Here is a 56,930-nt window from a genome sequence, read left to right as displayed (position 1 = left end):
CCCGCCCCGGAGCGCACCGCGTTCCCCGAGGACCACCCGCACTTCCGGGGAGTGCTGCCGTACGCGATCGGGCCGCTGGCCGAGGCGCTACGCGGGCACGACACGGTGCTGGTGATCGGCGCTCCCGTCTTCCGCTACTACCCGTACGTGCCGGGCGACTACCTGCCCGACGGCACCCGGCTGCTGCACGTCACCGACGACCCGGGCGAGGCCGCCCGCGCGCCGGTCGGGGACAGCCTGCTCGGCGACGCCGGCCTGACCCTGGCCGCCCTGGCCGACCTCGTGCCGCCGGCCGACCGGCCGCCCCCGCCGCCCCGGGCCGCCCCGCCGCCGCCCGAGTTCGGCCCGCCGCTGAGCCCGGACGGCCTCTTCGCCGTGCTGGCCGAGCACTGGCCGCCGGACGGGGTGCTGGTGCAGGAGTCACCGTCCAATCTGGCCGCCCTGCGCCGCCGGCTGCCGACCACCCGGCCCGGGTCGTACTTCACGATGGCCAGCGGCGGGTTGGGGTTCGGACTGCCGGCGGCGGTCGGCATCGCACTGGCCGAGCGGGACACCGGGCGGGGCCGCCCGGTGGTCGCGGTGATCGGCGACGGCTCGTTCCACTACTCCGTACAGGCGCTGTGGACGGCCGCGCGGCTGCGCCTGCCGCTGGCCGTCGTGGTCCCGGTCAACCGGCAGTACGCGATCCTCAAGGCGTTCGCCGAGCTGAAGCACACCCCCGGCGTACCCGGCCTGGACCTGCCGGGGCTGGACGTCACGGCGGTGGCCCGGGGGTACGGCTGCGCCGGGGAGGTCGTCGAGCGGCCCGAGCGGCTCGGCGAGGCGCTGCGGGCGGCGCTGGCCGCGGACCGGCCCACCGTGCTGCCGGTGCCGATCAGCACCGACGTGCCCCGGCTGCTCTAGAGCGCGCGGGCTCTCAGAGGGGACGCACCACCAGCGGGGCGCCGGTGACCACGTCGAGCACCGGCCGCGCGCCGAGCGGCGCCTTCAGCGTCGCGGTGACCGGCCTGAGCAGGAGCTGGTCGGTGCAGATCCCGGTGGCCCGGGTGACGGCGCCGCCGACCACCACCACGTCGTCGCGCTCCTCCACCAGCGGCGTGCCGCCGGTGTCGCAGGCGCCCATGCCGATCCGCCAGGCCAGCCGCGTACCGGCGACGGCCGAGAGGTCCTGGGCGCCGACCACGCCGTCGGGCGCCGGCTCGGCGGACGCCGGCGCCTGCGGTACGGCGGTCACCGCGCCCGGCGCGACCGCGATCCGGGCGACCTTGGCCGTCAGCCCCTCGACGGTGAACAGCCACGCCGGCACCTGCGCCTCGCCCCTGCTGGTGCGCACCGGCGCGGTGCCGAGCCGCACGGCGGTGACGGTCAGCGGCACGCAGGCGGACGCCGGGGTGCCGCTGACCGGCGCGTCCGGGTCCGGGTTCGGCGAGACGAGCGAACCGTCTGGGCCCGGCTCGACGATCGGGCCGCCTGTCGACCCTGGCTTCGGCCGGGATCCGGGCGGCGGATCCATCGGTCGGCCCGGGCACGGGGGCGGGTCCCCCTGGTCGAGCTGCTGGTACGCGTCCAGGGCGCTCACCAGCGGCACGGTGAGCGTTCCGTCGGGGAAGCGGATCGTGCCGTCGGCCGGCTCGGCGGCCGACATCCGGTGCTGCTCCCGGTACCAGCCGGCCCGGAACGCCTGCTCGGTGTCCGGGGTGAAGCCGGGGTCGCCGAGCAGCACGGTCGGGTCCTGGAGCGGCACGTACCCGCTCGTCCAGTCCGGCCCCGGCCGCCACGCGTCGGCCACCTCGGCGGCCCGCTGCCGGAACGCCTCGAGGTGGGAGGCGGGGTCTCCGACGCCGCCGCCGGAGGGGTCGGTGCTCGCCGGGGCACACCCGGCCGCGACGACCAACAGGGGGAGGCCCACCAGGGCGAGAATTCGGCGCATACCCCTTCGACGCGGCCCCGCAGGCAGCGGTTCCTGCCAGCTCAGGTCTCCCCGCCGAGGTCGGTCTCGTACGCCTGCCAGAGCAGGTCCGCGCCGCGCTGGCGGTGCCGGGACAGCAGCTCGAACAGGTACGCCGCCCGCAGGCGCACCTCCTCGGCCGGTACGCCGGGCCGCTCGGCGGCGCCCTGCAGCGCGGCGAGGGCGTCGGCGATGCCGACGTGTTCCCCGGTGAGCAGCCGCACCCCGCGGTCCAGCCGGGGCGCGTGGGCGATCAGTTCGGCGTACAGCCCGGCCGGCCCCTCGGTGACCTCGATGTGCTCGGCGAACCCCCGGCGCAGCGGGCCGAGCCGGGTGAGCAGTTGCTCCCGCCAGCTGGGCGCGCCCGCCGGGGCGGCGAGGGCCCGGGTCAGGGCGGGCACGTCGGCGAGGAGGGTGGGCCGGGGCGGGTGGGCCGCCGGAGTGACGGTGGACGGCTGGTGGATCTGGGTGACCATGGCACCTCCCACGCTGCTTCTTTACCGCGTACCGCGATGGTGGACCCGACGTGCGGCGGTGTCCAGATGCACTACTCGCCTCATCTACCCCATTGGGCCCAATAGCCACGCTAGCCCCAACAGCACCAACACGCATCCCGAGACGGAGGCGGACACGACTGCGCGCCCCGGTCCGGTGGACCGGGGCGCGCAGGTCAGGTGGTGGAGGTGCCGGGAATCGAACCCGGGTCCTTCGCCGCCTTGTCAGGGCTTCTCCGAGCGCAGCTCGCTGTGCCTCTACTCGGCCCCTCCGATCACGCGAGCGAGTCGGTGTGACGGGCCCAGTCGCTGATTGGTCTCGCCGCACGGACCCCGCGACCGGGTCCGGTTGGCCAGCCTTCTAGCTGATGCCGGCTAACTGGGTCGAAGGCGCTCCCAGGCCGACAGACTTGCTACTCGCCTCAGGCGGCGAGAGCGAAGTCAGCGCGATTGTTCTTGGCGCTTATTGTTTTCCGACGAACGATTCACGAGACGACGTCGGCTTCCTCGGCTCGCTTCCCCTGCCGCAACGTACGAAGTCGAAACCTGTCACCCCCTCGAAAGGACCGCCCCTGTGGCGGCGCCACCAAGCCTAACGCCTGCCGCAACGGGTTTCATCCCCGAGGCCCCGTCCGGCGTGCCAGCCGGACAGACGGGGATGTTTCAGTCGTCCATGCCCTTACCACGCCGGCCCACCGCGCGGACCATCTCCCGCTGCGCGTCCCGCTTGGCCAGGTCCTGGCGCTTGTCGTACGCCTTCTTGCCCTTGGCCAGGCCGATCTCCACCTTGGCCCAGCCGTCGGCGAAGTACACCTGCAACGGCACCAGGGTGAGGCCGCTCTCCCGGGTCTTGCCGATCAGCCGGTCGATCTCCAGCCGCTTGAGCAGCAGCTTCCGGGTGCGCCGGGGCTCGTGGTTGGTCCAGGTGCCCTGGACGTACTCCGGGATGTGCATGCCGTGCAGGTACAGCTCGCCGTCGCGCTCCTGGGCGAACGCGTCGACCAGCGACGCCCGCCCCGCGCGCAGCGACTTGACCTCGGTGCCGGTCAGCGCCATGCCCGCCTCGTACGTGTCGAGGATGGCGTAGTCGTGGCGCGCCTTCTTGTTGGAGGCGACGACCTTGCGCCCCTTCTCCCGTGGCATCGGCGCCACCTCCTCCCGTGCGGCCCCCGGCGCGGTGCGGCCGGCGTCGAGGACGCCGGGCGGCCGGAAGCGGGATCATGGTACCCGAACCACAAGGGCCCTCCGGCGCGGATTATTCCGCGCCGGAGGGCCCCGGCGGTCGTCGGAAGCGTCGGACGGTGACTAGACGCGCAGGTAGAACCGCAGGGTGACCCAGCCGGTGACCGCGCTGACCAGGCCACCGACGGCCGCCATGACCGGGAAGATCAGGAAGATGTCGCCCCAGCTCACCGGGGAGAACAGCCCCTGCAACGCGCTCAGCGAGCCGTCGAACAGGAAGAATTTCAGGCCGATCAGGGCGAAGAGGCCGAGCACCGAGCCGACCAGGCCGGCGACCACGGCCTCCAGCACGAACGGCGCCTGGATGAACCAGTTGGACGCACCGACCAGCTTCATGACGGCGACCTCGCGCCGCTTGCTGTACGCGGCCACCTGGATCGTGTTGGCGACCAGCAGCAGGGCGGCGATCGCCATCGCGATCGCGGCGACCAGGGCGATGTTCTGCGCGGCGGTGAACAGGTCGAAGATCTTGTCCAGCAGGCGGCTCTGGTCGACGATCTCGTCGACGCCCTCCGTGTCCTTGTACTGGTTGTAGATGTCCTTGTACTGCTCCGGATTCACCAGTGTGAGCCGGAACGACTCGGGCAGGCTGTCGGCCTTGACCGCGCTCAACAGGTCGGGAGCGTCCTGGAACATCTCCTGGAAGCGCTTGTACGCCTCGTCCTTGTTGACGTAGATGACGTCCTTGACCAGCGGATCGCTGTCGAGCTTCGCCTGCAGGTCGGTGCGCTGCTGCTCGGTGACCTGGCCGTCGAGGAAGATCGAGACCTGAATGTTCTTGTAGTACAGGTCCTTCATGTCGCCGACCTTGCTGTACACCAGGCCGCTGACACCGAGCATGGTCAACGACACGGCCATCGTGATGATCATCGCGATGGTCATGGTGACGTTGCGCCACAGTCCGACAAACACCTCGGACAGGACATATTTCAGGCGCATCGGGAATTCCTCCGGGATTCCGGCATGAGGTGATCGTCGTCAGGCTGAAGGGGGGTGGGGCGTCGGCTCACCCGTAGACGCCCCGGGCCTGGTCACGCACGATTCGGCCGCTCTCGATCTCGACGACCCGGCGGCGCATCTGGTTCACGATGTTGGAGTCGTGCGTGACCATCACCACAGTCGTCCCGGTGCGGTTGATCCGGTCCAGCAAGCGCATGATCTCGATCGACGTGTCCGGGTCCAGGTTTCCCGTCGGCTCGTCCGCCAGCAGGATCAGCGGACGGTTGACGAACGCCCGGGCGACGGCGACCCGCTGCTGCTCACCACCGGAGAGCTCGTGCGGGTAGCGGTGCTCCTTGCCACCGAGCCCCACCAGCTCCAGCACCTCGGGCACGACTCGGCGGGCGACCGCCTTGGTCTTGCCGATCACCTCGAGGGCGAACGCCACGTTCTCGTACGCGGTGCGGTTCGGCAGCAGTCGGAAGTCCTGGAAGACGCAGCCGATGGAACGGCGGAAGTGCGGTCGCTTCCACGAACGCATCGAGGTGACGTCCTTGCCGTTCACGATGACGCGCCCCTTGTTGGGGGTGACCTCGTGCAGCAGCATCTTGATGATGGTGGACTTGCCGGAGCCGGAAGGGCCGATGAAGAAGACGAACTCGCCCTTCTCGATGGAGACGGACACGTTGTCGAGCGAAGGCCGGGACGCCTTCGGGTACGTCTTCGTCACTTGCTCAAGCTGAATCACGGGTGGTGAGTCTACGCGGTGTAACCGATGAGCCAAGCGCCGCGCCCCGTCGGTGCGAGGCGCGTCATCGAAATGGCCGGTTGACGGAAGATCGATGACGCGCTCCGCCCTCGATCGATCACGCTGCGTCGTTCGCCATCGCCTGCTGCTTGCGCCACCGGATGCCGGCCTCGATGAAGCTGTCCAGCTCACCGTCGAAGACCGCGGTCGGATTGCCCGTCTCGTGCTCGGTGCGCAAATCCTTCACCATCTGATACGGGTGCAGGACGTACGAGCGCATCTGGTCGCCCCACGAGCTGGTGCTGCCGGTCTTCAGGCCGGCCAGCTTCTCCTCCTCCTCCTGCCGCTTGCGCTCCAGCAGCCGGGCCTGGAGCACCCGCAGCGCGGACGCCTTGTTCTGCAGCTGGGACTTCTCGTTCTGGCAGGTCACCACGATGCCGGTCGGGAGGTGGGTGATCCGTACCGCCGAGTCGGTGGTGTTGACGCTCTGGCCACCCGGGCCCGAGGACCGGTAGACGTCGATGCGCATCTCGTTCTCGGGGATGTCGATGTGGTCGGTCTGCTCGACGACCGGCAGCACCTCCACCCCGGCGAAGCTGGTCTGCCGGCGGCCCTGGTTGTCGAACGGGCTGATCCGGACCAGCCGGTGCGTGCCCGACTCGACGCTGAGCGTGCCGTAGGCGTACGGGACCTTCACCGTGAACGTCGCGGACTTCAGGCCCGCCTCCTCCGCGTACGAGGTCTCGTAGACCTCGGTCGGGTAGCCGTGCCGCTCGGCCCAGCGCAGGTACATCCGCAGCAGCATCTCGGCGAAGTCGGCCGCGTCCACCCCGCCCGCGCCGGCACGGATGGCCACCAGGGCCTCCCGGGAGTCGTACTCGCCGGAGAGCAGCGTACGGACCTCCATCTCCTGGATGGCCTTGGTGAGCCCGCCGATCTCGGTCTCCACCTCGGCGAGCACCCCCGGATCGTCCTCGGCCTGGGCCAGCTCCAGCAGCACGCCGGCGTCGTCGAGCCGGGAACGCAGGCCGCTCAGCTTGTTGATCTCGCCGTTGACGTACGACAGCTGGGAAGTCACCTGCTGCGCCTTGGCCTGGTCGTCCCACAGGTCCGGCGCGGAGGCCTGCTCCTCGAGGCGGGCCTTGTCCTCGCGCAGCCTGTCGAGGTTGAGCACGGCCTCGATGTTGCGCAGGGTGGCGTCGAGGTCCTTGAGCTGTTCGGCGTAATCGGCAGCGGTCACGAAGGACAAGCGTACTGCCGGGACGCGGGATGGGCCTGCCAGCCCCGCGGTCAGGTGCCGGAAGAACTCCCGGGCAGCGGCCGGCCGGGGCGCGGGCGGGGCTGCGGACCCGCCCGCTCCCCGGCGGCAAGTCCCCGTCGCGGCCCGATGGCGGGGTGGCGGGCCGGCTGGACGGGGATCAGCCGCCGACCGGGGCGCTCTTCAGCCAGGAGAGGGCGGCCTTGTGGTACGCCACGGCGAACTCCAGCGCGCTGGCGTCGAAGGCGTCGCCCTCCTTCTTGGCGTTCTTCACCTGTTCCCGCACCCGGGCGAGGGCCTCGCTGTGGTACTCGTTCGCCGACGCCTGCAGGTTGCGCAACTGGTTGCCCGAGTGCAGCGCGCCGAACGCGAACCGCAGGGCGACCGGGTTGCGGATGGTGTCCCGCCCCGGGTCCTCGGCCAGCCACCGGGAGAACGTCCGCTTCCCGGCCGCGGTGATCGCGTACGGCTGGCTGGACCGCGGGCCGGGCTTGCCCATCCGCACCAGGCCGCGCTCGGCGAGCACCGGGAGCTCCCGGTAGACCTGACTGCGGGTCATCGACCAGTACGGGGCGAGCCTACGCTCGGCGGCGGCCATCAGCTGGCCGCCTGTCATGGGCCCCTCGTGGAGCAGCCCGAGCAGGGCCGCCGCTGTGGGGTTGACTCCGGATTCCGCCATGCCCATTACGCTGCCACTTTGCCGTCCCGCCGTCCAGGATTTGCCATTTTCGCCACCCTGGAGACTTCCAATGTGCACTGTCGGCGGAAGACTGTCCGTTGAGGGCCGGACACCGGGCGTGATCTTGAGGGCCCCCGCCGCCGTGCGCGGGGGCCTCCGGACCGGTCAGGCCATGTGCGGGTACGTGTGGTCGGTCGGCGGGACGAACGTCTCCTTGATGGTCCGCGGCGACATCCAGCGGATCAGGTTGTGCCAGGAGCCGGCCTTGTCGTTGGTGCCGCTGGCCCGGGCGCCGCCGAACGGCTGCTGCCCGACCACCGCGCCGGTCGGCTTGTCGTTGACGTAGAAGTTGCCGGCCGCGTACCGCATCCTCTCGGCCACGGCGTCCACCACCCGCCGGTCGGTGGCGAAGACCGACCCGGTCAGCGCGTACGGGGCGATGGCCTCGGCCTGTGCGACGACCTCGTCGAACCGGGCGTCGTCGAAGACGTGCACGCCCAGGATCGGCCCGAAGTACTCGGTGGTGAACGTCTCGTGGGCGGGGTCCGTGCACTCGAACAGGGTCGGTCGGACGAACCACCCGACCGAGTCGTCGGCGGTGCCGCCCGCCAGCACGGTGCAGGCGTCGTCGCCGTTGATCAGCTCCAGCGCCGCGGTGTGCCGGTCGAACGCCCTGGCGTCGATCACCGCGCCGCCGAAGTTGCGGAAGTCGGTGACGTCGCCGTAGGTCAGCGAGTCGGCGGTGGCGGCCAGCCGGTCGCGCAGGCCGCCCTCCCAGATCGACCGGGGGACGTACGCGCGGGAGGCGGCGGAGCACTTCTGGCCCTGGTACTCGTACGCGCCCCGGATCAGCGCGGTGTGCAGCGCGTCCACGTCGGCGCTGGAGTGCGCGAGCACGAAGTCCTTGCCACCGGTCTCGCCGACCAGCCGGGGGTAGCCCCGGTAGCGGTGGATGTTCTCCCCGACGGCCCGCCACAGGTGCTGGAAGACCTTGGTCGAGCCGGTGAAGTGGATGCCGGCGAGGTCCGGGTCGGCGAGCACGACCTCGGAGACCTCCTCGCCGCGTCCGGTCACCATGTTGATCACACCGGGCGGCAGGCCGGCCGCCTCGAACAGCCGCATGGTGAAGTGCGCCGCGAACTGCTGGGTCGGGCCCGGCTTCCAGACCACGGTGTTGCCGAGCAGCGCCGGGGCCGAGGGCAGGTTGCCGGCGATGGCGGTGAAGTTGAACGGGGTGATCGCGTAGACAAAGCCCTCCAGCGGGCGGTGGTCGAAGCGGTTCCACACCCCGGGTGAGGAGAGCGGCTGCTCCTCGATCAGGCGCCGCGCGAAGTGCACGTTGAACCGGAGAAAGTCGATCAGCTCGCAGGCCGCGTCGATCTCGGCCTGGATCGCGGTCTTCGACTGGCCCAGCATGGTGGCGGCGTTGAGGGTGTCCCGCCACGGGCCGGAGAGCAGCTCGGCGGCGCGCAGGAAGATCGCGGCCCGCTCGGCGAAGGGCAGCGCCCGCCACATCGGGGCGGCGTCCTTGGCGGCCTTGACCGCGGACCGGGCGTCGTCGTGGGTGGCGTGCGCGGTGACGCCGAGCACGTGCGCGTGCTTGTGCGGCTGCACCACCTCGATCGACTCGCCGCCGGCCATCCGCTGCTCGCCGGCGATGGTCATCGGCAGGTCGACGCGCTCGGCGGCCAACTCGGTCAGCCGCCGCTGGAGCCGCTCCCGGTCGGCGCTGCCGGGCTCGTAGTTGCGGACCGGCTCGTTACGCGGCTCGGGTACGGAGAACACGGCGTCCATGAGGGCTCCTGGCGATCTCGACGGCGGTGGCGAAATCGGACCCGCGGGCACCGACCGGGCGGCCTGTGCCGCGCGCCGCGGGGTGGACCGGTCGCGGCGACGGGACCTTCCTCGATTCTTCCATGCGGCGGTCCCGCTCCCACCCCGCCCCGGCGGCGTCGCGCCCGCCCGCCGACGGTGCGACCCGTCGGGCCGGACCCGCCGAACCGTCGGACTTCGATACGTCGCGCCACCGGACCGTCGGCCCGCCAGCCGCCGGCCCTACGATCCGTCGGCACACCGCCATACCCTCGACTCGGGTTCGGCGGGTGCCCAGAGGGAGCGGGACATCGACGTACCCGCGCGGGCCGCTCCGCCGCCCGGGTGACTCCGCCCGCTCCGGTGATCCCGCCCGCCCGGGTGACTCCGCCCGCTCCGGTGATCCCGCCCGCCCGGGTGACTCCGCCCGCCCCGGTGATCCCGCCCGCCCCGGTGATCCCGCCCGCCCCGGTGATCCCGCCCGCCCCGGTGATCAAGAAGTTCGCGTCGGGCGCGACCGCGATTCTGACCGAAAGCTCTTGATCACCGAGGGCGGGCGCCCGGCGCAGGAGGCCGAACGGGGGCGGGGGCCGGACGGGGCAGGAGCCCGGACGGGGGCGGGGCCGGACGGGGCGGGGCCGGACGGGGGCGGGGCCGGACGGGGGCGGGGGCCGGACGAGGGCAAGGGGGCGGTCGGGGCAGGGACGGGGGCAAGAGGGCCGGGTGTGCGGGGTTGGCGGGGTGGCAGGGCAGCTGGCGGGGGCGGGTCCGCGTGCCGCGTACCCTCAATAGCCGGTGACCTGCCCGCCCGCCCGGCCGTGCCGGTGCGGCCCGGCGCCCGTCGAAGGGAAGACCATGAGCAACGAGCCCGGCGGCTCCAGCGCCGCGCAGCCGGACCGGCCGGACCGGCCGGTGGCGACCGTACCGGCCGAGCCGCGGCCGGCCGAGGAGGCCGCCGCGCGGGCCGACGAGACGGAGCTCGACGACGGGGTCACCGCGCCGGACGACGAGCCCGGGAACGCCGCGCCGGCGCGGGTCCCCGGCGCTATCGTGCTCGCGCCGCTGGCCGTGGGCTGGCTGGCCGCGATGCTGTGGTCCACCCGGGCCGCGATCCACTCCGCCGAGGCCGGGGTGACCGCGGTCAGCCTCTCCGCCTTCGCGCTGCCCGGGGTGATCTCGGCCGCGCTGGTCGCCGGCGGGGCGGTCGCCCTGGCGGTGACCAACCTGCTGGCCCGCCGCGGCGTGGACCGTGTCACCCCGCGCTTCGTCGTCGCGGTCGGCGCGGGCCTGCTGGTCGGGCTGGCCGCCGCGCTCGCGATCAACCTGACGTACTTCGACAACTCGACCACCAACGTGATCGCCGGCACCGCCGCCGCGGCGGCGATCGTCGGCGGCGCGGTGGCCGGCGCGGGCAACGCGCGGGTGGCCGGGGCGGTGGTCACCGCCGCGCTCGCCGCGCTCGTCTTCGTGGTGGCGTTCAGCCGCGCCCGGGACCCCCTGTTCGACCTGTTCGGCGCCGGCGACACCCAGGAGTCGATGGTTGGCGCCGCCAAGTGGGTGTCCCGCACCGAGTCCCTGCTCGCCGGCCTGCTCGCCGGGCTGACGGCCTTCGGCTACCTGACGTGGGCCCGGCGGCGGGCCGGGCGGCGGGACGAGGCCGCGCCGGCCCCCCGCTGGCCCGGTTACCTGCTCGCCGGCGCCGGCCCGGGCCTGCTCCTGCTGCTCGCCGAGATCGTCATCCGGGTCGGCGGACGGTCCCTGCTCGACCTGGCCGCCGCGCTCAGCGAGGCGGACGCGGTGGCGCAGACCTCCCTGGGCACCTCTCGGGTCGACAACGGCATCTGGGTGCTGTTCGTCGGGGCGCTCACCACGCTCGTCGCGTTCGGCCGCACCCTCGGCCCGGCGACCCACGACGACGCGACCCACGACGACGCGACCCACGACGACGCGACCCACGACGACGCGACCCACGACGACGCGACCCACGACGACGCGGCCCTCGACGACGCGGCGACCCCGGCAGCGCCGCGCCCCTGACGGCGCGGCTCATCACCCGGGCATCGCCGATCTTGCAGTTTCGGCCCTCGATCTGGGCGATTTGCCCAGTTCGCCCGGGCGGTAAGTGCAAGATCGCGGGTGACGACGGTCGGGGCGCCTAGCGCAGCAGTTGCTCCAGCTCCGTGACGTCGTACCACTCCAGCTCGTGGTCCTCGGCGCCGTCGACGGTGAACTGCGCGTCCGGGTCGCCGGCCAGCGCCTCGGCGGCGACGGCAGCGGCGGCGGTAACGTCGTCGACCGCCTCCTCGCCGTCGACGTGCAGCGCGGCGACCGCGGTCACCGGCACCGGGCGCACCACCCGGACGGCGCTGGAGCCCAGCACGTCGTCGGTGCGCCGCAGTGCCGAGGCGGGGACGTCCACCGAGACCACCACGCGCCGGCGGGGCGCCGCCGGGTCGGCCCGGAGCAGGAGCAGGGCGTCCTGGGCGGCCCGGGTGAACGCCACGTACTCCAGTTCCTCCTCGTCGCCCTCGACGTACCACTCCCGCAGGGACGGGGTGACCGCGTGCGCGTCCGTCTCGGGCAGGCCCTCGTTCCGCAGGCGGGCCAGCAGCGGCAGGATCGCCGGAACGTACACCCGGACAAGCTGGTCGGTCACGTCGTCTCTCCCGCTCCGCCTCCCGGGCTGGCGCGCGCCGGCCCGGGCGCCGATCATGCCGTACGCCGTGACCGTCATACACCCCGCACCCGCCGCACGGGAAGTCGCCGCGCGGTGCGCCGGAGCGTCGGCCCGCCCCGCGGACGGCGCCGATGTCGGCAGTGGGTGGCAAACTGAAGCAAACGACGCCAACCCCGGGGGTTTCCGTGGAGCCGAGGTTCCTGCTGCTCTCCGACGTGGCCGCCGAGCTGAACGTGTCGGACTCGCAGGTCTACCACATGGTGCGCAGCGGCGAGCTGCCCGCGATCAAGATCGGCGGGCGGGGGCAGTGGCGGGTGGAGCGGGCCCGCCTGGAGGAGTACATCCAGCGCAAGTACGACGAGACTGCCGAGTGGGTCCGGGGCAACCCCCTGACCGACCGCGACTCCGAGTAGCTCACCCATCGCCCACAGCCATTGACCCCGGGCAGTGCCATGCCTGAGAATCGGCGCTGTCGAAAGCAAACGAAGGCAAACGCAAGGATCGGGGGTAACGATGGCTGAATCACGCCGTCCCGGGCCGGCCCGTCCCGCCGTCCGGCTGCGCCCGGCGCCACCGGTCGACCCGCCCTGCACGGAGGAACCGGGCGACGGCTGGCCCCGCCCGGTCGCCGCCCAACTGGCCCTCGACCTGTTCGAGGCCCACCGGCGGGCACCCGCTCGGCCCGCCGGGCGGACGCACGGCCCCCGCCCCGCGCCGGGCGGCCCGGGGCGGGGCGGATCGTCGTTCCCGCCGGCCGCGCTGGTCACCGCCACCCCGGAGGCCACCCGGGCCGCGCAGCGGTTCGTCGCCACCTGCCTGGAGATCCTCAACGGGTACCGGCCGCTCGGGCAGATCCGCCCGATGAGCGAGCCGGCCTGTTCGGCGGACGTGGTGCAGGAGCTGGCCCGGGCCGCCGCCCGCACCGGCCCGGTGCGCCGCCGCTCGACCCGCCCGACGGTGCGGCTGCGCCGGCTGCGGGTCTGCGAGCCCCGACCCGCCGCGGTGGAGGCGGCCGCGGTCCTGGCCGGCGCCACCGGGCGCACCTGGGCCATGGCGCTGCGACTGGAGCACCGCCGGGGCCGCTGGCTCTGCACGGCGATGCAGGTCCTCTGACCGTTCCCGCCCCCGCCCGTCCGTCCCGCACCGTGACCAAGAGGTTTGCGTCGCGTTGCGGCACCAGCGTTGACGCAAAGCTCTTGATCACCGAGGCGCGGGCGGCGGGGAGCAGCAGCACGGCAACGGGCCCCGGCACCGCAGGTGCCGGGGCCCGTTCGCGTCGTACCGGGTCAGTTGCCGCCGTTGGCGGCGCCGTGGCAGCGCTTGTACTTGCGGCCGGAGCCGCAGGGGCAGGGCGCGTTGCGGGACGGACCGCCGGCGGTCTCCGCCTGGCCCGGCGTCGCCCGGCGGGCGGAGGCGGCCGCGACGGCCTGGCCGCTGCCGCCGAACGCGGCGGGGACGCGGGGCGCGTCCGGCTTGGCCGGGGCCGCCGGCCGGGCCGTGCTCTCGGGGCGGCCGCGCCGCACCGGGGGCGCCTGCTCGTCGGCCCGCTCGACGCCGACCGCGCCGGCGCCGGCCTCGCCGTCGATGGTCGGGGCGGAGTACTGCAGGCCCTGCTGCTGCGGGGCGCGGCCGAGGCCCTTGGCCCGGATCTCGACCGGCTTCTCCAGCAGCTGGACCTCCTCGGCCTCGGGCTCGGCCTCCTGGACCTGGACCTCGAGGTTGTAGAGGAAGCCGACCGTCTCCTCCTTGATGCCGTCCATCATGGTGGCGAACATGTCGAAGCCCTCGCGCTGGTACTCCACCACCGGGTCGCGCTGGGCGTACGCGCGCAGGCTGATGCCCTCCTGGAGGTAGTCCATCTCGTAGAGGTGCTCGCGCCACTTGCGGTCGATGACCTGGAGCAGCACCATCCGCTCCAGCTGGCGCACGCCCTCCTCGCCGAGCTGCTCCTCGCGCCGGTCGTACGCGGCGTGCGCGTCCTCCTTGAGGCGGGCGAGCAGGAAGTCCTGGTCCATGCCGGCCCGGGAGCCGACCTCCTCCTCCAGCTCCTCCAGCGTCACGCCCACCGGGTAGAGCTGCTTGAGGCTGGCCCAGAGCTGCTCGAGGTCCCAGTCCTCGGCGTACCCCTCGCTGGTGGCGCCGGTGACGTACGCCCCGACCACGTCGTCGATCATGTTGCGGACCTGGTCGGAGAGGTCCTCGCCGTTGAGCACCCGCAGCCGCTCGGCGTAGATGACCTGGCGCTGCTTGTTGAGCACCTCGTCGTACTTGAGGACGTTCTTGCGGATCTCGGCGTTCTGGCCCTCGATCTGGGCCTGGGCGCTCTTGATCTGGCGGGTGACCATCTTCGACTCGATGGGCACGTCCTCCGGGATGTTGAAGCGCTCCATCACGGCCTCGACCGCGCCGGCTCGGAACCGCTTCATCAGCTCGTCCTGGAGGGAGAGGTAGAAGCGGGACTCGCCCGGGTCACCCTGCCGGCCGGCCCGGCCACGCAGCTGGTTGTCGATCCGCCGGGACTCGTGCCGCTCGGTGCCCAGCACGTAGAGCCCGCCGGCGGCGGCGACCTCCTCCGCCTCGGTGTCGCAGGCCTGCTTCCACTTGGGCAGGACCTCCTCCATCGCCTTGGCGTACTCCTCCGCCTGCTCGACCGGGTCGAGGCCGCGCTGGCGCAGCTCGCTGGCGGCGAGGAACTCGGCGTTGCCGCCGAGCAGGATGTCGGTGCCCCGGCCGGCCATGTTGGTGGCGACGGTGACCGCGCCCTTGCGCCCGGCCTGGGCGACGATCTCCGCCTCCTTGGCGTGGAACTTGGCGTTCAGCACGGAGTGCGGGATGCCCCGGCGGCGCAGCAGCTGGGAGATGATCTCGGAATTCTCCACCGAGACCGTGCCGACCAGCACGGGCTGGCCCTGCTCGTGCCGCTCGGCGATGTCCTCGACCACGGCGTTGAACTTGGCCTTCTCGGTCTTGTAGATGACGTCCGGCCGGTCCTGCCGGACCATCGGCCGGTGGGTCGGGATGGTCACCACACCGACCTTGTAGACCTTGTTGAACTCGCCCGCCTCGGTCTGCGCGGTACCGGTCATGCCGGAGAGCTTGTCGTAGAGGCGGAAGTAGTTCTGGAGGGTGATGGTGGCCAGGGTCTGGTTCTCCTGCTTGATCTCCACCCCCTCCTTGGCCTCGATCGCCTGGTGCATGCCCTCGTTGTAGCGGCGGCCGTGCAGGATGCGGCCGGTGAACTCGTCGACGATCAGGACCTCGCCCTCGTTGACGATGTAGTCCTTGTCGCGCTTGTAGAGCTCCTTGGCCTTGATCGCGTTGTTCAGGTAACCGACGAGAGGGGTGTTCACCGACTCGTAGAGGTTGTCGATGCCGATCCGGTCCTCGACCTTGGCGACGCCCCGCTCGGTCACGGCGATGGTGCGCTTGGCGTAGTCGACCTCGTAGTCGCCCTCGCCGTCCTTGCCGGGCTGGAGCCGGGCCACCACCGTGGCGAACTCCTGGTACCAGCGGGCGGAGTGCTCGGCCGGGCCGGAGATGATCAGCGGCGTGCGGGCCTCGTCGATCAGGATGGAGTCGACCTCGTCGACCACCGCGAAGTTGTGCCCGCGCTGCACGAGCTCGTCCCTCGACCAGGCCATGTTGTCGCGCAGGTAGTCGAAGCCGAACTCGTTGTTGGTGCCGTAGGTGATGTCGCACTCGTACGCGGCGCGGTGCTCGCTGGCCGGCCGGTTCGGCAGGACGACGCCGACGGTGAGGCCGAGGAACTCGTGCACCCGGCCCATCCAGGCGGCGTCGCGCTGGGCCAGGTAGTCGTTGACCGTCACCACGTGCACGCCCTTGCCGGACAGCGCGTTGAGGTAGACCGGCATGACCGAGGTCAGGGTCTTGCCCTCACCGGTCTTCATCTCCGCGATGTTGCCGAAGTGCAGCGCCGCGCCGCCCATCACCTGGACGTCGTACGGGCGCTGCCCCAGCACCCGGGCGGCCGCCTCCCGGCACACCGCGAACGCCTCGGGCAGCAGGTCGTCGAGGGTCTCGCCGTCGGCCAGCCGCTCCCTGAACTGCACGGTCATCTCGCGCAACTCGGCGTCGGTGAGGTTGACGTAGTCGTCCTCGATCGAGTTGACGGCGGCCGCGATGGCCTTGAGCCGGCGCACCATGCGGCCCTCGCCGGCGCGGAGGACCTTTTCCAGAATCGACACGGATCAACGCTCCCCTAGACAGTCTCGAACCATCGTAGGCGCTCTGTCGGCGTGATGGTCACTGGTGGCGGCGGTCTGACCGGTCGAACCCGACATAACACTCGGGGCGCGGGCGACCGGCGGCGAATATCCGGTTACGCCCAGCGCGAACGATCCGGCACGATGGGTCAGGTGGAGCCCGTGGAGATCACCGAGGAAGGCCTGCTGCTGCGCCCCTGGCGGGAGGCGGACGCGGACGCCGTGCACCGCGCGTGCCAGGACCCGGACATCCGGCGCTGGACCACCGTACCCCGGCCGTACCTGCCCGAACACGCCCAAGCCTTCGTCACCGACATCAGCCGGGCGGCCTGGCGGGACGGCACCGGCGCCCCGTTCGCCGTCTGCGACGCCGGCACCGGCGAACTGCTCGCCTCCTGCGGCCTGGTGTCGCTGGACGGGGCCACCGACACCGGCGAGGTCGGCTACTGGGTGGCGCCGTGGGCCCGGGGCCGGGGCGTCGCCGTCCGGGCCACCCGGGCGGTCGCCCGGTGGGCGTTCGACGCGCTCAAGCTGCGCCGGCTGATCTGGCAGGCCGAGATCGGCAACCACGCGTCCCGGCTGGTCGCCCTCCGCAGCGGGTTCCGGGTGGAGGGTGAGCTGCGGCTGGCCTGCCCCGCGCCGGGAGGCCGCCGGGAGGGCTGGATCGGCTCGCTGTTCCCCGACGAACTGCTCGGCCCAACCGATCCCGGCCCGGCCGGTCCGGGCAGCGTCGAGGCCCGCCGGACGGCCGTCTTCGGCCGCCCCCAGCCCACCCTGTTCGCCACCGTCCGGGGCGCGGAGCTGCGGCTACGGCCGATGGAGGAGCGCGACCTGGACGCGATCGTCCGGACCTGCCGGGACCCGCACACGATCGCGTGGACCACCGTCCCGGCCCCGTACGAGCGGGCGCACGCCGAGGGGTTCAAGCGCGACTTCGCCGAGGCGGCCTGGGCGCGGGGCACCGGGGCGTACTTCGCGATCGCCGACGCCGACGACCGCTACGTCGGCTCGGTCGACCTGCGGATCTCGGCCGGCGACCCGGCGCAGGGCTCGGTCGGCTTCATGACCGCGCCGCACGCCCGGGGGCGGGGCTACATGCCGGCGGCGACCGCCGCCCTGGCCGCGTGGGGCTTCACCACCCTCGGACTGGCCCGCGTGGAGTGGCGGGCGGTCGTCGGCAACACCGCTTCCCGCCGGGTGGCCGAGAAGGTCGGCTTCACCCTGGAGGGTGTCGCCCGGGGCGCGCTCGTCGACCGGGACGGCGGCCGGATCGATGCCTGGGTCGCCTCGCTGCTCCCCGGGGACCTGGCGTGATCGCGCCGCCCCGGCTGGTCGAGGCCCACGGCGTCCGGCTGCGACCGTTCCGCCCCGACGACGCGGCGGACACGGCGGTCGGCTGCGCCGACCCGCTCACCCAGCGGTTCCTGGCCGGGCTGCCGAGTCCGTACACCAAGGCCGACGCCCGGTGGTGGATCACCGAGGGCGCCCCGGCGGCCTGGGCCGGCGGCGGGGCCGCGTACGCGATCGCCGACCCGGCGACGGACCGGCTGCTCGGCACGATCGGCCTGAGCAACCCGGTGCCGGCCCGGGGGCAGGCGGAGATCGGCTACTGGGTCGCCCCCTGGGGGCGCCGGCGCGGAATCGCCACCGCCGCGACCCGGGCGCTGGCCGAGGCGGCCTTCGCGCACGGCGCGGCCCGGCTGGAGCTGCTCACCCACGCCGAGAACGGCCCCAGCCAGCGGGTCGCGCTCGCCGCCGGGTTCCGCCACGAGGGGGTACGCCGCGCGGCCAGCACGACGCGCGACGACGGCCGACACGATCTGACCTGCTGGGTACGGCTGGCCGGCGACCCGCCCGGGCCGACGACCCGGACGCTGCCCGACCTGCCCGGCGGTCGGCTCAGCGACGGTGTGGTGACCCTGCGCCGGGTCGGTCCCGAGGACGTGCCGGGGATGCACCGGCTGCACACCCGGCCCGAGGTGATCGCCAGTCGGGTGCCGCCGGAGCCGCCGTCGTACGCCGACATCGAGCGGCGCTGCCGGCTGACGGAGAGCCAGTGGCTGACCGGCCGCGGCGCCGACCTGGCGATCCTGGACGCGACGACCGGGGAACTGGTCGGGGGGTGCGCGCTGTACCACGACGAGCCGAGCACCGGGCAGGCGATGATCGGCTACAGCATGCTGCCCGCCGCGCGGGGCCGGGGCCTCGTCACCCGGGCGGTACGCCTCGTCGCCGGCTGGGCGTTCGACCAAACCGGGATCGCACGGATCTGGGCCGGCACCCGCCCGGAGAACGTGGCCTCGCAGCGGGTGCTGGAGAAGGCCGGCTTCCGGCGCGAGGGCTTGATGCGCGGCCGGCTGCCCGGCACCGGGGGCGACCGCGTCGACACCGTGCTCTACGGCCTGCTCGCCACGGATCCTCCCCGCTGACCCCGTGGGCCAGCGGGGAGGCCGGTGAAGGGGTCAGGCTTCGAGGGAGATGATGCCGTAGTCGTAGGCGTGGCGGCGGTAGACGACGCTGGGGCGGCCGGACTCCTTGTCGTGGAACAGGTAGAAGTCGTGCCCGACGAGTTCCATCTGGAACAGCGCGTCGTCGACCGTCATCGGCTCGGCGGGATGGACCTTCGCCCGGGCGATGTGCCAGGGCTGGTCGTCGTACTCGTCCTCCTCGGCCCGCTCGGCGACGGCGGTGGCCGTGCCGCCCGGCTGGGCCAGAGCCCCGGCCAACTGGTCGAGGCCGGCGACCGGCAGGCCGGCGGTGGCCGCGGCGACGGAGATCGGCGCGTGCCGGCCGCGGTGGACCCGGCGGCGGTCCGCCGCCCGGCGCAGGCGGGTGTCCAGCTTGGCGATCGCGGCGTCGAGCGCGCTGTAGAAATCGTTGGTGCACGCCTCGGCCCGGATCACCGGGCCCCGGGAGACGCACGTTATCTCGACCCGCTGGCAATGGTCGGACTGGCGCGGATTGCGCTCGTGGAACAACTCGACATCGACGCGAATAAGTTTGTGGTCGTAGCGTTCGATCTTCGCGAGCTTCTCGGCTACGTGTACCCGGTAATGATCCGGGACCTCGACGTTGCGGCCCTTGACCACGATGTCCACGTGACCTCCCTTGTTCGGACGGTCGTTCGATCCGGAAATCCGGTCGACTCGCCCGCAGGGAGGCCCCCCGTTCAGGCGTCGACCGGTTGGTACGGCTACGCCTCCTCTCACCGCCGGCGGTGGGTGGGAACGCCCCTCCTACCCCCGACAGGGCAACGCTAACCCGTGCACGGCCGCCAGTCACCCCAAGTCGCCGGAAAGCCTCTTCATCCTTCACAGCTCATACACCTACGGGTGAAATGAGAACACGGAGGGTCACAACCTCCGGCGTCTTTCGGTCGCGGCGAGCACCGCGGCGACGCTGGGTGGGAGCCCGCTCACGGTCAGCACCCGGCTCACGGCGGCGAGGGTGACCCCCGTCGTGACGATGTCGTCGAGCACCACGACCGCCGGCCGGGAAGCCCCACGCGGGGGCCCGACGGCGACGGGCCCGGCCCGGGGGCGGAACGCGGCCTCCGCGGCCCGGGCCCGTCCGGCGCTGTCGAGGGTGACCGAGTCCGGTCGGGGAAGCGCGCGCAGCGGCCGCACCACCCGTACGGGCCAGCCGGCCCGCCGCAGCCGCGCCGCCGCGTGCCGGGCCAGCCGGCCCAGGTGGTCGCCGTAGCGGGCGCGGGCCGCCGCCGCGGTGTCGGGCACCGGAACCAGCAGCACCTCGCGCGCCGGGCCCGACCCCAGCGCCTCGGCCACCACCTCGGCGAGCAGCCCGCCCAGCGGGCGCGCCAGCCCGTGCCGGCCGCGTTCCTTGTACTCCAGCAGCGCCTCCCGCAGCGGCCCGGCGTACGGGCCCAGGGCGACGCAGGGCGGCAGGCCGGGCGGCGCCGGGGTAGGGCGGGCCGGCCGGGGCCGCAGCGCCTCCAGGGCCGCCACGCAGCCGGGGCAGAACCCGTGCCGGGTGGCGCGGCGCTCCCGGCACCCCGCGCACTCCGCCGGCAGCACCAGGTCGGTGAGGTCCGCCCAGAGCCCGCCGACGCCGCGCACCCGGGCCTCAGTAGAGGAAGAAGGGCGCCGTCGGGTTGCCGGCCTGGACCCCGGCCGGCGGCGGGGCCACGTTGAGCACCTCGTCCCGCTCGATCGTGTCGTACGGATTGTTCCGGTACGCCACGCCGTTCGCCTCGTACATCAGGTTGCCGCCGGAGAAGGGCGCCACCGTGTTGAGCGGGTACGCCGACAGGTGGGTGACGCGGGCGCCGATGTCCTTCTTCAGGGGCGTCTGCCGCGCGCCGTCCACGCTGATCTCGTACACCGCCGGCCGGCCCGCCGCGCCGGCCAGGTACAGCACGTTCTCCCCGCCCCAGTCGACGGCGGACAGGTCGGTCAGTGACGTGACCAGGCGGCGGGCCGGGCCCACGGAGACCACCCCGCCGTCCAGGTTCACCGCCGCGACGTACAGGGCACCGCCGACGATCACCGCGATCCGGTGCCCGTCCAGCGAGGCCGCCACCGCGGAAACCGTCCCCTCCACCGTGAGCGGCACGGCGCGGAGCTGGGCGTTCGCGTCGAACCGGTAGAGCCGGCCGTCGGCGACCACCAGCCCCTGCGGCCGCTGCGGGTCGGCCGAGCGCAGCCAGACCGGGCGGCCCATCGAGGCGTACGTGTCGACGCTGTGCGGGGCCTGCGCCTGGCCGCCGACCACCAGCCGACGCCGCTGGTCGACGCTGGCGGTGACCAGGGCGGCGAGCACGCCGTCCGGCGACCGGCTGAACCCGGCCGAGACGATGCCCTTGTTCGCCGCCGCCGCGATGGGCGGCTCGATGTACGCCACGCCGCTCGGCTCGCCAGCGAGGGCAAGCCGGTGCACCGCCCCCTCGTAGAGGCAGAACCGCTGCGGGTCCTTCACCGGGTACGCCGGATGCGACAGCCGGTACGCCCGGAGGTCGGGAACGGTCCGCCGGGGCTGGTTACGGATCTTCAGCTCCAGCCCGGCGTCCAGCGGCGGCAGGGACCAGACCAGCTGCTGCACGAGCTGTTCCACCCGCCGGTCGTCGGCGTCGGGCATGTCGAGGTTGACCTCCCACTGGCCGTCCGTCTCGGTCGCATTGTTGATCAACCGGGTGCCGTCGGGCAGTCGGCTCGTCCCCGGCAGCAGCCACTCGGACGGCCCGGCAGTCAGCCACCGCACCACCTCGGTGACCAGCCGCTCGTCGGACAGGGTGGAGGGCAGGTAGCGCTGGTCGGGCACGAGGCGGGTGCGGCTGGTGTTCCAGAAGTAGACGAGGCGGGTCTTGTAGTACCGCGCGAGCGCCTCGTCGCTGAGCAGCAGCGCGTTGGGCGGCGGGTCGGTGACGTAGTAGCTGGACTCCGGCCGCTCCTCCTGCGCGAGGCGCAGCCGGAACTGGTACTGGGTCTCGGTGGCCACCGGCGGCACGAGGGTGCCGTCGGCGCGCAGCAGCCCGATCTGCTGCACCCGGAGGGTGACGGTGGTGCCGTCGGTGGAGTCGGTGATGACCGGCGTCTCCAGCAGCCGCACCACGTTCAGGGCCACCTCGCTGGCCTGCTTGTCCTGGATCCGGTCGCGCCTCTCCGGGGCGACGAACTGCTTGACCCGGTAGTACGCCTTGTCCGGCTCGCCCGCCGCGGCGGAGAGGAAGTTCTTGACGAAGGCCGCCCGGTCGTCCCCGCTCGCCAACCGGCTCGGCGGCTCGTCCGGGCGGTAGCTCGACGAGCCCGGCCGGGCGGCGTTGACCTGCCCGCCGACCCTGACCTCGGACTCCTCGGGAATGCCGCAGCCGACCAGCCCGGCGAGCAGCAGCGCCGCGCCGAGCGCGCCGGCCAGCCCACGGCCCCGCCTCACGATCCCACCTCCGCGCGGTCGCCGGCGCCGGGCGCGGGCCCGACGGCGAGGGCGCCCCCGGGGCCGGGGCCGATGGCCAGCAGGCCGCCGGCGCGGGGGCCGCCGAACGGCAGGATGGCGTCGGCGGGAACCAGCCGCAGCGGGGACGTGGTCAGCCGGTCGCCGGCGCGGGCCGGCAGGGTGAGCCGGAACTGGGCGCCCTGCCGGGGCGCGCCCCACGCCTCCAGCCAGCCGCCGTGCAGCCGGGCGTCCTCCAGGCTGATGGACAGGCCGAGGCCCGTGCCGCCGGTCTGCCGTGCCCGCGACGGGTCGGCCCGCCAGAACCGGTTGAAGACCAGCTTCTCCTCGCCCGGCTTGAGCCCCACCCCGTGGTCCCGGACGGTGATCGCGACGGCCGTCTCGTCCTGCCCGAGGGCGATCCGCACGGGCTTGCCCTCGCCGTGCTCGACGGCGTTGCCGACCAGGTTGCGCAGCACCCGCTCGACGCGGCGCGGGTCCACCTCGGCGATCACCGGAGCGTCCGGCAGGGCCAGCTCGATGGGCACCCCGATCCGCTCGGCGAGCCCGGCCAGCCGGTCGACGACCCGGTGCACCACCGGCACCAGGTCCGTCGGCTCGGCGTCCAGCACGGCGAACCCGGCGTCGAAACGGCTGATCTCCAGCAGGTCGGTGAGCAGTTCCTCGAACCGGTCCAGCTCGGCCTGCAGCAGCTCGGCGCTGCGCGCCACGGCCGGGTCGAACTCGTCCCGCTCGGCGAAGATCAGATCGGCGGCCATCCGGACCGTGGTCAGCGGGGTGCGCAGCTCGTGCGAGACGTCGGAGGTGAACCGGCGCTGCAGCCGGGACATCTCCTCCAGCCGGAGGATCTGCCGTTGCAGGTTCGTCGCCATCTGGTTGAACGAGGCGGCCAGCAGGGCCAGGTCGTCCTCGCCGCTGACCACCATCCGCTGGTCGAGCAGGCCGGCGGAGAGCCGCTGGGCCGTCCGGGCGGCCACCCGCACCGGGCTCACCACCAGCCGGGTGACCAGGGCGGCGAGCAGGCCGAGCAGGAGCACGAGGGCGACCCCGGTGGCCACCACCGTGGCCCGGGCGTCGCGGGCGGTGGCGTCCTGCCGGGTCAGCGGGACGAGGTAGTAGAGCTCCACTCCCCCGTCGAACTGGGTCGGCACCGGCGAGCCGTACACCAGGTACTTCGTCTTCGGCTGGCCCGCCAGCCCGCCGGTGCGGATCTGGCTGGCGATGTTGCCGGCGGCGACCGAGGCCCGCAGTTCCCGGCTGATCAGCGGCCCGACCTGGACGTCCGGGGAGAAGCGCGGCTTGATGATGCCCGACTTGTCGGCGATGATCCCCACCACCACGCCGCTGGTCTGCTGCGGGTCACCGCCGGCCAGGTAGTTGACCGTGCCGTCGATGGTCTCCTGGAGCTGGGCCTCCTGCGCTTGGCTGTAGAGGCTGAGCTGCTTGGCGGCGTAGTCGCTGCCGCTGCTCAGCCGCAGCCGCACGTCGGTCTCGGCGTTCCCCAGCAGGATGCTGCTGATCTTGTCGGCGATCAGGTACGCGAACCCGCCGACCAGCAGGCTTGAGGTGACCAGCGTGATGGTCACCACCCGCAACTGCAACGAGCGGCGCCAGGTCGCGCGCATGCCGGCGGCCAGGCCGGCCACCCGGCCCGCCAGCGCACGCCACAGCTCCCGCACGGCGGGCGGCCGGCGGGTGACCGGGGACGGGGGGCTGGAGGCCGGGGAGGTGGTCACGGTGTGACCAGGCTATCCGGTCCCCGCCTTGTAGCCCACGCCCCGCACTGTGAGGATGACTTCCGGTCGCTCCGGATCGGGCTCGATCTTGGCCCGCAGCCGCTGCACGTGCACGTTCACCAGCCGGGTGTCGGCCGCGTGCCGGTAGCCCCAGACCTGCTCCAGCAGCACCTCGCGGGTGAAGACCTGACGCGGCTTGCGGGCGAGGGCGACCAGCAGGTCGAACTCCAGCGGCGTCAGCTTCACCTCCTCGCCGTTGCGGCTCACGGTGTGCGCCGGCACGTCGATCGTGATCTGGTTGCCGGGCGGCCCGATGGTGAGCATCTCCGGGGCCCCGTCCTCGCCGCGGCGCAGCCGGGCGCGCATCCGGGCCACCAGCTCCTTGGGCTTGAACGGCTTCACCACGTAGTCGTCCGCGCCCGACTCCAGCCCGAGGACCACGTCGACCGTGTCGCTCTTCGCGGTCAGCATGACGATCGGCACGCCGGACTCGGCCCGGATCGCCCGCGCCACGTCGATGCCGCTCATCCCGGGCAGCATCAGGTCCAGCAGGACGATGTCGGGCCGGTTCTCGCGGAACGCGGCCAGGGCGCGTTCCCCATCGGCGACGAACGAGGGCAGGAAACCCTCGCTGCGCAGGACGATGCCGAGCATCTCGGCGAGGGCGGGGTCGTCGTCGACCACCAGTACCCGGGCTCTCATGGGATTAATATTTCCATCCCCGTTCGATTCGGTGGGATCGGCGTCACCCGGGACGGGCCGGGGTCCGGTCGGCCGGGCTGGGCCTCACCCGGTGACGGTAGTGCCGGATGACCCTCCACCGTACGTCCACCGCGCGCCGCGACGCGACCCGTGCCGGGCCGTGGTGCACACGGGGGTGGCGGACTGGCCGCGGTTCCGCGGCCGGAAGCCGCCGGGCCCGCCGCCGCCGACCGCCGGCCGGTGTGCGGGTCCACCGCCGCGCACCGGCCGTGTCACCATGATCGGTGCGGGTGCCGCGAGCCGGCGGCCACCGCCAGCCGTCCTCCAGGAGTACGCGTGCCAGACGTCGGCCCGACAGCCGTGCTCCCGAGCCGTCCGCTCACGGTCGGGGAGGTGCTCGACTCCGCCGTCCTGCTGCTGCGGCAGCACGCCCGGGTGTTGATCCCGGCCGGCGTCGTCCTGGCCGCGGCCGAGCAGCTGCTGCTGTATCCGCTACGGATCGCCGCCGGGGCCCGGCCGCCCGGGTTCGCGTTCCGGCTCGAGCAACTCGCCCCGTACTGGCTGCTGCTGGCCGTGGGCGCGGCGACCGAGGCGATGATCGTCCTGCTGCTCGGCAACCCGGCCGCCCGGGCCGCCGGGGCCGCCCTGCTCGGGCGTGCCGCCCGCCCCGGCGAGCTGCTCCGGCCCGCCGGGGCCCGGTACGGGGCGACCGTCGCGCTCGCCCTGCTGGCCGGCGCGGCGATGGTGGTCCTTGCCCTGCTCGGGCCGGGCTGGCTGGTCGGCTGGGCGCTGCTGGGCTCGGTCGCCTCGGCACTGGTCGTCGACCGGGTCACCGCGCCCCGGGCGCCGCTGCGCGCGGCCGCGCTCGCGCTGCGCGCCGGTTGCCGGGCCGCCGCCGTCCGGCTGCTCGGATACCTGGCCTGGTGGATCGTCCGGGTCGGGCTGGCGCTCGGCGGCTTCTACGGGCTACGCGCCCTGGGCGTGCTCGACCTGTCCGACCCGGCCTGGGCCGCGCCGGTCGCCGGCATCCTCTGGGGCGCCGTGAACGCCGTCGCCTACCCGGCGCTGGCCTGCCTCGACGCGGTGCTGCACCTGGAGGGTCGAATGCGGACGGAGGGGCTGGACATCCGGCTCTCCCGGGCTCCGGCGGGCCGCACCGAGCCGGCGCTGCTGGCGGCCGACCGGTGAGCGCCAGCCGGTGGTGGACCGAGGCGGTCGCGGCGCTCGGCGACCTCGTGCCGCTGCCGCTGGCCACGCTGCTCCTGCTGCTGGCGGCGGGGCTGGTCGCGCTCGGCTGGTACCACTTCCCGGCCTGGGTGCCCCGCCGCCTGCCCCGGCTGCCCCGCCTGCGTCGGCCGCGCCTGGCCCGGCTCCGGCTCCCCCGCCCTCGGTGGCCCCGGCGACGTCGGCGAGGCGGGCCGGCCCCCGCCGGGCCGGAATCCACCCCGACCGATCCCGCCCCGCCGGCCGATGCGGGCCCCCTCGCCGACCGGCTGGCGGCGCAGGGCCGCTACGCCGAGGCGATCCGGGAGCGGCTGCGGGGCATGATCGGCGAGCTGGTGGCCGAGCGGGTGGTGGAGCAGCGCCCGGGGATGACGGTCGCGGAGCTGACCGCCGCGGCCACGGCCGGCCGGCCCCCGGTCGGCCCGCCGCTCACCGCCGCCGCCGAGATCTTCTCCGAGATCTGGTACGCCCACCGCCCCGCCTCGCCCGCCCACGACGCTCGCATGCGGGAACTCGCCGAGGCCCTCCACCACGCCCTGACCCTGCCCCCCACCCTGCCCCCCACCCCCACTCCTCCGCCCCCGCCCCCGCCCGACCGGGACGCCCCTCCGCGTGATCATGGAGTTGCCGGTCCGGCGCTCGGCGTGTCACACGGTCAACTCCATGATCACCAGGGCGGTGCGCGGTGGTGAGCGCGGTGAGGGGTGCGACGGGGGGTGCGGTGGCGAGCACGGCGGGGGGTGCCGGGGGAGGGCGCGCCGCCGGGTTGGTCCGGCCGGGGCGGCGGGGGTGGCGGGTCGCCGTTCCGTTCGGGGTGGCCGCGCTGCTGGTCACGGTCACCCTGGTCGCCCACGCCGCGGACCAGCCCGACCCGGCCGAACCGGGCTTCCTCTCCCCGGTCGCCACGGACGCCGGCGGGGGCAGCCGGCTCGCCGAGGCGCTACGCGCCCGGGGCGTCACCGTGCGGCGGGAGACCGACACCCTCCAGGCGCTGCTGGCCACGGAGCCGGGCCCGGCGACCCTGTTCGTGCCCGCGCCCGAGCTGCTGCACCCGGACACCGTCGGCGCGCTGGGCGACCTGCCCGACGGGACCCGGCTGGTGCTGGTCGACCCGCCCCGGCGGGTGCTGGAGGCCGCCGGCCTGCCGCTGGTCCCCACCGGCCGGCGATGGGCCGCCCGGGCGGCCGGCCCCGACGCCGACGGGCGACCCTGCCCGCTGCCCGAGGCGGCCCGCGCGGGCGTCGCCGCGGCCGAGCGCCAGCGGTACGCCGTGGCGCCCGACCAGCCCGCGGGGCGCGTCGACCGCTGCTACTCGGGTGGGCTGGTCCGCGTCCCCTCGTCCGCCGAGACGGTGGTGGTCGGCGCCAGCGACCCGTTCCGCAACGACCGGATCGACGAGCACGGAAACCGGGAGCTGGCCGCCGGGGTGCTCGGCGGGTCCGGCCGGGTCGTCTGGCTCGACCTGGACGGCCCCGCCCCGGCGCCCAGCTTCGGCGACGGCGACTCCGGCGGGCCGGCCTGGTCCCCCGCCCCCGGCGGCTCCACGGGCTGGGGCGACGGGACCGCCGACGAGGGGGTGGGCGGCCCGGCCGGCGGCGACGAGGGGGTGGGCGGCCCGGGGAACGCCGACACCGGCGAGCGGGGCCCGGGGAGGTCCGCCGACGACGACGGTCCCCCGCCGAACCCGCTCTGGGCCGCGTTCCCCGCCTGGTTCTGGGCGCTGCTGGCCCAGCTCGCCCTCGCGGCGCTGCTGCTGGTGCTCTGGCGGGCCCGCCGGCTCGGCCCGCCCGTGTCGGAGCCGCTGCCGGTGACCGTCCGCTCCGCGGAGACGGTGCTCGGCCGGGCCCGGCTCTACCAGCGGGCCCGCGCCCGGGGCCCGGCCGCCCGTACCCTGCGGTCCGCCGCCCTGGCCCGGCTGCTGCCCCGGCTGAACCTGCCGGCGGAAACGCCGACCACCGAGGTCGCCGGCGCGGTCGCCGCCCGCGCCGGCGGCACCGTCGCGCAGGCCCACGACCTGCTGTACGGCGGGGAGCCGACCAGCGACCGGGAGCTGCTCGACCTGGCCCGGTCGCTGGACCGGCTGACCCGTACCGTCGTCGAGCGGAGCGGCCCCGGGCACGTCCCCGTCGGCGACCCGGCGGGCCCCGGCGCCGGACCGGCCGACCCGCCGGACCCCGGGCCACGGCCCGACCACCCGACCGTCGCCCCCCGACCCCGTACCGCCCCGCCGAAGGAGGAGCCCCGGTGACCCGACCCGCCGGAACCGCCGAGTCCCCGACCACCGGCCCGGACGACGCCCGCGCCGCCCTGCACCGGTTGCGGGCCGAGGTGGCCCGGGCGGTCGTCGGCCAGGACGCGGTGGTCACCGGCCTGGTGATCGCCCTGCTCTGCCGGGGCCACGTGCTGCTGGAGGGCGTGCCGGGGGTGGCCAAGACGCTGCTGGTCCGGACGGTCGCCGCCGCCCTCGACCTGACCAGCAAGCGGGTGCAGTTCACCCCGGACCTGATGCCCGGCGACGTCACCGGGTCGCTGATCTTCGACCCGCGTACCGCCGCGTTCACCTTCCGCGAGGGCCCGGTCTTCACCAACCTGCTGCTCGCCGACGAGATCAACCGGACGCCGCCGAAGACCCAGTCGGCGCTGCTGGAGGTGATGGAGGAACGGCAGGTGTCGGTGGAGGGAGAGCGGCGTGGGCTGCCCGACCCGTTCATCGTCGCCGCCACCCAGAACCCGGTCGAGTACGAGGGCACGTATCCGCTGCCGGAGGCTCAGCTCGACCGGTTCCTGCTCAAGCTGACCGTGCCGCTGCCCACCCGGGACGAGGAGCTGGGCGTGCTGCGGGCGCACCACGCCGGTTTCGACCCGCGCGACCTGGCCGCAGCGGGCGTATGGCCGGTGGCCGGCCCCGCCGACCTGGCCGCGGCCCGGGCGGCGATGGGTCGGGTGTACGTGGCCGACGCGGTCCTCGGCTACATCGTGGACCTGTGCCGGGCCACCCGGGCCGCGCCGGCGCTGGAGCTGGGGGCGTCGCCCCGGGGCGCCACCGCCCTGCTCGGCACGGCGAAGGCGTGGGCCTGGCTGGCCGGCCGCGACCACGTCGTCCCGGACGACGTGAAGGCCGTGGCCCGCCCGACCCTGCGGCACCGGCTGCGGCTGCGCCCGGAGGTGGAGCTGGAGGGGGTCGCGGTGGACACGGTGCTGGACGCGGTGCTGACCACCGTGCCGACGCCCCGATGACCTGGCGGGCGGGCGCGCTGCTGGCGGCGGGCGCGGCGACCCTGCCGCTGTGGCCGGCGCCGTTCGTCGCGATGGTGGTGATGACCGTCGCCGTGCTCGCCCTGGCCGCGGTCGACCGGGCGCTCGCCGCGCCGCCCGGCGAACTGGCCGTCGACCGGCACGGGGACCGGCGGGTCCGGCTCGGCGGCACCGCCACCGTCACCCTGCGCCTGACCAACGCCTCCGCCCGTACGCTCCGCGCCCAGGTCCGGGACGACTGGGTGCCGTCGGCCGGGGCGCGGCCGGACCTGCCGCCGGGGCGCCTCGTCCGCGTCGAGCCGGGCGGCACGGTCGAGCTGCCCACCCGGCTCACCCCGCTGCGGCGCGGCGACCGGCCGGCGGCGGTCGTGACGGTCCGCTCGTTCGGTCCGCTGCGGCTGGCGTTCCGGCAGCGCTCCGGGCGTCCCGCCACCCCGCCGTGGACGCTGCGCGTACTGCCCCGGTTCGACTCGCGCCGGCACCTGCCCGAGCGGCTGGCCCGACTGCGGGTGATCCAGGGCAGCCAGGTGGCCCGGGGCAGGGGCGAGGGCACCGAGTTCGACACGCTGCGCGAGTACCTGGTCGGCGACGACGTCCGGTCGATCGACTGGCGGGCCAGCGCGCGCCGCGCGGACGTGCTGGTGCGCACCTGGCGCCCGGAGCGGGACCGGCGGCTGGTCTGCGTCCTGGACACGGGGCGCACCTCGGCGGTACGCATGGGCGACGAGCCGCGGCTGGACACCTGCATCGACGCCGCGCTGCTGCTCACCGCGCTGGCGGCCCGCGCGGGCGACCGGGTGGACCTGATCGCCGCCGACGCCGTGGTCCGGGCGACGGTCACCGGCGCCGGCCGCCCGGCGCTGCTGGCCCGGCTGGTCGACGCGGTGGCGCCGCTGCAGCCGGCGCTGGGGGAGACCGACTTCGGGCTGATCGCCGGCGAGGTGCTGCGCCGGGAGCGGCGGCGCAGCCTGCTGGTGCTGTTCACCGCGCTGGAGCCAGGGGCGCTCGGCGAGGGCCTGCTGCCGGTGCTGCCCCGGCTGGCGGCCCGGCACCGGGTGGTCGTCGCCGCGACCCACGACCCGGTCCTCACGACGCTCACCACGGCGGCGCCGACCCGCCCGGGCGACCCGTACGCGGCGGCGGTCGCCTGGCGGGCCCTGGCCGAACGCGGACGCGTCCGCGCCGCCCTGGGCCGCCACGGCGTCACGGTGGTCGACGCCACCGCCGACGGGCTCGCCCCCGCCGTCGCCGACGCCTACCTCCGCCTCAAGGCCCTGGGTCAGCTCTGACCCGGCCGGCACGGCGGGACCAGCGGGGCACTTGGGCCGCGGCGCGGCGGCCGAACACGACGACGTACGCCAGGAAGGCGAGCCAGACCGCGGCGCCGGCGGCGATCCGGGCCGCCAGGGGCACCGGGGCGGGGGTGACGAACGCCTCCAGGACGGCGGAGACCGCGAACACGCCGACCAGGCCGAGGGCGGCCAGGATGGCCGAGCGCCCGGCCTCGGCCACCGCCTGCCCCCGGCTGAGCCGGGGCGGCGGGGCGATCCACGCCCACGCGGTACGCAGCCCGACCCCGGCCGCCACGAAGACCCCGGTCAGCTCCAGCAGGCCGTGCGGGGTGATCAGGCCGAAGAACACGTCGGCACGGCCGTAGGAGACCATCACCCCGCCGACCACGCCGACGTTGAGCGCGTTCTGCCAGAGCAGCCAGAACACCGGTACGACGAGCACGCCCGACGCGAGGCACTGCGCGGCGATCCAGGCGTTGTGCGTCCACAGGTGGAAGGCGAACGTCGGCGCGGAGAACTCCGTGTAGTAGCCCGCGAAGCCCGAGCGCACCAGCTCGGCGGCGGCCTCCTCGCCGATGAACGCGGCGGCGGTGTCCGGGTGGCCGGCGACGTACCAGATGAGGAAGCCGCTGAGCAGACTGAACCCGGTCGCCACGGCGCACCACCACGGCCAGGCGCGGTAGACCGCGCCGGGGAAGCCGACGAGCAGGAACCGCCCGACAGCCGCCCAGGACGGCCGGGGCCGGCCGGTGATCCGGCCCCGGGCCCGCAGCACGAGTTGGGAGAGTCGGGCGACCAGCACCGGCTCGGGCGCGCGGCTGCGCAGCACCGACAGGTGGGTGGCCGCCCGCTGGTAGAGCGCCACCAACTCGTCCACCTCGGCGGCGGAGAGCCTGCGCCGGCCGGACAGTTCCTCCAGCCGCCGCCACTCGCCGCGATGCTCGGCGACGTACGCGTCGAGATCCACACGTCCTCCCCCGTCCGGCGACCATAGTGTTCACTGTGCGGGTGAGCGCGCAACCACCGGCACCGGCGGCCCCCGGCGCGTCCGGGGCCGACGCCGGCCTGATCAGCGGCGAGGCCGTGGAGCTCGACGTACGGGCCGCCCGGATCGGCTCCCGGGTGCTGGCACTGCTGCTCGACCTCGTGCCGCAGGCCGCCCTCGCCGTGGTCCTGGCGCTCTGTCTGGCGGCGCTGGCGAACGTGCTTCCCGCCGAGGTCGCCGACGCGGCGTTGGGCAGCGCGTTCCAGACCGTCGGGGTGATCTGCGTGCTGGTCGGCTACCCGGTGCTGTGGGAGCGGTTCGCCGACGGCCGGACACCGGGCAAGCGGGCCGTCGGGCTGCGGGTGGTCCGGGCCGACGGGGGGCCGGTGGGGCTGCGGCAGTCGCTGATCCGGGCCCTGGTCGGGGTGGCCGTGGAGTGGCCCGGCCTGGTGCTGCCTCTGCTGAGCTGGGCGGCGAGCGTGACCGTGATGGTGACCGACCGGCGCGGCCGGCGGCTCGGCGACCTGGTCGCCGGCACGATGGTGGTGCACGTCCGCCCGGCCGCCGAGTGGCGGCCCGCGCCGCTGCTGGCGCCGGCGCTGGCCGGCTGGGCGTACGCGCTGGACCTCACCCGGCTCGACGACGGCCTCGCGCTGGCCGTGCGGCAGTACGTGACGCGGGCGCACCGGTTCGCCGAACCGGCCCGGTCCCGGCTGGCCCACACGCTGTGGGCCGAGGTGGCCGCCGTGACGGCCCCGCCGCCCCCGCCCGGCGTACCGGAGATGGTCTGCCTGGCCACGGTGCTGGCCGAACGGCATCGCCGGGCGACCCACCGGCTGCACCGGGCCCGGACGCTCACCGCGGCGCTCTGGCCCGAACTGGGGCCGACGCCGCCGGACGGCGCACCGGTCCGGTCCGCCGGCACGACGCTGCGCCCCGCCGTCCCGTCCGCCCGCCCCGGGGACTGACGCGCCCGCCCCACCGCCACCCCGCCCGGCCGGGACGGCACGCGGCCGGCCGGGACGGCACGCGGCCGGCCAGCACCGCACGCGCCGGGTCAGGACGGCACGCGGGGCCGCCGGGTCACGCGAACAGCGCCCGCCCCCAGTGGTCGCCGCCGTCGCGCACGCCCGGCGGGCAGGCGAACAGGCCACTGGAGACGTGCCGCAGGTACTCGTTCATCGCGTCCTGCCGGGACAGCCGGGTCTGGATCGGCACGAACTGCCGGCGCGGGTCGCGCTGGTAGGCGATGAAGAAGAGCCCGGCGTCGAGCCGGCCCAGCCCGTCCGAGCCGTCGACGAAGTTGTAGCCGCGGCGCAGCAGGCGCGCGCCGTCGTTCTGCGCGGGGTGGGCGAGCCGGACGTGCGCGGCCTGGGCGATCACCGGCTGGCCGTCGTCGCCCTTGGCCGCGAAGTCGGGCTCGTCGAACTCGCCGGCCCCGCCCAGCGGCGCGCCGGTGCCCTTGGTCCGCCCGACGATCTGCTCCTGCTCCGCCAGCGGGCTGCGGTCCCAGGTCTCGATCAGCATCCGGATCTTCCGGGTGACCAGGTACGACCCGCCGGTCATCCAGTCCGGCCCGTCCCCCGGCTGGACCCAGAGCTGGTCGCGCAGCAGCCCCGCGTCCTCGGCCTTCAGGTTGGCGGTGCCGTCCTTGAAACCGAACAGGTTGCGCGGGGTCGCCTGGTCGCGGGAGGTCGACGACGTACGCCCGAAGCCGAGCTGCGACCAGCGCACGCTCACCACGCCCATCCCGATCCGGGCCAGGTTGCGGATGGCGTGGACGGCCACCTGCGGGTCGTTCGCGCACGCCTGGACGCAGAGGTCGCCGCCGGAGATCTCCGGCCGCAGCGCGTCCCCGGCGAAGTGCGGCAGGTCGGCCAGGGCGGGCGGGCGCCGGTCGGCGATGCCGAACCGGTCCCTGCCCTGCGCGTCGCGGAACAGCGTCGGGCCGAAGCCGACGGTGAGGGTGAGCTGCGACGGGGGCAGCCCGAGCGCCTCGCCGGTGTCGTCCGGCGGGGCCTCCGGCACGCCGCCTACCGCGCCGAGCACACCGGCGTCCTTCCCGGCGGTCACCCGGGCGGCGGCGGCCGTCCACTCCTGGAGCAGGTCGACGAGGCGCGCGCGGTCCTTCGTGACCACGTCGAACGCGACGAAGTGCAGCCGGTCCTGGGCCGGGGTGGTGATGCCCGACTGGTGCTCGCCGTGGAACGGCACCGCGCCGGCCGCCGCGCCCGGGTCGGCCGAGGCGTGGTCCGCCGGGCCCCGCAGCAGCGCGCCCGCGCCGGCGGCGACGCCCGCCGCCCCGGCGACGCCGGCCCCGGCGAGCGTGATCGCCCGCCGTCGGGACATGTTCCCGGTCATGCCGTTTCCCCTCGCTCCGTGGAATCCCGTCGGGCCGGTCGTCACCGGGCGACGACGGCGGCCACCTTGCTGATCGGCTCGGCCAGCGCGTTGATGCTGTCCGACAGTTCCCTCAGCTCCGCCTTGCTCAGCGCGGTGTGCAGCTTCCACCCGTCGCCGTCGCGGTGCCGGCCGAGCGTGGTCTCCACGTTGGCGAACTCGCGGTCGAGCGTGCCGACCAGCTCGGGCGCGCGCTGCTCCAGCGCCGGGCGGAGCGCGGCGATCGCGGCCTTCGAGCCCTCCAGGTTGGCGTTGAAGTCCCAGAGGTCGGTGTGCGAGTACCGCTCCTCCTCGCCGGTGATCTTTCCGCTGGCGACCTCGTCGAGCAGCGCCTTGGCGCCGTTGGCAAGCTGCAGCGGGGTGAGCTTCTCCGCGTTCGCCTTCGCCACGATGGCCTTGACGTCGGTGAGCAGCTGGTCGGCGATCGGGCCGTCCTTGCTGACGTCGCCGGTCGTCCAGAGGTCCTTCTCGATCCGGTGGAAGCCGGTGAACTCCATGCCCTCCTCGACGACCTCCTCCCGACCGTCGATCTTCGGGTCGAGGTCGCCGAAGCTCTCCGCGACCGGCTCGATCCGCTCCCAGTAGGTGCGGGCCACCGGGTACAGCGCCTTGGCCTTGGCCACGTCGCCGGCCTTGACCGCGGCCACGAACTCCTCGGTCCTGGTCAGCAGCGCGGCGGTCTGGCTGTTGACGTACCGCTGGTAGCTCGCCGTCGCGTCGGCGAGCGCGGCGTCGGGGGCGATGGTCGCGGCGGTGCCGCTGACCTTCAGCGCGCCCCGGATGCCCTTGCCGCTCATCCCGGGCTTGCAGGCCGTCTCGTACGTCCCGGCGGGCAGCTCGACCCGCAGCTCGCGGCTGAGCCCGGGAGCGATGTTCTCCACCTCGCCCAGCACCCGGTCGCCCGCGGCGTACACGTAGAACTCGGTGACCTTGGCGCCGGAGTTGGTCACCTTGAACGTGGTCTGGCCGGCGTCCAGCTCGGTGCGGCCGACCTCGCAGGCGGTGTCGGTCGCCTTGACGGTGATCACGCCGTCGTCGGCCGCCCCGGCGTCGGAGTCCTTCCCGCCGCCGCAGGCGGCGAGGCCGGTGGTGGCCAGCACGCCGGCGGCGGCGAGCACCACGAAGCGGGTGGTACGCATCAGGTGTTTCTCCTCGTCGGATCAGGCGCGCGACGCGGGCAACGGCCCGCCGCCGGTGGACTGGTTGGCGGCGGGGCCGCCGACCGGGGTGGGCCGGGCCGGCGACGCGGGCCGGCGCAGGAAGAGCAGCAGCACCGGCACGGCGTACGCGACCCAGGCGACCGTCTCCAGCAGGCTCGGCGCGGGGGTGATGTTGAACATCCCGGCGAGCAGGGCGGCGTGCCAGGTGCTCGGGTCGAGGACCGCGGTGATGTCGAACGCCAGGTCGTGCAGGCCGGGCAGGACGTCGGCCTCCTGGAAGTCGTGCACGCCGTACTTGAGGATGCCGGCGGCGACCAGGATCAGCAGCGCGCCGGTCCAGGTGAAGAACGCCGACAGGTTGATCTTCAGGGCGCTGAAGTACAGGCCCACGCCGATCGCCACCGCGGTGGCGATGCCGCCGGCCAGGGCCAGCAGCGGGCCGCTGTCCGCGGCGGCGCCCTGCGCCGCGGAGTAGAAGATCAGGGCCGTCTCCAGGCCCTCGCGGACCACCGAGAGGAAGGCCATGCCGGCCACCGCGAGGGAGCCGACGGCCAGCGCCTCGGTCAGTCTGCCGCGCAGCTCGCCGGCGATCGTCCGGGCGGCCCGGCGCATCCAGAAGATCATCCAGGTGACGAAGACGACCGCCGCGACGGAGGTGACCGCCTCGAACAGCTCCCGGTCGCCGCTGTCGGCCAGCAGCGAGGTCGAGGTGTACTCGATCAGCCAGCCGAACAGCACGGAGAGCGCCACGGCGGCGCCGACCCCGACCCAGACCTGGGGCAGCCGGTTCCGGCGCTGCGACTTCACGAGGAAGGCGACCAGGATGCTCACCACGAGGGTGGCCTCCAGCCCTTCCCGCAGGCCGATCAGGTACGTGGCGAACATCAGGACTCCGTGATCAGTTAGGCATGCCTTCGTTCAAGTTAGGGCAGCCATACCTTCCCCCTCATCCGGCGTCCCGTCAAGTCGTTCCCGGCAATCTCACCCGAGCATCCGGTCCCCGCGCACGCGGAGGGGCCCGGGTCGGTCGACCCGGGCCCCTTCGGGGTGACTCAGTAGCGGTAGTGCTCCGGCTTGAACGGGCCCTCCTGCGGGATGCCCAGGTAGGCGGCCTGCTCCTTGGTCAGCGTGCTCAGCTTCGCGCCGAGCGCGTCGAGGTGCAGCCGGGCGACCTTCTCGTCCAGGTGCTTCGGCAGCACGTAGACGCCGACCGGGTACTCGTCGGTCTTGGTGAACAGCTCGATCTGGGCGATCGTCTGATTGGCGAACGAGTTCGACATCACGAAGCTCGGGTGGCCGGTGGCGTTGCCCAGGTTCAGCAGGCGACCCTCCGACAGCACGATGATGGTGTGGCCGTCGTCGAACTTCCAGAGGTCCACCTGCGGCTTGATGTTCTCCCGGGTGACGTCGGACCGCTTGGCCAGGCCGGCCATGTCGATCTCGTTGTCGAAGTGGCCGATGTTGCCGACGATGGCCTGGTGCTTCATCCGGGCCATGTGCTCGTTGGTGATGACGTCGAAGCAGCCCGTGGCGGTGATGAAGATGTCGGCCTGCTCGACCACGTCGTCCAGCGTGGAGACCTGGTAGCCGTCCATCGCCGCCTGCAGGGCGCAGATCGGGTCGACCTCGGTCACCACGACCCGGGCGCCCTGGCCGCGCAGCGACTCGGCGCAGCCCTTGCCCACGTCGCCGTAGCCGAGCACGACCGCCATCTTGCCGCCGATGAGCACGTCGGTGGCCCGGTTGATGCCGTCGATCAGGGAGTGGCGGCAGCCGTACTTGTTGTCGAACTTGCTCTTGGTCACCGAGTCGTTGACGTTGATGGCCGGGAAGAGCAGGGTGCCGGCGCGGTGCATCTCGTAGAGCCGGTGCACGCCGGTGGTGGTCTCCTCGGTCACGCCCTTGATGCCGCCGGCGATCCGGGTCCAGCGCTGACCGTCCTCGGCGAGCGAACGGTGCAGCAGCTCGAGGATGACCGCGTACTCCTCCGAGTCGGCGGACTCCACCGGCGGGACGACACCGGCCTTCTCGAACTCGGATCCCTTGTGGACGAGCAGCGTGGCGTCGCCGCCGTCGTCGAGGATCATGTTGGGGCCACCGCCGGCCCCGCCGGCAGCGCCAGCGGAGTCGTCGGGCCACATCAGAGCCCTCTCGGTGCACCACCAGTACTCCTGGAGGGTTTCACCCTTCCAGGCGTAGACCGGGACGCCGGCCGGGGCCTCCGGGGTGCCGTCGGGGCCGACGACGACCGCGGCGGCGGCGTGGTCCTGGGTGGAGAAGATGTTGCAGGACGCCCAGCGGACCTGCGCGCCGAGCGCCACCAGGGTCTCGATCAGCACGGCGGTCTGGATCGTCATGTGCAGCGAGCCCGTGATCCGGGCGCCCCGCAGGGGCTGCGCCTCGGCGAACTCGCGGCGGATCGCCATCAGGCCCGGCATCTCGTGCTCGGCGAGCCGGATCTCCTTGCGCCCGAACTCGGCGAGAGACAGATCCGCCACCTTGTAGTCGCCCTCGGCGAGGGTGCTCGGCCGTGCCTCGGACGACTTGCCGCTGGTGGCCGCCGGGAGGGTGCTGGTCATGGAAGCTCCTGTCGGACGAAGTGCTGCGCGACCTTCCACATTACGCGCGGGGGCGGACAGCGCACGGGGCGGTCGGCGGTGAACGGACTCTCCGTCCACCGGCCGGCCGCCCCGCGCATCCCCCCGGTTTGGTTCCCCGCGCGCTCTCGGACCTTCGTCGCGATAACGCTGCGCACCCATAGAGTCACACTCCGCCAACACCACGTCAAGCTATTCCGGGAATTCCCGACTTGCATCGGGCGCGGACGGCCGCCGGCTCCCCGCGCCCGGTGGTGTACGGGCGCGCGCCGGCACCCGCCGGGGCACCCGAACGGGCGGTCGATCGGCCGACCCGTCCGGGCCCGCCATCCGAGCGGACCCGCCGACGGGTAGCCGTCAGGTCAGGGCGGCCGTCAGGTCAGGGCGACCGTCGCCACGTACGCCTCGCCCGCGCCCGCGAGAAGGAGCGGGCCGGCGTCGGCGGGGCCGATCGCGGCCTGCCCGGCGGCGAGGGTCAGCGGGCCCGTGCCGTCGTCCACCGAGAGCCGCCCGGAGCCGCAGAGCACCACGCGCGGCCCCGGCACCGCCAGCCGGACCGGCGTGCCCGGGTCCGCCACCCGCACCCCGTACAGGGCGAAGTCATCGACCGGCGCCGGCCAGCGGACCACTCCCGGCGCCACGGGCAGCGGCGCAACCACCGGGTCGTCGAGCACCTCGAAGCGCAGCACCCGCAGCAACTCGTCGACGTCCACCCGCTTCGGGGTCAGCCCGCCGCGCAGCACGTTGTCGCTCGCGGCCATGATCTCCACGCCGGTGCCGCGCAGGTAGGCGTGCAGGTTGCCGGCCGGCATCCAGATCGCCTCCCCGGGCGCGAGCCGGACGTGGTTGAGCAGCAGCGCCACCAGCACCCCCGGGTCGGCCGGGTAGCGGGCGGCGAGATCCCGGGCCAGTGCCGCGTCCGGGCCGTCGACATCGGCCGCCATCACGGCCGACACCAGGCCCGCCCGCTCCGCCGCGGGCCAGCTCAGCAGCAGCCGTACGGCCTCGCGCAGCCCCGCCGGGCCGCCGCGCAACGCCCCCACCACGGGCTCCAGCGCCGGTACGCCGAACGCGGCGAGCACGTCGGCCGACTCCAACGGATCGCGGAACCCGCACAGGGCGTCGAACGGCGACAGCGCGACCAGCAGTTCCGGCTTGTGGTGCGGGTCGGCGTAGTTGCGCCGCCCCTCGGGCCGGGCGACGTCGGCGGCGTACCCCGCGCGGGCCTGCTCGGCGTCCGGGTGGGCCTGCAGGCTCAGCGGCGCGTCGGCGGCGAGCACCTTGAGCAGGAACGGCAGCCGCGGGCCGAACCGCTCGACGAGCCGCCCGCCGAGCCAGTGCCCCGGCTCGGCGGCCAGCAGGTCGACCAGGCTCACCGCCGCGCCGCCCCGGCGGACGGTGGCCGGGGCGCCCGGGTGGGCGCCCAGCCACAGCTCGGCCTCCGGGCCGGCGCTGGGCGTCGGGCGCCCCTGCAACTCGGCGATCGCCGTGCGTGAACCCCAGGCGTAGTCCCGGATCGGCCCGTACAGCAGCTCCATGTCAGCTCCCTGCCTGGCCGGCTGCGTCGCCCGGCGCGCCGCCCACGCCCTCCGGCTGGGTGTGCGCCGCGGCCCCCGTGCCGGCCTGCGCGGCGGCGGCCGACCAGATGTCCGGCTCCAGGTAGATCACCCGGGCGAGGGGCACGGCCGCGCGGATCCGCGCCTCCACCGCGTTGATCCCCCGGGCCAGCTCCTCCGCGGTCGCACACGGCGGCACCGCGACCTTCGCGGCCACCATCAGCTCCTCCGGGCCCAGGTAGAGCGTCTTCATGTGGATGATCCGCTCGACCTCCGGGCCGGCGGTGACCGCCTGCTCGATCGCGGCCACGTCCTTCGGCTCGGCGCCCTCGCCGAGCAGCAGGCTCTTGGTCTCGACCGCCAGGATGAACGCGATGGTCACCAGCAGGACGCCGATCATGCCGGTGCCCAGGGCGTCCCACTCGCCGTCGCCGGTGGCGAGGGTCATCCCGACGCCGAAGAGCGCGAACACCAGGCCGACCAGGGCGCCGAGGTCCTCCAGCAGCACCACCGGCAGCTCGGGCGCCTTCGCCCGGCGGACGAAGTGCGCCCAGGACTGGTTGCCCCGGATGTGGTTGGACTCCTTGATGGCGGTACGGAAGGAGAAGCTCTCCAGCACGATCGCCACCACCAGGACGGTGACCGGCACCCACTGCCAGCTGGTGATCGGCTCCGGGTGCGACCACTTGTGGTACGCCTCGTAGAGCGCGAACAGGCCGCCGACGCTGAACAGCACGATCGAGACGATGAACGCGTAGATGTAGCGCTCCCGCCCGTACCCGAAGGGGTGTTCCGGGGTGGCGGTCCGCTTCGCCCGGCGCCCGCCGAGCAGCAGCAGGCCCTGGTTGCCCGAGTCGGCCACCGAGTGGATCGACTCGGCCAGCATCGACGAGGAGCCCGTCAGCAGGAACGCGACGAACTTCGTGACCGCGATCCCGACGTTCGCCAGCAGGGCCGCGACGATCGCCTTGGTGCCGCCGTTGGCGCTCACTGGTTGGCCAGCTCCTTCATCTCGGTGATGGCCGGTACCGCCATCGGGTCCAGTCCGTGTGCGAGGGCGAGGTAGACGGCGGCGAAGTCCGGCACCGCCGTCAGCGAGGCGAGCCGCTCCAGCGCGGAGCCGCCCTCGGCGGTGACGACGTCGCAGCGCACCCCGCGCCGCTCGGCGAGCGTCTGCACGGCGTCGGCCCGGCGTTCCTCGACGGCCAGGGGCTCGTCGGCGTCGTCCTCGGGGTTGAGGCCGCCGTCGCGCAGCAGCACCACCCGCAGCCGGGTGGCGGCCTCCTCGGCCTCGCCCGGGTCGGCGAAGATGTCCCGCTCCCCCTCGGCGAGCCCGCCGAAGACCCCGTCGAGCAGGCCGACACGGCCCCGGCCGGCCTCGCCGAGCGCCCCGCTGACGACCGGGTAGCGGGCGTTGGCCGACAGGGTGTCGCCGAACCGGCGGGCCGCCACGGTGGCCAGCGGCGACGAGCCCCAGACGATCGGGATCGAGCCGGCCAGCCCGAGGGCCAGCGACTTCGCGGGGTTGACGAAGGACTCGGCGGTGGGGCGGCACCGGTCGGCGTCCGCGTCGAGCCGCGCCGCCGTCTCCGCGAGGTCCGCCTCGTTGACCTTCACGAGCCCGAGCGTACGGCCGGCGAGCAGGACCGGCACGGTGAGCGCCCAGAGGCTGGCCCGGGCCGGCGCGCGCCGGGGCACCGGGATGAACGGCGCCCGGGCCCGCTCGGCCACCGACTGCAACTGCGAGTCCGGCGCGCCGACGGCGACCAGCCGGGCGCCCCGCCGGTGGGCGGCCTCGGCGGCGCCGAGCGCCTCCGGGCTGCGACCCGACGCGCTGACCGCGATGACCACGTCGGCGGAGCCCACCCAGCCGGGCACGCCGGCGCTGCGGTGCGGGATGACCGGCACCGGGCAGCGCGGCCCGGCGACGGTGGCCAGCACGTCCCCGGTACGCCCGGCGGTGCCGATGCCGGCGATGACGACCGCCCGCGGCCGGCCCTCGTCGGCGAGCACGGACAGGTTGGCCTCGGCCGCCAGGGCCGCCGACTCCCGCACCTGCGCTCCCGCGGAGGCGGTGAACCGCAGCATGCCGCCCGGGTCGCGCTCGGCGAGGGCGTCCGCGTCGTCCAGCAGGGACTCGTCGGCGTACCGGTGCCCGCTGACCCCGGCCGTGCCCTCCATCACCGCTGCTGCGCGGGTCCGCCGCGCGCCTCGTCGAGCAGCAGCACCGGGACGTCGTCGCGCACCTCGAAGATCCGCCCGCACTCGGTGCAGGTCAGGGTCTGCGCCTGGGCGTCGTAGTCCAGCGGGGCGTGGTGTGTGTCCGGGCAGGCGAGAATCTCGAGCAACTGCGGGTCCAGGGCCACGGCGCGGCTCCTTCCACGGGTGCGGGTCGACGGCCGGCGGTGCCGACCGGCGCAGGCGATCTTAACGGCGAACCCGGTCGAGCACCTCGTCGCGGAGCGTGGCCATCCGCTCCGCGGTCGGGGCCTCGACGTTGAGCCGCAGCAGCGGCTCGGTGTTGCTGGCGCGCAGGTTGAACCACGCGCCGTCGGGGAAGGACAGGGTGAGCCCGTCCAGCTCGTCGGCCTCCGCCTCCGGGTACGCGGCCCGCACCTCGGCGACCTTCGCCGCCTGGTCGGGCACGGTCGAGTTGATCTCCCCGGAGGCGACGTAACGCTCGTACCCGGCGGTTAGTTCGGACAGCGGCAGGTCCTGCTCGCCGAGCGCGGCGAGGGTGTGCATGGCGGCCAGCATGCCGGTGTCGGCGAACCAGAAGTCCCGGAAGTAGTAGTGGGCCGAGTGCTCCCCGCCGAAGATGGCGTTGGTGCGTGCCATCTCGGCCTTGATGAAGGAGTGGCCCACCCGGGCCACCAAGGGCTCGCCGCCGTGCTCGCGGACGATCTCCGGCACGGCGCGGGAGGTGATCGGGTTGTGGATCACCGTGGCGCCCGGGTACTTCCCCAGCTCGCGGACCGCCACCAGCGCCGTGATGGCCGACGGGGAGACGGGCTCGCCGCGCTCGTCCACCACGAAGCAGCGGTCCGCGTCGCCGTCGAAGGCCAGCCCCAGGTCGGCCCCGTGCTCCCGGACCGCGCGCTGGAGGTCGACCAGGTTCGCCGGGTCCAGCGGGTTGGCCTCGTGGTTGGGGAACGTGCCGTCGAGTTCGAAGTAGAGCGGGACGATCTCCAGCGGCAGCGCGGGCAGCACGGCGTCGCCGAGCACGCTGGGCACCGTCCAGCCGCCCATCCCGTTGCCGGCGTCGACGACGACCTTCAGCGGCCGGATGCCGGTGAGGTCGACCAGTCCGCGCAGGTGGGCGGCGTACTCGGGGCGCAGGTCCCGCCGCCGCACCGGCCGGGTCGGCTCGCCGGCCGGGCGGCGCGTGCCGGAGTCGAGCATCGCCTGCGCCCGGTCCCGGATGTCGGCCAGGCCGCTGTCCTGCCCGATCGGGCGGGCACCGGCGCGGCACATCTTGATGCCGTTGTACTTGGCCGGGTTGTGGCTGGCGGTGAACATCGCGCCGGGCAGCCCGAGGGTGCCGGAGGCGTAGTAGAGCATGTCGGTGGAGCAGAGGCCCAACTCGATGACGGAGCGCCCCTCGGCCCGCACGCCGGCGGCGAACGCCTCGGCCAGCCCCGGGCCGCTGGCCCGCATGTCGTGCGCGATCAGGACGGCGTCGCCGGGCTCGCCGATGGCGGCGAGCACCTGGGTGAAGGCGGCCCCCAGCGCCTCGGCCGTCCGCTCGTCCCACTGGTCCGGCACCGTCCCTCGGACGTCGTACGCCTTCACGATCTGGGACAGTTCAGACACCGGTTTCGCTCCTTGGCCGCAGGTCGTCAACGCACCTGAGCGTATCGGAGCGTCCCGGCGCCGCCCGGATCAGTCGGGCAGCCGGGGCATGATCGTCGTCGCGTCGCCGGGCGCGGGCGGGGTGGCCGGTGGCCCGGAGACCGGGCCGGCCTGCGCCGGGTACGTGGTGCCGCCGTAGCCGCCCCCGCCGGCCGGCGGGGTGGCCGGCGCGTCCGGCCGCGTGCCGTACACGGAGCCGGACGGGGCCGCGGCCGGCCGGCCGTACACGCCGCCGGACGGCGCCCCACCGGCGTACGGCGGCGCCCCGGCCCCCGCCCGGTAGGTGGTGCCGCCGGGTTGGCGTGGCTGCGGCAGGCCGGGATGGGCGCCGCCGGCCGGCTCGCGCTCGGCACGGGACCGGCGGACCAGCAGCACGATCAGGCCGGCGCCCACCACGACCAGGCCGAGGCCGAGGAGCATGTACAGGGAGATGCCCCCGGAGCCCTCCTCGGCGGCGACCGTGCTGGACTGGCCGGCCTGCCCGCCTGCGGCGGCCAGGGTCGGGCCGGCGTCGGCGGGCACCTCCTCGGTCGGGGCCACGGTCGGGGACGGGGAGCGGCTCGGGGTGGGCGACGGGCTGGGCGAACGCCGCCCCTGCACCACCCGCGCCGTCGTGGCGTCCCGGCCGAGGGTCTGCCCGCGCGCGGTCGTCGCCTCGCCCACCACCGTCAGCCGGCCGGCCGGGGCGCCGGGACGGAAGGCCAGCCGGTAGCGCAGCGTCACGCTCTTGCCCTTGCACAGGGTCGGGTTCGCCGGCGTGACCTGCTGGGTGGCCACCACGCCCCCGGCGCCGCCGGTCGGCACGGGCCACCAGCGGCCGCCCGTCGCGAACTGCACGGAGACCTGGTCGGCGGCGAGGCCGTCGAGCCGCAGCCCCAGCGTCGAGCGCACCATGACGCAGCCGTCGGTGCGTCTGCGCACCTCCACCGACACCGACCCCGGCGAGCCGCCGGGGGTTAAGCTGTCCGCGGCGCGCACCCGCACCGAGTCGCCGTCGGCGAGGGCCGGCGACGCGCCGACGGCCAGCAGGCCGCCCAGCATCACGCAGACCGCCGCGAGCCGCGTCGCCTGCCTACGTACCGCCATGGTCACCTCGCACTCCTCCCCGGCTGGGGTCCGCCGGTCAGGTTACTACCGGCGCCGGACAACCCCGGGTGATTGAGCGCACCGAATGTGCGCCGCATTACGCCGTGCGCCGGCCGGGCCGGGAAGGCCGCCGGCACATCTCAGGGCACGGCGGGCAGCGCCTGACGGCAGAGCCGATCGGCGGTACGGGTGGTTTCCGGCAGCCGGTACCGCGGGGTCAGCGCGAGCACCCGGGCGCACGCGTTGTCCAGGCTCATCCGGTGCCCGACGCTGACGAAGACGGGCTTCACCCCGTCCCGGGTGCGCAGCACCCGGCCCACCACCTCGTCGCCGTCGCGCAGCGGCGACCACGAGCCGCGCTCCGGGCCCGGCGGCTCCCACCGGCCCACCAGCGGCGTCTTGCCCACCCCGAGGGCGGGCAGGCCGGTGACCACGCCCAGGTGGCAGGCGAGTCCGAACCGGCGCGGATGGGCCAGCCCGTGCCCGTCGCAGACCAGCAGCTCCGGCCGGACGGTCAGCCGGTCCAGCGCGGCCAGCAGGGCGGGCAACTCCCGGAAGGCGAACAACCCGGGGACGTAGCCGAACGCGGGCCGGCCCACGCTGACCGCCTGGTCCACCACGGCCAGCGTCCGGGCGTCCAGCACGGTCACGGCCGCCGCGAGCCGGTCGCCGGCCTCGGCGTACGCGACGTCCAGGCCGGCCACGGTCGCGGGCGCGGCGGGACCGGGCCCGACCAGGTCCGCCAGCGGTCGCAACCGCTCCTGTACGGCGACCGCCTCGGCCTCGGTCCGCGGGGTCGCCGACGTCGTCACGCGAGGATCGTATGCGGTGCCCGGCGCCCCGCCGCGCGTCGCGGCACGGGTCGAGGCTGCCCCGGTACGCGGGCCGGTGCGGCCGGCGGCCGGGCGGCGACACACCCGGCCGGTCCGGGCCGGCTTTTCGCACACCTGTCGGGTAGGTTCTTCTGGTCCCGAATCCCGCCACGACGACAGGAGAAGCTCCGCGCATGGGCAAGAAGACGATCCACGTCTCCGACTTCAGCGGCACCGTACTGGGGCCGGACGACGAGGTGGTCCGTGTCGTGGTGCTGGAGCACCCCGACCTGGTGGCCGGGCCCGTGCAGCTGGACGCGACCCCGGTCGAGGTCGAGAGCATCGACGACGCGGCGCTGGACGTCGCGGTGGTCGAGATCCACGACCGGCACGGCGGCGGGGAGCCGCGCCGGGTGGTGCTGACCGCGAGCGAGTTCGACGCGATGGCCACCGACGTGCCGATGGCCCAGCTGCTGCGGACCGCCGAACGGGTCCGCCCGCCGAAGGCGCGCAAAGGCGTCGAGAAGGTGGACTACGGCACCATCGAGCACGCCGGCAAGCCGCACCGGGGGCGGGTCACCGAGGAGGAGGCCCGGCTGGTCCGCGAGCAGCTCGACGAGGTCAACCGGCGGCTGGCCGAGGCCGGCCTGCGGCAGGTCGACCCGAACGACCCGGAGCACGCCGCCCGCTACGGCTTCCCCGCCGTTCCGCTGACCGTCCCCGCGCCCTGACCGCTCCGGCCGGCGCCCGGGCCTCGACCGCTCCGGCCGGCGCCCGGGCCTCGACCGCTCCGGCCGGCGCCCGGGCCTCGACCGCTCCGACGGGCGCCCGGGCCTCGACCGTTCCGGCCGAGCAGCAGGGGGTCGACTGTCGCCGCCCGGAAACCCCTCGCTACGGCCGGAGGGCGGCCAGCGCCTCGGCGACGTGACGCTCGGCGGCGGCCTTGTCCACCCCGAGGCCGGCCAGCACCCCGGCGCCGTCCTCCAACTCCAGCAGGGCGAGCAGGAGGTGCTCGGTGCCCACGTAGTTGTGGCCGAGCCGCAGCGCCTCGCGCATGGTCAGTTCGAGCGCCTTGCCGGCCCGCGCGTCGTACGGGATCAGGGCCGGCACCTCCCCAGCCGGCGGCGGCAGGGTCGCGGTGACGGCCTCCCGCACCCGCTCCAGCGGTACGCCCTGAGCGACGATCGCCCTGGCGGCGAGCCCCTCGGGCTCGGCGAGCAGGCCGAGCACCAGGTGCTCGGGGCGGATCTCGGCATTGCCGGCGGCGCGGGCCGCCTCCTGCGCGGCCAGCACCACGTTGCGCGCCCGGGGGGTGAAGTTGCCGAAGCCCCGGCCGGGGTCGAGGGTCGACGGCTCGGCGGAGGCCTTCGGCACGAACCGCTTCTGCGCGGCCTGCTTGCTGACCCCCATGCTGCGGCCGATGTCGGTCCAGGAGGCGCCGGAGCGGCGGGCCTGGTCCACGAAGTGGCCGATCAGGTGGTCGGCGACGTCGCCGAGGTGTTCGGCGACCACGACCGCGCCCGCGAGCTGGTCGAGGGCGTCCGTGTGGGCCTTCTTGATGCCCTCGATCAGGTCGTCGAGCCGGATGGTGCGGGGCATCTGGGCAGGATTCGTCATGCGTCAACCATAGGTTGACGGCTGCTCGTCGTCAACCACAGGTTGACGCCCGCCGGCTACGCCCCTGTCAGCGCCGTCCGGATCAGTTCCTGTCACGCGCCGCACCTCAAAGCCCTGTGCGTGTTCGTTGGCCGCACCTCATCGCTGAGCAGTGGACCGTCCCCGCCGGCGTCCGCGCCCGCCGGTGCGGCACCAAACCCACCGGCACGAAGGCGGGGTCAAGTCGACCAACACCTTGACAGCCGACAGGAATTCAGCGTGAGGCCCTGTTCTCCCCCATGGTCGCCGGGGCCTCACCACGGCGGAACGGTCGAGCCCCTGCCGTTCCCTGCCGCGGGACTGCACCGACGCAGGCCGCCGCAATCCTTTAGGGACAGAGACACGGAGAACGGCCGGAGGGGGATACTTTTCCGACTGCCGATTCACAACGCTCGAACTTCGCCCTGCCCGTCCCGACCGCCTGGGAGAACGCATGGATCCGCAGCCGCGCCCACACCCGACGGGCCATCCGCCGCTGCCCTACACCCCCTCACCGACCTACGGGGTGCGGCCGAGCGTGCCGGTGGTGCCGGCCCCGACCCCGGACGGGTCGGCGGCGCCGATCCCGGGGGCGTCGGTGGTGCCGGGCGTGGACGCATCGGTGGTGCCGGACGCGGGGGCGTCGGTAGTGCCGGGCGCGGGGGCGTCGGTGGCGCCGGGCGCGTCGGTGACCTGGGACGGGGCGGGACCAGCCGCGGCCCGGATAGCAGGGGTCGCCGGGCAGGCCGTCGGAGCCGCCGGGCACCAGGCGCTCCGCGGTGTCAGGACGCTGGGTAGCGGGATCGGGCGCTTCTTCATCGGCGTCGGGTACTTCTTCCGTGGCGGCAAGCTGTTCGTCACCACGCCCAGCCTGTGGGCGCTCGCGCTGGCGCCCGTCGTGCTGACCGGCGTGGCCCTGCTGGGGCTGCACGAGGCCACCGCGAGGCTGGTCGAAGGGCTCAGCAACTGGCTGCTCGGGCTCGTGTCCGGCTGGCCCGACGCCGTGCTGTGGATCCTCGACCAGGTGCTCTGGATCGCCGCCAATCTCCTTTTCCACACGGCGATAGCCGCGCTCACCGTGCCGCTGACCATGCTGTTCGGCGCGGCGTTCTTTCCCCTGCTGACCCGCGCGGTGGTTCGGCGCAGCGGCGGCACGAACCAGGGCGCACCACCCTGGTACCGCTCGGCGACGGTCTGCCTGCGCCAGACGCTCATCATCACCGTGGCGTTGCACGTGGGCTGGCTGATCGTCCTGCCGCTGCTGTGGATCCCCGGCGTGAACGTGGCCGCCGCCTTCGCGGGCGGACTGCTGTTCAACGGATTCCTGATCGGCACGCTGCTGCTCGCCGTGCCGCTGCACCACCACGGCGTGTGCGGCGCGAGCGAGCAGTTGCGCTTCGCCTGGCGGAACCTCGGTTTCACCCTCGGCTTCGGTGTGACGAGCCTCTGCGCGCTGATCCTGCCGGTGCTGTCGCTGCGGATGCTCGCGCTGCTACCGATCAGCCCGGTGCTCGCCGCGCCGGGCATCGGCCTGTACCTGCTGACCGCGCCCTCTGCGCTGGTCGGCGCGGTCCTGCTGCACCAGCGGATCGACGCGGCCGGCAACACCGGGGCGGCTCCGCTCGCGCCACGCGCGCTCACTGCCGATGCCTGGACTTCCTCATGGACACCGGCGCAGCCACGGCCGGGCAGCTCGCCGAGCAGACGAACCTCACCACCGGGGCGATCACCAGCATGATCCGACGCCTGGAACGGGCCGGTTACGTCACTGCGGAGCGCGACCCGGCCGACCGGCGACGCGTCATCGTCACCCTCGTACCGGAGCGAATCGAGGACGGCACCCGGCTCTACGCCTCGTACGGCAACGCCATCAACGAGGTTCTCGGCCGCCACAGCACCGAGGAAATCCGGCTGCTCACGCGACACTACGACGAGATGAGCGCCGTCTACAGGGCCCAGCTCGCCACCCTGGGCGGCGACGAGAGCTCGTAGGCGAGGCTGCCATGCAGCGGTCCATGCGATAGGCGGAGGCGCGTAAGCACCCGAGCGCATCCGTGGCGTCCCCGGTCAGGATGGCGTCAGTGGCCACGGGTGCTCCCTCGGCGTCAGTCGTTACGCACAGTCAGGCGCAGGACATCGACGGCCAACCGGGTGAGATCGGGAAGTTGGTCCTCGCCGACGATGACGCCGCGCAGGTTCTCAAGCGGCGCCTTGCGGGCGCGTCAGGGCCGAGGCCCGTGGCAGCCGCAGAATGTGCAGGCCGCCGAACCACTCACCGGCCAATAAGATCGTCCCCGCCGTGAACGCCCCACCAACTCAGTGCGTGCCTGCGCAGCGTTCCCGAGAAGCGGGTCAGCAGCAGCCAGTCGGCGTCGAGGATCAGCGCGGCGTCCTCCGGCCGCTCTCCCAGCACCTGGGCCACAGACGCCAGCATCTCCCGCGTCGCCCGGTCGGATGATTCGTCCTTACCCAACCGGAAGCCGATGTTGACGTACCGCTCCGGTTCCCACTCCCACACCGAGCCGTCACCATCCTCGGCCTCGAAGTAGCCGTGAGAACCCGCGTAGATGCTCACCGTGTAACCGCACCGATCGCTGAGGTCCGCACTCAACACGCGGGGCCTGCCATCTGTCGCCGACTCCTCGGCACCGTCCGGAGTAACGACGCCGGCCAGCACATCGAGAGGAATGTCGCCCGCCAGCGTCAAGCGGTACTCGGTCGCCATGGGTAACCCTTCAGTCTCGTCGCAGGATCTGGATTATCGCCCCGCTGCGCGTCACCGCCACCAGTTCCTTCAGCCCTGCGATCGGCCAGTCGTCGAACTGCTTCTGCAACGCCGCGAGATCGCCACGCCAGTCGTTGAGGTTGACCACCACCCGTTGGGTCTGCTCACTGGCAATCTTGTCGGCAACCCCGCTCCACACGCCTCGCACGCTCTTCGCCGGCGTCGGGGAGTAGCAGTCGAAGACGTGTCCCTCGATCAGGTAGTCGGGATCCTTGCCCGGTTTGCCGAAATCACCGGTACCGAGTCGGGCTTTGGCGACCTCTTGCCTGGTCGGGTTCTGGTGGAGTAGGTATCCCTCGGCAGCGACGGTATCGGCACATTCGTTCTCCAGTTCCAGGGAGCGCCGCACGCGTTCGTCCTCCTTCGAAGGGATCCGGGTACGTCGACCGGTAGGCGAGCCGCCGTACTTTCCGGTGGGCTTGCGTGTCCACGGCGTCGTCACTCCCGTGCCGGCGGACGGTGTGGGAACCGAGGCAGGGCTGGTCGGTACGGCACCGCCAGCCCGGCTCAGTTTCCCGACGACCCCAGCTGTCGTGCCTCGGCGATCGCCGCTTCAATGACTTGGCGGGTGGTAGCGGTGCGCTGGACCAGCATGACAAGCACCTGTTTGATGCTCTCCAGAGCCTGGAGCAGCGGCCCTGGCTGCCCACCCTGCAAAACCGCGACGACAAGCTGCTGCGCCTCACCGACGTGGGTGATCGTGGCGGCTGTCTGGTCGCGGATGCCGTCGACCGCACTCTGCACCGGGGTCAGCCCGGTGATTGTCTCCTCCGGACTGGCCTGCTCCGGGACGCCAGCAGTCGCCTTCGTGGCATCACCGACAGCACCGGCGAGGCCGCCCAGTCCGCCCCGGATGGTGGTGATGGCCCCGCGAATCCGCGCCAGACCGGCAGCGACCCCAGTGAACCCGGCACCCGCAGCCCGCAGCGCGATCTCCTGCGCCTGCTGGTCAGCAGCGGCAGCCAGACTCTGCGCGCGTTCGACCCCGGTGGCCAGCGTACGCAGCTCCGTAGTGATCTTCTCGACGTGCGACACGCTGTCGGATTCCTCCACCTGGCGATGAGAGCTGTCAGGAGGTTGAACCTACCGGCACGGCACGGACGTCACCAGACGTCGCGAAGCAGTAAGCGATCAGTGGTCGCGGCCGATAGGGATGTGCCAGTAGCCCTTGCTGATCTACTGGCCGAGCTTGATACCAAGGGCGACGATGAACGCGTCCAGGCGTCGCGTCGCGCACGTCCGCGGTGTCGCCCTTGAACTCGAACTCGACGAAGTCGCCGGCGTCCACGACGAGGTCGAGGACGATCTCGATGTCCGACAAGGTCCACGCCTGGCGGGTCTTGTCGACCGTCACGGATGAAACACCGCCGTGACGAACAGGGGTTAGACGTGGAGCGTGCGTCACCGCCCCTGCGGCAACGGCTGAAAAAGAGATCGGTGAGGGGCGGGAGATCGCGGTCAGCGCGGCGTCTTGGATCCAGCCCCGCCGCGACGTCGGGCGGGCCAGCCGAGGAACCGGTCAAACAGGTCCGTGACGTCGCCGACCGTGCTCGGGTTGAGCCGGTGCAGGTCGTCGATGGCTTCAGCGAGCAAGCCGGCCAAGTAAAGGAAGAGACCAACCTCGTTGTCGCGTTACTCGGCGACCGATGCGAGCCGCGCCCGTCCGCAGGGCCAGGGCTGCCCGCAGCGGCGGCACAACCAGAGCGGACGCAGCGGCAGGTGCTCTGCCGGCACGGGCCGCCGATCCCCGGCCGGCGCTGGCCTCTGTGCGCGGTGGGCTTGCCGGCGTCCCGGCAAGCCCACCGCCGTCGGCCGGCGGCTGGGAGCAGACCGCCGGTCACCCGCCCACGCAGCCCTGCTGGCGGTACGCGAGCGGGGAGTCACCCGTGCGGTCGACGGAGTACCCGGCGCGAGCACTTGCCGGTGCGTCGGGTCGCGGTCCGACCTGTCGCCGATCGGCACGTCCATCTGGATCTCCCTGCCATGAGGTTGCCGCTGGCCCACCGGCGCACCGCTGGGGATCGGCGCGTCGACACATCCAGGCTGGCTTTGGCGGTGCATAAACGGAATGTCTCGCCGGTGCACCCGCAGTGCACCTGCAGTCACCGCATGTGCGTGATGAACAACGAAGGGTCAGTGGTCGCGGCCGAGAAGGATGTGCGGGTATCCCTTGTTGACCTGCTGACCGAGTGCGACGTCGAGAGAGGCGATGAACTCATCCAGCCGTTGGGTGGCATCGCCGACATCGACGGCCTCGCCTTTGAACTCAAACTCGACGAAGTCACCGGCGCCCACCACATGGTCGAAGACGACCTCGACGTCGGACAGGGTCCACGCCTGGCGCGTCTTGTCGACCGTCACCAGGGGTTGGAAGTCGAGGGCCGCCAGCAATAAGCGGACGGCCTCGGCGTCCCCGACGGAGGTCTCGTACTCGTCGGCGTGGGTCTTGGTCACAGCGTCAACGGGGTGCCAACGCTTGAAGTTGATCGACGCTCCGTGGTCCTCTGTGCGAACGCGTAGCCACTCGGACATCGTGGCGGGAGCGAGGAAGTCACGGTGCGGCGCGTTGTAGTAGGCGTCGATCTGCCGGGTGGGCTCAGCGGGTTTCGCGCCGAGCTCGACGAGCCTGGACTTGAGAACCTCGGCGTCGGGCAGACCGTACTTCTTCTCGACCTCGATGTAGCGCACGGTGTAGTTCCTATCAGTAGGTGTCTGGGTTGGCGTGAAGCACGGCCCGGATCTGGGTGATGTCGTCGGCGTGGAGTGGGTGGTCGAGGCTGGCGATGATGGTGTCGATCTGGCTGGCGTCGCGGAAGCCAACGAGTATCGCGGCGTCGGGGGCGTGGTGCAGGGCGTACTGCACGCAGACGCGCGCCATGGCGGCGGGACTGTGCCCGTATCGGTCGCGTAGGGGTGCGAGTCGAGCGTGTAGCTGCCGGCGGTTGTCCGGGGTGAAGGCCGGGTCGGTGCTGCGGTGGTCGCAGGGGCGCAACTGCCGCTGGTCGGGGCGAGTTCCTGTGTGTAGGAAGAGGCCCTGTCCGAGGACCTGTTTGATCAGGACGCCGACGCCGTGACGGTGGGCGAAGCGGAAGATGTCGGTTTCATGATCGGCGTACAGCGGGCTCAACAGGTTATAGCGGCTGGCGAGTACGTCGGGGCGTACCTGGTCGAACAGATACAGCCAGCGGCGGGTTTCGGCTGCCTGCGGCCGGTCGCTGGCGGCCCACTCTTCGGCGAACCGGTGTGGTGCGCGCATGCCGACCGCGCGGATGAGGCCTTGGGTACGCCAGGTGCGCATGAGCTCGACCGCTTCGGGCAGGTAGCGGTCGCGCGGCCCGAAGTCGCTGCTGTGGAGGAAGTAGATATCGATGTAGTCGGTGCCGAGGTTGTCCAGGGTGGTGACCAGTTGTGCGCGCATCTGCACGGGGTGGTAGGCGTGGCGGGCGGTGCCGGCGAAATGGCCGACCTTGCTGGAGATGGTCAGATCTTGGCGTGCGCTGACGCGGAGAAGTTGACCGAGAAGGCGTTCGGAGCGGCCGAGGCCATAGACGTCAGCGGTGTCGAAGAGCGTGACGCCCCGTTCGAGAGCGTGTACGAGTCCGGCGAAGGCCGCGTCAGGGTCGACGTCGTCCCAGCCGATGGGGGTGCCCCGGTTGGTGGCGGGGCCGCCGATGGTCCAGCAGCCGGCCCCGATCGCGGAGACTTCGGCGTTGAGGCCGTTCAGGTAACGGCGCGGCACGGGGGTCATGGTCGGGTCCGTTCAGGTGCCGCACGGGTCGGTTGCGTTGATCAGCTGCCAGCCGCGGGCGGCAATCCACCGTTGGTGTTCGTGCCGCAGGATGTCCCGGCGGTCGGCTGGCAGGCCCGCGCCGACCGTGGCGACGACCGGTTCCAGGTCGCTGCGCAGCTGTGCAAGGAGGGCATCGGCTGCCGCCTGGCATCGCGTATCGAGGTCGCCGTGGTCTACGGCGGCCGGGTCGGTACGGACGAGTTCGTCGAGCATCGTGCCGAGTAGCTGGTAGGCGGCGTTCTTCAGCAACCGGCGCAGGTCGCGGACCATGGCGTAGGGGGCGCCGCTGAGGGTCTTCTCCAAGGACTTGAGGGTGTAGTCCAGCGCGAAGTTCCGGTCGATCCACAGCTGTGAGCGGTAAGCGAGCACGCCGATGCGCCAGTCGGCGTAGCGGGCCTCGACCCGTCCCATTGCCGGGTCCGGCTGCCCGGTGAGCCCGGCCGCTTCGGCGCGGCGGCTGTAGGCCGACCCGATCAGGCATTCCATGCCGACAAGCATGTAGCTGATGCTGGTGTAGAAGGGACGCCCGGTGGTGTGGGCGGCCACCCACCGCTCGTCGCGCACCCCGTCGATGATTTCGGCCACGGTCAGGTCGGGCTGGGGCCGCAGCAGCAGGTCGGTGCGGCCCTGGAAGGTGTACGTCTGGCGCAGCTCGGCGGCGGTCATCAGCTGGTCGAAGGTGATGTAGGTGAATCGCGGTGGTACTCCCAGCGCGGTGAGGGTGCGAATGGCCAGGGCGTTCTGCTCGCTGGTGGTCTCCTTGTGGAAGCGGTCCAGGATCGAGGTCACCCCGGACTCGACGCCGAACAGGCAGCGGCGCAGTTTCCGGTCGACCAGGCCGCGCCACAGATGGCCTCGTTCGAGGTGCCAGGTGCGGTCCCGGTCGGGCCGTACGACCTGGTCGACCCGGCAGCTCGTCTCCCAGCTGAAGGCCGACTGGGCGAGGGTGTCCGCGATCTGCAGGGCCCGGGTGACCGCGTCGTCGCCACGTCCGATGAACTCCTCGTCGACCAGGTAGATCGTCCTGTTCAGGTTCGGATGCCGGTCGAACACCGCACTCATCTGACGCAGGAGCCAGGGCAGCACATCAGGTTGCGCCGCGGACCATTGCCCCTTGTGGCCGCGGGGGCAGAACGAGCAGTAGTTGGTGCAGCCCCGTGACGACTCAAGTTGCGCGACACCTCGGTGGGCGAAGGTGCGATCGAGTAGATCCAGCTCCGGCCACATGTCGGTCTGCGACCGGTTCGCCACCGTCGCGGTCCGGCGGGAGCGGTTGATCGGCATCAAGGTCGGGGCCTGCGAGATGTCCCGAAAGCCGAGGCCCCGAATCTGCCCAATTCGCAGGTCACCGTGCCAATGAGCCAGTACGTCGGCAATAGTGGGTTCTCCCGCCCCTCGGCAGATGAGCATGTTCGGATACCGGTCCAGGAGGATGCGCTCGTTGCGGGCGGTCAGCGAGCCGCCGGCGACAACCAGTGGGGGCTGGTCGAGGGCGGCAACGGCATCCAACAGCTGGGTGGCCAGGTCATGCTGGCCGAAAGTCACGGACACACCGAGTATCTCGACTCCGTCGCGGACCCGGTCGACGATGTCGTCCAACCCGATGCCGAGTTGCATGTCCATCAGCTCGACCTGCCCGAGAAGGGTGGACCGGGCTGCCCGGGCCAGGTCGGAAATCGCGAGCGGGAACCGAGGAAGCGGAAAGTGTTCCGGGTGGTACAGCGACGCCAACAGCAACCGTGGCCGCAGCAACCGCCGCTGTCCCTCTGCGGTGATTTGTGCGGTGGACAGCCAGCTGTCCGGGTCAGCCACTTCCACATGGCCGGCAGTCCAGGCTGGCCATAACCGGCTGCGATGCGGCGTCCCGGACAGGTCGGCCGCCGTCCACGGCCCTGACTGTTGCTGGATGAGGACCAGCCGACGGTCGAGTGTTCCGGTCACCACCACCGTTCGCTTCTCGCCGACCACCGAGGTCAGCGCGGCACGCACGGCGTTCGGATCCTCCAACGGCACCGCCGCCAACAGCCCGCGGCGTGAGGGGATTGAACCGGTGGCGTGCGCGCACGCATACAGCAGCCGAGCGTGGACAGACGTGGCCAGATCACGCATTGAATATCTCCGTGACAAGCAGAGGATTGCGGGCATGGGCATGCGCCAATGCCCGCCCAAGGCGGCGGCGGGAGGAAAGGAGCTGCGAGGATTCGCGGGCAGCGGCGGGACAGGGCCGCGACGGTCTGCTCAGTGCGAGCTGACGGGAACCAGCCCGCGCGCGGGCGTCACACGCCGCGCGGTTCCATCAGCTACACGGTGTCGGCGTCACTCAGCTTGAGGGGCCGCAGGAAAGTGTGGCGCTCGTGACCGGTGTGGTTACTCCGGGTGCATTCTCCACCGGCACATCAGGGCGGCGGATCCAAGCGACCATGCGGGTGTACCAGGCGGCGAGGTCGATGGAGAGCCCGAGCCGCTGCGCGTCCTGCACGGCCTCGTTGAGCATCACGACGAGGTAGAACGCCAGGGAAAGCCGATATCCGTCGTACTCGCGCAGCAGACGAAGCCGGGCCGGTGAGCAGGGCCATTCGGCGCCGCAGGCCCGGCACCGCCACAACGGGCGCATCGGCAGGTGCGGGCGAGGCGGTTCGGTACGGGTCACCACCGACCGCCCCGCCATGGGGTCGCCTGGTGGGCACCGGGGCGGCGATGCCCGTTGCCGGGTTGCGCCGCCCGCCTGGATACGGTCACCTCGCGTCCGGTCAGAAGGCGCCAGGCCCGGCGCAAACTCTGAAAAGCCGTCGACAGGGCCTGCTCCCGCCTCGGCGAGCCAAGCGCGGCAGGGGCCGGTGTCGGAAATTGCGCATCGGGCTGGGTGATGTGGGAGACGTACAGAGTCACAGCCAGCTCCCCAAGAGCACGGCCCGGACTGGCGGGATTGTGGTGGTCAAGGGCGGTGGCGGCGTGGGCGTGGCGGGCGCGCGCATCCGCGCTAGGACATCGATGGCGTCCGGACCGGCAGGGCCAATCTTGACCCGGTTCGCACCGCCGATCATCGGACCGCTCCCGGACCCTGGGCTCTTGGGTTGTCGCGGGCCCCTGCGGGAGGCCGTTCTGCGTGCGGGCATGGTCCTACCCCTTCTCGGAAGGGCACCGAGGTGGGCGCGGAAATGCGGACCTGGAAGCGCCATCCGTACCGCGCCACACCTCGGGCCGTTACTCGACCGGTGTTGACTCCGGCCGGGACACGGGCGGCGACTGGGCTTCAGTGATGCCCGGACCGTTCCGCCTATGTGTTCCTGAGGTCCACGATCGCTTCGTGGCGGGGTGGGAGATAGACCCAGCGTGGCGGGTCACGGTGGGCCCCATCGTGTCCGAGCTGCGCGGATGCTCGCGCGTTGGTAACGCCGGCTGCTCGGTGAGCTGGGTTCAGAGAATCCGCCACCGACGGAGCTCTGCCTCGTCGCCGACGAGGCCCGCGATCCGGTGGTGCACTTCGTCGGCAGCCTCGGTTCCAGGACGGGACTTGCGGGCGTTGGTCGCGATCATCTGCAGTTCGCGGAGCTGACACAGCTCCTCGAATCCCGGCCAGGAGGTGGCATCCCAGCCGTAGGCGGCGGTGAAGTCAGCGAAGGCCGCCGGGCCGGGAGAGGCGAACCGGCGGCAATGAACGGCAATCGTCGCGATGTCCCACTCCCGGGGCCCGAGGGCGGCGCCATCCCAGTCAGCCAACACGGGCGTACCGTCGAATCGCCGGAGCGCGTTGCGGATCTGGGGGTCGGACTGGATCAGACTCGTACCGCGGGGAAACCGCATCGTCTCCCAACCCGCAGCCAGCACCTCGAGCTGGCCCGTCAGCAGAGCTCGCTCCTTCTCGGTCAGGATCTCCGATCGGGCAACGGATCGCACGATGCCGTGGATCGGTCGCAGAGCGGGCACCGCCATGGGCGGGGCGGGCAGGGCGTGCAGGTCACGCAGAAGCGTTCCGAGTTCAGAGACAGTGATCGGGTGTCGGTGCGCCGGGTCCAGGCGCTGCCAGACCGTGACGGCGTGGGTCAAGTCCCTGGGAGTGGTGTTTCGCGGTTGAGGCGTGATCTTTTCGGTCTGGGTTAGAAGGGGTGTTCTCCGGGGTCGGTGGTGGAGTCGTT

Annotated in this window: 52 protein-coding genes, 1 other RNA gene and 3 pseudogenes (1 of these 56 running past the window's edge); 16 read left to right on the top strand and 40 right to left on the bottom strand. The window is 73.3% G+C overall.

Annotated elements, in window-relative coordinates; all coding sequences use genetic code 11:
• On the top strand, window positions 1–903 hold the 3' portion of the coding sequence (gene mdlC / locus ACGFIZ_RS21740; protein WP_393421846.1) for a benzoylformate decarboxylase. 693 nt of this gene lie to the left of the window's left edge; only the last 903 of its 1,596 coding nucleotides appear in the window; the start codon falls outside the window, past its left edge; its stop codon occupies window positions 901–903.
• A 13-nt stretch (window positions 904–916) separates the two neighbouring features.
• On the opposite strand, the gene ACGFIZ_RS21735 is transcribed toward mdlC, so the two are convergent.
• The 9 genes from ACGFIZ_RS21735 to pruA form a co-directional block, all read right to left on the bottom strand.
• Window positions 917–1,930: a hypothetical protein gene (locus tag ACGFIZ_RS21735; RefSeq protein WP_393421843.1), complete on the bottom strand. Its 1,014-nt coding sequence runs from the start codon at window positions 1,928–1,930 to the stop codon at window positions 917–919.
• A gap of 41 nt (window positions 1,931–1,971) precedes the next feature.
• The gene (locus ACGFIZ_RS21730; RefSeq protein WP_393421841.1) at window positions 1,972–2,424 is read right to left on the bottom strand and encodes a hypothetical protein; all 453 of its coding nucleotides are present in this window, start codon (window positions 2,422–2,424) and stop codon (window positions 1,972–1,974) included.
• 199 nt (window positions 2,425–2,623) lie between these two features.
• Window positions 2,624–2,999: a transfer-messenger RNA gene (ssrA, locus tag ACGFIZ_RS21725) on the bottom strand.
• A gap of 106 nt (window positions 3,000–3,105) precedes the next feature.
• Window positions 3,106–3,585, bottom strand: coding sequence for an SsrA-binding protein SmpB (gene smpB / locus ACGFIZ_RS21720; protein WP_145775351.1), 480 nt, complete (start codon window positions 3,583–3,585; stop codon window positions 3,106–3,108).
• 162 nt (window positions 3,586–3,747) lie between these two features.
• Window positions 3,748–4,623, bottom strand: a complete 876-nt coding sequence (gene ftsX, locus ACGFIZ_RS21715) for a permease-like cell division protein FtsX (RefSeq protein ID WP_393421838.1) — start codon at window positions 4,621–4,623, stop codon at window positions 3,748–3,750.
• Window positions 4,624–4,690: 67 nt separating this feature from the next.
• Window positions 4,691–5,371 carry a cell division ATP-binding protein FtsE gene (gene ftsE, locus ACGFIZ_RS21710; protein WP_151464293.1) on the bottom strand — a complete coding sequence of 227 codons (681 nt, stop codon included), beginning with the start codon at window positions 5,369–5,371 and terminating at the stop codon, window positions 4,691–4,693.
• 118 nt (window positions 5,372–5,489) lie between these two features.
• Entirely contained in the window at window positions 5,490–6,611 is a 1,122-nt protein-coding gene (prfB, locus tag ACGFIZ_RS21705) for a peptide chain release factor 2 (protein WP_393421835.1), read from the bottom strand.
• A 178-nt stretch (window positions 6,612–6,789) separates the two neighbouring features.
• Entirely contained in the window at window positions 6,790–7,308 is a 519-nt protein-coding gene (locus ACGFIZ_RS21700; protein ID WP_393421833.1) for a PadR family transcriptional regulator, read from the bottom strand.
• Window positions 7,309–7,473: 165 nt separating this feature from the next.
• Window positions 7,474–9,102 carry an L-glutamate gamma-semialdehyde dehydrogenase gene (gene pruA, locus ACGFIZ_RS21695; protein WP_393421831.1) on the bottom strand — a complete coding sequence of 543 codons (1,629 nt, stop codon included), beginning with the start codon at window positions 9,100–9,102 and terminating at the stop codon, window positions 7,474–7,476.
• 363 nt (window positions 9,103–9,465) lie between these two features.
• Here pruA and ACGFIZ_RS21690 point away from each other — a divergent pair, with 363 nt between their 5' ends.
• Window positions 9,466–9,663: a hypothetical protein gene (locus tag ACGFIZ_RS21690; RefSeq protein WP_393421829.1), complete on the top strand. Its 198-nt coding sequence runs from the start codon at window positions 9,466–9,468 to the stop codon at window positions 9,661–9,663.
• 312 nt (window positions 9,664–9,975) lie between these two features.
• A complete protein-coding gene (locus ACGFIZ_RS21685; protein WP_393421827.1) occupies window positions 9,976–11,157 on the top strand; it encodes a hypothetical protein in 1,182 nt (393 codons plus the stop codon).
• A 118-nt stretch (window positions 11,158–11,275) separates the two neighbouring features.
• Here ACGFIZ_RS21685 and ACGFIZ_RS21680 read toward each other — a convergent pair whose 3' ends face one another.
• Window positions 11,276–11,776: a DUF6912 family protein gene (locus ACGFIZ_RS21680; protein WP_393421825.1), complete on the bottom strand. Its 501-nt coding sequence runs from the start codon at window positions 11,774–11,776 to the stop codon at window positions 11,276–11,278.
• A 206-nt stretch (window positions 11,777–11,982) separates the two neighbouring features.
• Here ACGFIZ_RS21680 and ACGFIZ_RS21675 point away from each other — a divergent pair, with 206 nt between their 5' ends.
• The gene (locus ACGFIZ_RS21675; RefSeq protein ID WP_393421822.1) at window positions 11,983–12,210 is read left to right on the top strand and encodes a helix-turn-helix domain-containing protein; all 228 of its coding nucleotides are present in this window, start codon (window positions 11,983–11,985) and stop codon (window positions 12,208–12,210) included.
• Window positions 12,211–12,310: 100 nt separating this feature from the next.
• Complete coding sequence (locus ACGFIZ_RS21670; protein ID WP_393421820.1) at window positions 12,311–12,910, top strand: Rv3235 family protein; 600 nt, start codon at window positions 12,311–12,313, stop codon at window positions 12,908–12,910.
• 173 nt (window positions 12,911–13,083) lie between these two features.
• Here ACGFIZ_RS21670 and secA read toward each other — a convergent pair whose 3' ends face one another.
• Window positions 13,084–16,002: a preprotein translocase subunit SecA gene (gene secA, locus ACGFIZ_RS21665; protein ID WP_393421818.1), complete on the bottom strand. Its 2,919-nt coding sequence runs from the start codon at window positions 16,000–16,002 to the stop codon at window positions 13,084–13,086.
• 162 nt (window positions 16,003–16,164) lie between these two features.
• Between secA and ACGFIZ_RS21660 the strand changes: the two genes are divergently transcribed.
• Both ACGFIZ_RS21660 and ACGFIZ_RS21655 read left to right on the top strand, forming a co-directional pair.
• A complete protein-coding gene (locus ACGFIZ_RS21660) occupies window positions 16,165–17,334 on the top strand; it encodes a GNAT family N-acetyltransferase (protein ID WP_393421817.1) in 1,170 nt (389 codons plus the stop codon).
• Window positions 17,334–18,449 (top strand): GNAT family N-acetyltransferase, encoded by a 1,116-nt coding sequence (locus ACGFIZ_RS21655; RefSeq protein ID WP_393421921.1) that lies wholly within the window; start codon window positions 17,334–17,336, stop codon window positions 18,447–18,449. The genes ACGFIZ_RS21660 and ACGFIZ_RS21655 overlap by 1 nt, the downstream gene beginning before the upstream one ends.
• Before the next feature lie 33 nt (window positions 18,450–18,482).
• Here the strand turns inward: ACGFIZ_RS21655 and hpf are convergent, their stop codons facing one another.
• From hpf to mtrA, 5 genes are all read right to left on the bottom strand, one after another.
• Window positions 18,483–19,118, bottom strand: coding sequence for a ribosome hibernation-promoting factor, HPF/YfiA family (gene hpf, locus ACGFIZ_RS21650; protein ID WP_347668667.1), 636 nt, complete (start codon window positions 19,116–19,118; stop codon window positions 18,483–18,485).
• A 255-nt stretch (window positions 19,119–19,373) separates the two neighbouring features.
• Window positions 19,374–20,096: a ComF family protein gene (locus ACGFIZ_RS21645; RefSeq protein WP_393421814.1), complete on the bottom strand. Its 723-nt coding sequence runs from the start codon at window positions 20,094–20,096 to the stop codon at window positions 19,374–19,376.
• Window positions 20,097–20,103: 7 nt separating this feature from the next.
• Complete coding sequence (locus ACGFIZ_RS21640; RefSeq protein WP_393421812.1) at window positions 20,104–21,909, bottom strand: LpqB family beta-propeller domain-containing protein; 1,806 nt, start codon at window positions 21,907–21,909, stop codon at window positions 20,104–20,106.
• On the bottom strand, window positions 21,906–23,552 hold the full coding sequence (mtrB, locus tag ACGFIZ_RS21635) for an MtrAB system histidine kinase MtrB (protein WP_393421919.1): 1,647 nt from the start codon (window positions 23,550–23,552) through the stop codon (window positions 21,906–21,908). Before mtrB ends, ACGFIZ_RS21640 begins: the two co-directional genes overlap by 4 nt.
• 123 nt (window positions 23,553–23,675) lie before the next feature.
• Window positions 23,676–24,365 carry an MtrAB system response regulator MtrA gene (gene mtrA / locus ACGFIZ_RS21630; RefSeq protein ID WP_393421810.1) on the bottom strand — a complete coding sequence of 230 codons (690 nt, stop codon included), beginning with the start codon at window positions 24,363–24,365 and terminating at the stop codon, window positions 23,676–23,678.
• A gap of 336 nt (window positions 24,366–24,701) precedes the next feature.
• On the opposite strand from mtrA, the gene ACGFIZ_RS21625 reads away from it, so the two are divergent.
• The 5 genes from ACGFIZ_RS21625 to ACGFIZ_RS21605 are packed head-to-tail and all read left to right on the top strand — an operon-like array spanning window position 24,702 to window position 30,133.
• Complete coding sequence (locus ACGFIZ_RS21625; protein WP_393421808.1) at window positions 24,702–25,553, top strand: hypothetical protein; 852 nt, start codon at window positions 24,702–24,704, stop codon at window positions 25,551–25,553.
• Window positions 25,550–26,281, top strand: a complete 732-nt coding sequence (locus ACGFIZ_RS21620; protein ID WP_393421806.1) for a DUF4129 domain-containing protein — start codon at window positions 25,550–25,552, stop codon at window positions 26,279–26,281. The genes ACGFIZ_RS21625 and ACGFIZ_RS21620 overlap by 4 nt, the downstream gene beginning before the upstream one ends.
• Before the next feature lie 29 nt (window positions 26,282–26,310).
• On the top strand, window positions 26,311–27,837 hold the full coding sequence (locus tag ACGFIZ_RS21615; RefSeq protein ID WP_393421804.1) for a DUF4350 domain-containing protein: 1,527 nt from the start codon (window positions 26,311–26,313) through the stop codon (window positions 27,835–27,837).
• A complete protein-coding gene (locus ACGFIZ_RS21610) occupies window positions 27,834–28,826 on the top strand; it encodes an AAA family ATPase (protein WP_393421802.1) in 993 nt (330 codons plus the stop codon). Before ACGFIZ_RS21615 ends, ACGFIZ_RS21610 begins: the two co-directional genes overlap by 4 nt.
• Window positions 28,823–30,133 (top strand): DUF58 domain-containing protein, encoded by a 1,311-nt coding sequence (locus ACGFIZ_RS21605; RefSeq protein WP_393421800.1) that lies wholly within the window; start codon window positions 28,823–28,825, stop codon window positions 30,131–30,133. Before ACGFIZ_RS21610 ends, ACGFIZ_RS21605 begins: the two co-directional genes overlap by 4 nt.
• On the opposite strand, the gene ACGFIZ_RS21600 is transcribed toward ACGFIZ_RS21605, so the two are convergent.
• The gene (locus ACGFIZ_RS21600) at window positions 30,111–31,103 is read right to left on the bottom strand and encodes a stage II sporulation protein M (RefSeq protein ID WP_393421798.1); all 993 of its coding nucleotides are present in this window, start codon (window positions 31,101–31,103) and stop codon (window positions 30,111–30,113) included. The two genes, ACGFIZ_RS21605 and ACGFIZ_RS21600, sit on opposite strands and share 23 nt — an antisense overlap.
• Window positions 31,104–31,144: 41 nt before the next feature.
• Between ACGFIZ_RS21600 and ACGFIZ_RS21595 the strand changes: the two genes are divergently transcribed.
• The gene (locus tag ACGFIZ_RS21595) at window positions 31,145–32,089 is read left to right on the top strand and encodes an RDD family protein (RefSeq protein ID WP_393421796.1); all 945 of its coding nucleotides are present in this window, start codon (window positions 31,145–31,147) and stop codon (window positions 32,087–32,089) included.
• Between the two features lie 115 nt (window positions 32,090–32,204).
• Here the strand turns inward: ACGFIZ_RS21595 and efeB are convergent, their stop codons facing one another.
• The 11 genes from efeB to nfi all read right to left on the bottom strand — a co-directional run bounded on the left by efeB (window position 32,205) and on the right by nfi (window position 44,584).
• The gene (gene efeB / locus ACGFIZ_RS21590; protein ID WP_393421794.1) at window positions 32,205–33,482 is read right to left on the bottom strand and encodes an iron uptake transporter deferrochelatase/peroxidase subunit; all 1,278 of its coding nucleotides are present in this window, start codon (window positions 33,480–33,482) and stop codon (window positions 32,205–32,207) included.
• Between the two features lie 41 nt (window positions 33,483–33,523).
• Window positions 33,524–34,660 carry an iron uptake system protein EfeO gene (efeO, locus tag ACGFIZ_RS21585; protein ID WP_393421792.1) on the bottom strand — a complete coding sequence of 379 codons (1,137 nt, stop codon included), beginning with the start codon at window positions 34,658–34,660 and terminating at the stop codon, window positions 33,524–33,526.
• Between the two features lie 21 nt (window positions 34,661–34,681).
• Entirely contained in the window at window positions 34,682–35,566 is an 885-nt protein-coding gene (efeU, locus tag ACGFIZ_RS21580; protein WP_393421790.1) for an iron uptake transporter permease EfeU, read from the bottom strand.
• 167 nt (window positions 35,567–35,733) lie between these two features.
• Entirely contained in the window at window positions 35,734–37,260 is a 1,527-nt protein-coding gene (ahcY, locus tag ACGFIZ_RS21575; RefSeq protein WP_393421788.1) for an adenosylhomocysteinase, read from the bottom strand.
• Window positions 37,261–37,652: 392 nt separating this feature from the next.
• Window positions 37,653–38,816, bottom strand: coding sequence for a mannose-6-phosphate isomerase, class I (gene manA / locus ACGFIZ_RS21570; RefSeq protein ID WP_393421786.1), 1,164 nt, complete (start codon window positions 38,814–38,816; stop codon window positions 37,653–37,655).
• 1 nt (window position 38,817) lies between these two features.
• A complete protein-coding gene (locus tag ACGFIZ_RS21565; RefSeq protein ID WP_393421784.1) occupies window positions 38,818–39,825 on the bottom strand; it encodes a cation diffusion facilitator family transporter in 1,008 nt (335 codons plus the stop codon).
• Window positions 39,822–41,018: an SIS domain-containing protein gene (locus tag ACGFIZ_RS21560; protein ID WP_393421782.1), complete on the bottom strand. Its 1,197-nt coding sequence runs from the start codon at window positions 41,016–41,018 to the stop codon at window positions 39,822–39,824. The genes ACGFIZ_RS21565 and ACGFIZ_RS21560 overlap by 4 nt, the downstream gene beginning before the upstream one ends.
• A complete protein-coding gene (locus ACGFIZ_RS21555; protein WP_145775329.1) occupies window positions 41,015–41,200 on the bottom strand; it encodes a Trm112 family protein in 186 nt (61 codons plus the stop codon). The genes ACGFIZ_RS21560 and ACGFIZ_RS21555 overlap by 4 nt, the downstream gene beginning before the upstream one ends.
• Before the next feature lie 61 nt (window positions 41,201–41,261).
• Entirely contained in the window at window positions 41,262–42,647 is a 1,386-nt protein-coding gene (locus tag ACGFIZ_RS21550) for a phosphomannomutase/phosphoglucomutase (protein WP_393421780.1), read from the bottom strand.
• Between the two features lie 69 nt (window positions 42,648–42,716).
• Window positions 42,717–43,772, bottom strand: a complete 1,056-nt coding sequence (locus tag ACGFIZ_RS21545; RefSeq protein WP_393421917.1) for a hypothetical protein — start codon at window positions 43,770–43,772, stop codon at window positions 42,717–42,719.
• 140 nt (window positions 43,773–43,912) lie between these two features.
• Window positions 43,913–44,584: a deoxyribonuclease V gene (gene nfi / locus ACGFIZ_RS21540; RefSeq protein WP_393421778.1), complete on the bottom strand. Its 672-nt coding sequence runs from the start codon at window positions 44,582–44,584 to the stop codon at window positions 43,913–43,915.
• 194 nt (window positions 44,585–44,778) lie between these two features.
• Here nfi and ACGFIZ_RS21535 point away from each other — a divergent pair, with 194 nt between their 5' ends.
• Window positions 44,779–45,315: a hypothetical protein gene (locus ACGFIZ_RS21535; protein ID WP_393421776.1), complete on the top strand. Its 537-nt coding sequence runs from the start codon at window positions 44,779–44,781 to the stop codon at window positions 45,313–45,315.
• 160 nt (window positions 45,316–45,475) lie between these two features.
• Here ACGFIZ_RS21535 and ACGFIZ_RS21530 read toward each other — a convergent pair whose 3' ends face one another.
• The gene (locus ACGFIZ_RS21530) at window positions 45,476–46,201 is read right to left on the bottom strand and encodes a Clp protease N-terminal domain-containing protein (protein ID WP_393421774.1); all 726 of its coding nucleotides are present in this window, start codon (window positions 46,199–46,201) and stop codon (window positions 45,476–45,478) included.
• A gap of 472 nt (window positions 46,202–46,673) precedes the next feature.
• On the opposite strand from ACGFIZ_RS21530, the gene ACGFIZ_RS21525 reads away from it, so the two are divergent.
• Both ACGFIZ_RS21525 and ACGFIZ_RS21520 read left to right on the top strand, forming a co-directional pair.
• Entirely contained in the window at window positions 46,674–47,957 is a 1,284-nt protein-coding gene (locus ACGFIZ_RS21525) for an EI24 domain-containing protein (RefSeq protein ID WP_393421772.1), read from the top strand.
• Window positions 47,882–48,211 carry a MarR family winged helix-turn-helix transcriptional regulator gene (locus ACGFIZ_RS21520; RefSeq protein WP_393421771.1) on the top strand — a complete coding sequence of 110 codons (330 nt, stop codon included), beginning with the start codon at window positions 47,882–47,884 and terminating at the stop codon, window positions 48,209–48,211. The genes ACGFIZ_RS21525 and ACGFIZ_RS21520 overlap by 76 nt, the downstream gene beginning before the upstream one ends.
• 113 nt (window positions 48,212–48,324) lie before the next feature.
• Here the strand turns inward: ACGFIZ_RS21520 and ACGFIZ_RS21515 are convergent.
• From ACGFIZ_RS21515 to ACGFIZ_RS21465, 11 genes and pseudogenes are all read right to left on the bottom strand, one after another.
• Window positions 48,325–48,432 (bottom strand): annotated as a pseudogene (locus ACGFIZ_RS21515) (pentapeptide repeat-containing protein); the annotation flags it as partial.
• 59 nt (window positions 48,433–48,491) lie between these two features.
• On the bottom strand, window positions 48,492–48,944 hold the full coding sequence (locus ACGFIZ_RS21510; RefSeq protein WP_393421769.1) for a SitI3 family protein: 453 nt from the start codon (window positions 48,942–48,944) through the stop codon (window positions 48,492–48,494).
• A gap of 10 nt (window positions 48,945–48,954) precedes the next feature.
• A complete protein-coding gene (locus tag ACGFIZ_RS21505) occupies window positions 48,955–49,353 on the bottom strand; it encodes a hypothetical protein (protein ID WP_393421767.1) in 399 nt (132 codons plus the stop codon).
• Between the two features lie 158 nt (window positions 49,354–49,511).
• Window positions 49,512–50,039 (bottom strand): DUF6244 family protein, encoded by a 528-nt coding sequence (locus tag ACGFIZ_RS21500; protein WP_393421915.1) that lies wholly within the window; start codon window positions 50,037–50,039, stop codon window positions 49,512–49,514.
• Between the two features lie 34 nt (window positions 50,040–50,073).
• Window positions 50,074–50,358, bottom strand: a complete 285-nt coding sequence (locus ACGFIZ_RS21495; protein WP_393421765.1) for a hypothetical protein — start codon at window positions 50,356–50,358, stop codon at window positions 50,074–50,076.
• 104 nt (window positions 50,359–50,462) lie between these two features.
• A pseudogene (locus ACGFIZ_RS21490) lies at window positions 50,463–50,738 on the bottom strand (hypothetical protein).
• Window positions 50,739–51,137: 399 nt separating this feature from the next.
• A complete protein-coding gene (gene cyaB, locus ACGFIZ_RS21485) occupies window positions 51,138–51,692 on the bottom strand; it encodes a class IV adenylate cyclase (RefSeq protein WP_393421763.1) in 555 nt (184 codons plus the stop codon).
• 13 nt (window positions 51,693–51,705) lie between these two features.
• The gene (locus ACGFIZ_RS21480; RefSeq protein WP_393421761.1) at window positions 51,706–52,752 is read right to left on the bottom strand and encodes an aldo/keto reductase; all 1,047 of its coding nucleotides are present in this window, start codon (window positions 52,750–52,752) and stop codon (window positions 51,706–51,708) included.
• A 12-nt stretch (window positions 52,753–52,764) separates the two neighbouring features.
• Entirely contained in the window at window positions 52,765–54,411 is a 1,647-nt protein-coding gene (locus tag ACGFIZ_RS21475) for a B12-binding domain-containing radical SAM protein (RefSeq protein ID WP_393421913.1), read from the bottom strand.
• Window positions 54,412–55,114: 703 nt separating this feature from the next.
• Window positions 55,115–55,444, bottom strand: a complete 330-nt coding sequence (locus ACGFIZ_RS21470; RefSeq protein WP_393421759.1) for a hypothetical protein — start codon at window positions 55,442–55,444, stop codon at window positions 55,115–55,117.
• Between the two features lie 767 nt (window positions 55,445–56,211).
• Window positions 56,212–56,835: pseudogene (locus ACGFIZ_RS21465) on the bottom strand (phosphotransferase family protein); the annotation flags it as partial.
• Between the last annotated feature and the right edge of the window lie 95 nt (window positions 56,836–56,930).

Source organism: Micromonospora sp. NPDC048830, from assembly GCF_043198215.1.
Lineage (GTDB): Bacteria > Actinomycetota > Actinomycetes > Mycobacteriales > Micromonosporaceae > Micromonospora.
Note: the sequence above shows the minus strand (reverse complement) of the source record. Positions and strands in the feature narration are given on the sequence as shown.

Bases quoted from the DNA above. Each gene is read 5' to 3' on its own strand.
- ACGFIZ_RS21735 (WP_393421843.1), bottom strand. From the start codon at position 1,930: ATGCGCCGAATTCTCGCCCTGGTGGGCCTCCCCCTGTTGGTCGTCGCG.
- ACGFIZ_RS21730 (WP_393421841.1), bottom strand. From the start codon at position 2,424: ATGGTCACCCAGATCCACCAGCCGTCCACCGTCACTCCGGCGGCCCAC.
- smpB (WP_145775351.1), bottom strand. From the start codon at position 3,585: ATGCCACGGGAGAAGGGGCGCAAGGTCGTCGCCTCCAACAAGAAGGCG.
- ftsX (WP_393421838.1), bottom strand. From the start codon at position 4,623: ATGCGCCTGAAATATGTCCTGTCCGAGGTGTTTGTCGGACTGTGGCGC.
- ACGFIZ_RS21700 (WP_393421833.1), bottom strand. From the start codon at position 7,308: ATGGCGGAATCCGGAGTCAACCCCACAGCGGCGGCCCTGCTCGGGCTG.
- pruA (WP_393421831.1), bottom strand. From the start codon at position 9,102: ATGGACGCCGTGTTCTCCGTACCCGAGCCGCGTAACGAGCCGGTCCGC.
- ACGFIZ_RS21685 (WP_393421827.1), top strand. From the start codon at position 9,976: ATGAGCAACGAGCCCGGCGGCTCCAGCGCCGCGCAGCCGGACCGGCCG.
- ACGFIZ_RS21670 (WP_393421820.1), top strand. From the start codon at position 12,311: ATGGCTGAATCACGCCGTCCCGGGCCGGCCCGTCCCGCCGTCCGGCTG.
- ACGFIZ_RS21660 (WP_393421817.1), top strand. From the start codon at position 16,165: ATGGGTCAGGTGGAGCCCGTGGAGATCACCGAGGAAGGCCTGCTGCTG.
- mtrB (WP_393421919.1), bottom strand. From the start codon at position 23,552: ATGCGCGCGACCTGGCGCCGCTCGTTGCAGTTGCGGGTGGTGACCATC.
- mtrA (WP_393421810.1), bottom strand. From the start codon at position 24,365: ATGAGAGCCCGGGTACTGGTGGTCGACGACGACCCCGCCCTCGCCGAG.
- ACGFIZ_RS21605 (WP_393421800.1), top strand. From the start codon at position 28,823: ATGACCTGGCGGGCGGGCGCGCTGCTGGCGGCGGGCGCGGCGACCCTG.
- efeB (WP_393421794.1), bottom strand. From the start codon at position 33,482: ATGACCGGGAACATGTCCCGACGGCGGGCGATCACGCTCGCCGGGGCC.
- efeO (WP_393421792.1), bottom strand. From the start codon at position 34,660: ATGCGTACCACCCGCTTCGTGGTGCTCGCCGCCGCCGGCGTGCTGGCC.
- efeU (WP_393421790.1), bottom strand. From the start codon at position 35,566: ATGTTCGCCACGTACCTGATCGGCCTGCGGGAAGGGCTGGAGGCCACC.
- ahcY (WP_393421788.1), bottom strand. From the start codon at position 37,260: ATGACCAGCACCCTCCCGGCGGCCACCAGCGGCAAGTCGTCCGAGGCA.
- manA (WP_393421786.1), bottom strand. From the start codon at position 38,816: ATGGAGCTGCTGTACGGGCCGATCCGGGACTACGCCTGGGGTTCACGC.
- ACGFIZ_RS21545 (WP_393421917.1), bottom strand. From the start codon at position 43,772: ATGGCGGTACGTAGGCAGGCGACGCGGCTCGCGGCGGTCTGCGTGATG.
- ACGFIZ_RS21535 (WP_393421776.1), top strand. From the start codon at position 44,779: ATGGGCAAGAAGACGATCCACGTCTCCGACTTCAGCGGCACCGTACTG.
- ACGFIZ_RS21530 (WP_393421774.1), bottom strand. From the start codon at position 46,201: ATGACGAATCCTGCCCAGATGCCCCGCACCATCCGGCTCGACGACCTG.
- ACGFIZ_RS21525 (WP_393421772.1), top strand. From the start codon at position 46,674: ATGGATCCGCAGCCGCGCCCACACCCGACGGGCCATCCGCCGCTGCCC.
- ACGFIZ_RS21520 (WP_393421771.1), top strand. From the start codon at position 47,882: ATGGACACCGGCGCAGCCACGGCCGGGCAGCTCGCCGAGCAGACGAAC.
- ACGFIZ_RS21510 (WP_393421769.1), bottom strand. From the start codon at position 48,944: ATGGCGACCGAGTACCGCTTGACGCTGGCGGGCGACATTCCTCTCGAT.
- ACGFIZ_RS21480 (WP_393421761.1), bottom strand. From the start codon at position 52,752: ATGACCCCCGTGCCGCGCCGTTACCTGAACGGCCTCAACGCCGAAGTC.
- ACGFIZ_RS21475 (WP_393421913.1), bottom strand. From the start codon at position 54,411: ATGCAACTCGGCATCGGGTTGGACGACATCGTCGACCGGGTCCGCGAC.